52 protein-coding genes and 4 tRNA genes (1 of these 56 running past the window's edge) are annotated in these 52,133 nt (G+C 64.6%); 20 read left to right on the top strand and 36 right to left on the bottom strand.

Annotated features, from left to right (window positions below; genetic code table 11):
• Positions 1 to 99: 99 nt before the first annotated feature.
• The 6 genes from FAS41_RS05475 to FAS41_RS05450 all read right to left on the bottom strand — a co-directional run bounded on the left by FAS41_RS05475 (position 100) and on the right by FAS41_RS05450 (position 4,132).
• Positions 100 to 175 (bottom strand) — tRNA-Ala (locus FAS41_RS05475).
• Positions 176 to 219: 44 nt separating this feature from the next.
• Positions 220 to 295: transfer RNA gene (locus FAS41_RS05470), tRNA-Glu, on the bottom strand.
• Between the two features lie 53 nt (positions 296 to 348).
• Positions 349 to 424 (bottom strand) — tRNA-Ala (locus tag FAS41_RS05465).
• A 185-nt stretch (positions 425 to 609) separates the two neighbouring features.
• Positions 610 to 1,602, bottom strand: coding sequence for a J domain-containing protein (locus FAS41_RS05460; protein ID WP_138520598.1), 993 nt, complete (start codon positions 1,600 to 1,602; stop codon positions 610 to 612).
• 63 nt (positions 1,603 to 1,665) lie between these two features.
• The gene (gltX, locus tag FAS41_RS05455; RefSeq protein WP_138520597.1) at positions 1,666 to 3,150 is read right to left on the bottom strand and encodes a glutamate--tRNA ligase; all 1,485 of its coding nucleotides are present in this window, start codon (positions 3,148 to 3,150) and stop codon (positions 1,666 to 1,668) included.
• Positions 3,151 to 3,211: 61 nt separating this feature from the next.
• Positions 3,212 to 4,132 carry a LysR family transcriptional regulator gene (locus FAS41_RS05450; protein ID WP_138520596.1) on the bottom strand — a complete coding sequence of 307 codons (921 nt, stop codon included), beginning with the start codon at positions 4,130 to 4,132 and terminating at the stop codon, positions 3,212 to 3,214.
• 110 nt (positions 4,133 to 4,242) lie between these two features.
• Between FAS41_RS05450 and FAS41_RS05445 the strand changes: the two genes are divergently transcribed.
• A complete protein-coding gene (locus FAS41_RS05445; RefSeq protein ID WP_138520595.1) occupies positions 4,243 to 5,277 on the top strand; it encodes an HlyD family secretion protein in 1,035 nt (344 codons plus the stop codon).
• Entirely contained in the window at positions 5,267 to 6,826 is a 1,560-nt protein-coding gene (locus tag FAS41_RS05440) for an MDR family MFS transporter (protein ID WP_480448346.1), read from the top strand. Before FAS41_RS05445 ends, FAS41_RS05440 begins: the two co-directional genes overlap by 11 nt.
• A 138-nt stretch (positions 6,827 to 6,964) precedes the next feature.
• Here FAS41_RS05440 and uvrB read toward each other — a convergent pair whose 3' ends face one another.
• Positions 6,965 to 8,980: an excinuclease ABC subunit UvrB gene (gene uvrB / locus FAS41_RS05435; RefSeq protein WP_138520594.1), complete on the bottom strand. Its 2,016-nt coding sequence runs from the start codon at positions 8,978 to 8,980 to the stop codon at positions 6,965 to 6,967.
• 184 nt (positions 8,981 to 9,164) lie between these two features.
• On the opposite strand from uvrB, the gene FAS41_RS05430 reads away from it, so the two are divergent.
• Positions 9,165 to 10,361, top strand: a complete 1,197-nt coding sequence (locus FAS41_RS05430; RefSeq protein ID WP_138520593.1) for an amino acid aminotransferase — start codon at positions 9,165 to 9,167, stop codon at positions 10,359 to 10,361.
• 69 nt (positions 10,362 to 10,430) lie between these two features.
• A tRNA-Asn gene (locus FAS41_RS05425) sits at positions 10,431 to 10,506 on the top strand.
• 253 nt (positions 10,507 to 10,759) lie between these two features.
• On the opposite strand, the gene FAS41_RS05420 is transcribed toward FAS41_RS05425, so the two are convergent.
• From FAS41_RS05420 to FAS41_RS05380, 9 genes are all read right to left on the bottom strand, one after another.
• Positions 10,760 to 11,107: a ComEA family DNA-binding protein gene (locus FAS41_RS05420; protein WP_138520592.1), complete on the bottom strand. Its 348-nt coding sequence runs from the start codon at positions 11,105 to 11,107 to the stop codon at positions 10,760 to 10,762.
• Between the two features lie 197 nt (positions 11,108 to 11,304).
• A complete protein-coding gene (locus FAS41_RS05415; RefSeq protein WP_138520591.1) occupies positions 11,305 to 13,293 on the bottom strand; it encodes a polysaccharide biosynthesis protein in 1,989 nt (662 codons plus the stop codon).
• Positions 13,294 to 13,364: 71 nt separating this feature from the next.
• Entirely contained in the window at positions 13,365 to 14,390 is a 1,026-nt protein-coding gene (locus FAS41_RS05410) for an MraY family glycosyltransferase (RefSeq protein ID WP_138520590.1), read from the bottom strand.
• A gap of 13 nt (positions 14,391 to 14,403) precedes the next feature.
• Positions 14,404 to 15,366, bottom strand: coding sequence for an NAD-dependent epimerase/dehydratase family protein (locus tag FAS41_RS05405; protein WP_171049441.1), 963 nt, complete (start codon positions 15,364 to 15,366; stop codon positions 14,404 to 14,406).
• A gap of 93 nt (positions 15,367 to 15,459) precedes the next feature.
• The gene (locus tag FAS41_RS05400) at positions 15,460 to 16,491 is read right to left on the bottom strand and encodes a tetratricopeptide repeat protein (RefSeq protein WP_246084813.1); all 1,032 of its coding nucleotides are present in this window, start codon (positions 16,489 to 16,491) and stop codon (positions 15,460 to 15,462) included.
• Positions 16,492 to 16,609: 118 nt separating this feature from the next.
• Positions 16,610 to 16,915, bottom strand: coding sequence for a LapA family protein (locus tag FAS41_RS05395; protein WP_138520587.1), 306 nt, complete (start codon positions 16,913 to 16,915; stop codon positions 16,610 to 16,612).
• Between the two features lie 33 nt (positions 16,916 to 16,948).
• Positions 16,949 to 17,233: an integration host factor subunit beta gene (gene ihfB, locus FAS41_RS05390; protein ID WP_015478091.1), complete on the bottom strand. Its 285-nt coding sequence runs from the start codon at positions 17,231 to 17,233 to the stop codon at positions 16,949 to 16,951.
• A gap of 199 nt (positions 17,234 to 17,432) precedes the next feature.
• Entirely contained in the window at positions 17,433 to 18,032 is a 600-nt protein-coding gene (locus FAS41_RS05385) for an FMN-dependent NADH-azoreductase (protein ID WP_138520586.1), read from the bottom strand.
• Positions 18,033 to 18,174: 142 nt separating this feature from the next.
• Positions 18,175 to 18,489, bottom strand: a complete 315-nt coding sequence (locus tag FAS41_RS05380) for a cupin domain-containing protein (protein ID WP_138520585.1) — start codon at positions 18,487 to 18,489, stop codon at positions 18,175 to 18,177.
• Positions 18,490 to 18,544: 55 nt separating this feature from the next.
• On the opposite strand from FAS41_RS05380, the gene FAS41_RS05375 reads away from it, so the two are divergent.
• From FAS41_RS05375 to FAS41_RS05360, 4 genes are all read left to right on the top strand, one after another.
• Positions 18,545 to 19,471 (top strand): PA3225 family LysR-type transcriptional regulator, encoded by a 927-nt coding sequence (locus FAS41_RS05375; protein WP_138520584.1) that lies wholly within the window; start codon positions 18,545 to 18,547, stop codon positions 19,469 to 19,471.
• A gap of 31 nt (positions 19,472 to 19,502) precedes the next feature.
• Positions 19,503 to 20,294, top strand: coding sequence for an alpha/beta fold hydrolase (locus FAS41_RS05370; protein WP_138520583.1), 792 nt, complete (start codon positions 19,503 to 19,505; stop codon positions 20,292 to 20,294).
• Between the two features lie 29 nt (positions 20,295 to 20,323).
• Positions 20,324 to 20,884: a peptidylprolyl isomerase gene (locus FAS41_RS05365; protein WP_024765968.1), complete on the top strand. Its 561-nt coding sequence runs from the start codon at positions 20,324 to 20,326 to the stop codon at positions 20,882 to 20,884.
• 77 nt (positions 20,885 to 20,961) lie between these two features.
• Positions 20,962 to 22,794, top strand: coding sequence for an ABC transporter ATP-binding protein (locus tag FAS41_RS05360; RefSeq protein ID WP_138520582.1), 1,833 nt, complete (start codon positions 20,962 to 20,964; stop codon positions 22,792 to 22,794).
• Positions 22,795 to 22,978: 184 nt separating this feature from the next.
• On the opposite strand, the gene FAS41_RS05355 is transcribed toward FAS41_RS05360, so the two are convergent.
• From FAS41_RS05355 to zwf, 3 genes are read right to left on the bottom strand one after another with little or no spacing between them, the layout of a single operon-like run.
• The gene (locus FAS41_RS05355; protein ID WP_138520581.1) at positions 22,979 to 23,626 is read right to left on the bottom strand and encodes a bifunctional 4-hydroxy-2-oxoglutarate aldolase/2-dehydro-3-deoxy-phosphogluconate aldolase; all 648 of its coding nucleotides are present in this window, start codon (positions 23,624 to 23,626) and stop codon (positions 22,979 to 22,981) included.
• Between the two features lie 17 nt (positions 23,627 to 23,643).
• Complete coding sequence (gene pgl / locus FAS41_RS05350) at positions 23,644 to 24,360, bottom strand: 6-phosphogluconolactonase (protein ID WP_138520580.1); 717 nt, start codon at positions 24,358 to 24,360, stop codon at positions 23,644 to 23,646.
• Positions 24,347 to 25,816, bottom strand: a complete 1,470-nt coding sequence (gene zwf / locus FAS41_RS05345; protein WP_138520579.1) for a glucose-6-phosphate dehydrogenase — start codon at positions 25,814 to 25,816, stop codon at positions 24,347 to 24,349. The genes pgl and zwf overlap by 14 nt, the downstream gene beginning before the upstream one ends.
• A 186-nt stretch (positions 25,817 to 26,002) precedes the next feature.
• On the opposite strand from zwf, the gene FAS41_RS05340 reads away from it, so the two are divergent.
• A complete protein-coding gene (locus FAS41_RS05340; RefSeq protein WP_138520578.1) occupies positions 26,003 to 26,860 on the top strand; it encodes a MurR/RpiR family transcriptional regulator in 858 nt (285 codons plus the stop codon).
• A gap of 88 nt (positions 26,861 to 26,948) precedes the next feature.
• Here the strand turns inward: FAS41_RS05340 and def are convergent, their stop codons facing one another.
• Positions 26,949 to 27,488, bottom strand: a complete 540-nt coding sequence (def, locus tag FAS41_RS05335; protein WP_138520577.1) for a peptide deformylase — start codon at positions 27,486 to 27,488, stop codon at positions 26,949 to 26,951.
• Between the two features lie 242 nt (positions 27,489 to 27,730).
• On the opposite strand from def, the gene FAS41_RS05330 reads away from it, so the two are divergent.
• The 3 genes from FAS41_RS05330 (at position 27,731) to FAS41_RS05320 (ending at position 30,377) form a co-directional block, all read left to right on the top strand.
• Positions 27,731 to 28,285, top strand: coding sequence for a magnesium transporter (locus FAS41_RS05330; protein WP_138520576.1), 555 nt, complete (start codon positions 27,731 to 27,733; stop codon positions 28,283 to 28,285).
• A 191-nt stretch (positions 28,286 to 28,476) separates the two neighbouring features.
• On the top strand, positions 28,477 to 29,907 hold the full coding sequence (gene arcD / locus FAS41_RS05325) for an arginine-ornithine antiporter (RefSeq protein ID WP_138520575.1): 1,431 nt from the start codon (positions 28,477 to 28,479) through the stop codon (positions 29,905 to 29,907).
• Positions 29,908 to 29,963: 56 nt separating this feature from the next.
• The gene (locus FAS41_RS05320) at positions 29,964 to 30,377 is read left to right on the top strand and encodes a DUF5064 family protein (protein WP_138520574.1); all 414 of its coding nucleotides are present in this window, start codon (positions 29,964 to 29,966) and stop codon (positions 30,375 to 30,377) included.
• A gap of 19 nt (positions 30,378 to 30,396) precedes the next feature.
• On the opposite strand, the gene FAS41_RS05315 is transcribed toward FAS41_RS05320, so the two are convergent.
• Together FAS41_RS05315 and FAS41_RS05310 are read right to left on the bottom strand one after the other, a co-directional pair.
• Entirely contained in the window at positions 30,397 to 31,233 is an 837-nt protein-coding gene (locus FAS41_RS05315; protein ID WP_138520573.1) for a CvfB family protein, read from the bottom strand.
• A 158-nt stretch (positions 31,234 to 31,391) separates the two neighbouring features.
• Positions 31,392 to 33,161 (bottom strand): ABC transporter transmembrane domain-containing protein, encoded by a 1,770-nt coding sequence (locus FAS41_RS05310; protein ID WP_138520572.1) that lies wholly within the window; start codon positions 33,159 to 33,161, stop codon positions 31,392 to 31,394.
• A 157-nt stretch (positions 33,162 to 33,318) separates the two neighbouring features.
• On the opposite strand from FAS41_RS05310, the gene FAS41_RS05305 reads away from it, so the two are divergent.
• From FAS41_RS05305 to FAS41_RS05295, 3 genes are all read left to right on the top strand, one after another.
• The gene (locus FAS41_RS05305) at positions 33,319 to 33,519 is read left to right on the top strand and encodes a hypothetical protein (protein WP_024765957.1); all 201 of its coding nucleotides are present in this window, start codon (positions 33,319 to 33,321) and stop codon (positions 33,517 to 33,519) included.
• Positions 33,520 to 33,701: 182 nt separating this feature from the next.
• Positions 33,702 to 34,811: an AI-2E family transporter gene (locus FAS41_RS05300; RefSeq protein ID WP_138520571.1), complete on the top strand. Its 1,110-nt coding sequence runs from the start codon at positions 33,702 to 33,704 to the stop codon at positions 34,809 to 34,811.
• Positions 34,812 to 34,864: 53 nt separating this feature from the next.
• Entirely contained in the window at positions 34,865 to 35,473 is a 609-nt protein-coding gene (locus FAS41_RS05295) for a DUF4893 domain-containing protein (protein ID WP_171049440.1), read from the top strand.
• Positions 35,474 to 35,482: 9 nt separating this feature from the next.
• Here the strand turns inward: FAS41_RS05295 and FAS41_RS05290 are convergent, their stop codons facing one another.
• Positions 35,483 to 36,106 (bottom strand): hypothetical protein, encoded by a 624-nt coding sequence (locus tag FAS41_RS05290; RefSeq protein ID WP_138520569.1) that lies wholly within the window; start codon positions 36,104 to 36,106, stop codon positions 35,483 to 35,485.
• 104 nt (positions 36,107 to 36,210) lie between these two features.
• On the opposite strand from FAS41_RS05290, the gene FAS41_RS05285 reads away from it, so the two are divergent.
• A complete protein-coding gene (locus FAS41_RS05285) occupies positions 36,211 to 36,933 on the top strand; it encodes an RNA pseudouridine synthase (protein WP_138520568.1) in 723 nt (240 codons plus the stop codon).
• Between the two features lie 248 nt (positions 36,934 to 37,181).
• Positions 37,182 to 37,448, top strand: coding sequence for a hypothetical protein (locus tag FAS41_RS05280; RefSeq protein WP_138215053.1), 267 nt, complete (start codon positions 37,182 to 37,184; stop codon positions 37,446 to 37,448).
• Between the two features lie 19 nt (positions 37,449 to 37,467).
• Here FAS41_RS05280 and FAS41_RS05275 read toward each other — a convergent pair whose 3' ends face one another.
• The 3 genes from FAS41_RS05275 to FAS41_RS05265 form a co-directional block, all read right to left on the bottom strand.
• Positions 37,468 to 38,292: an enoyl-CoA hydratase/isomerase family protein gene (locus FAS41_RS05275; protein WP_138520567.1), complete on the bottom strand. Its 825-nt coding sequence runs from the start codon at positions 38,290 to 38,292 to the stop codon at positions 37,468 to 37,470.
• 82 nt (positions 38,293 to 38,374) lie between these two features.
• Positions 38,375 to 40,189: a monovalent cation:proton antiporter-2 (CPA2) family protein gene (locus FAS41_RS05270; protein WP_138520566.1), complete on the bottom strand. Its 1,815-nt coding sequence runs from the start codon at positions 40,187 to 40,189 to the stop codon at positions 38,375 to 38,377.
• 58 nt (positions 40,190 to 40,247) lie between these two features.
• On the bottom strand, positions 40,248 to 40,961 hold the full coding sequence (locus FAS41_RS05265; RefSeq protein ID WP_138520565.1) for a lipoate--protein ligase family protein: 714 nt from the start codon (positions 40,959 to 40,961) through the stop codon (positions 40,248 to 40,250).
• A 240-nt stretch (positions 40,962 to 41,201) separates the two neighbouring features.
• Between FAS41_RS05265 and FAS41_RS05260 the strand changes: the two genes are divergently transcribed.
• Positions 41,202 to 42,404 carry a GGDEF domain-containing protein gene (locus FAS41_RS05260; RefSeq protein WP_171049439.1) on the top strand — a complete coding sequence of 401 codons (1,203 nt, stop codon included), beginning with the start codon at positions 41,202 to 41,204 and terminating at the stop codon, positions 42,402 to 42,404.
• A gap of 182 nt (positions 42,405 to 42,586) precedes the next feature.
• On the opposite strand, the gene FAS41_RS05255 is transcribed toward FAS41_RS05260, so the two are convergent.
• The 10 genes from FAS41_RS05255 to ccmA all read right to left on the bottom strand — a co-directional run bounded on the left by FAS41_RS05255 (position 42,587) and on the right by ccmA (position 50,005).
• On the bottom strand, positions 42,587 to 42,994 hold the full coding sequence (locus tag FAS41_RS05255; protein ID WP_138520564.1) for a hypothetical protein: 408 nt from the start codon (positions 42,992 to 42,994) through the stop codon (positions 42,587 to 42,589).
• Positions 42,995 to 43,018: 24 nt separating this feature from the next.
• A complete protein-coding gene (gene ccmI, locus FAS41_RS05250) occupies positions 43,019 to 44,230 on the bottom strand; it encodes a c-type cytochrome biogenesis protein CcmI (protein WP_138520563.1) in 1,212 nt (403 codons plus the stop codon).
• Positions 44,227 to 44,697: a cytochrome c-type biogenesis protein gene (locus tag FAS41_RS05245; RefSeq protein ID WP_138520562.1), complete on the bottom strand. Its 471-nt coding sequence runs from the start codon at positions 44,695 to 44,697 to the stop codon at positions 44,227 to 44,229. The genes ccmI and FAS41_RS05245 overlap by 4 nt, the downstream gene beginning before the upstream one ends.
• Positions 44,694 to 45,236 (bottom strand): thiol:disulfide interchange protein DsbE, encoded by a 543-nt coding sequence (gene dsbE, locus FAS41_RS05240; protein WP_138520561.1) that lies wholly within the window; start codon positions 45,234 to 45,236, stop codon positions 44,694 to 44,696. The genes FAS41_RS05245 and dsbE overlap by 4 nt, the downstream gene beginning before the upstream one ends.
• Positions 45,237 to 45,238: 2 nt before the next feature.
• Entirely contained in the window at positions 45,239 to 47,212 is a 1,974-nt protein-coding gene (locus FAS41_RS05235) for a heme lyase CcmF/NrfE family subunit (protein ID WP_138520560.1), read from the bottom strand.
• 1 nt (position 47,213) lies between these two features.
• Positions 47,214 to 47,699 (bottom strand): cytochrome c maturation protein CcmE, encoded by a 486-nt coding sequence (gene ccmE / locus FAS41_RS05230; RefSeq protein WP_138520559.1) that lies wholly within the window; start codon positions 47,697 to 47,699, stop codon positions 47,214 to 47,216.
• On the bottom strand, positions 47,696 to 47,872 hold the full coding sequence (gene ccmD, locus FAS41_RS05225; protein WP_138520558.1) for a heme exporter protein CcmD: 177 nt from the start codon (positions 47,870 to 47,872) through the stop codon (positions 47,696 to 47,698). Before ccmD ends, ccmE begins: the two co-directional genes overlap by 4 nt.
• Entirely contained in the window at positions 47,869 to 48,615 is a 747-nt protein-coding gene (locus tag FAS41_RS05220) for a heme ABC transporter permease (RefSeq protein WP_088416741.1), read from the bottom strand. Before FAS41_RS05220 ends, ccmD begins: the two co-directional genes overlap by 4 nt.
• A gap of 65 nt (positions 48,616 to 48,680) precedes the next feature.
• Positions 48,681 to 49,352 carry a heme exporter protein CcmB gene (gene ccmB, locus FAS41_RS05215; RefSeq protein WP_054907301.1) on the bottom strand — a complete coding sequence of 224 codons (672 nt, stop codon included), beginning with the start codon at positions 49,350 to 49,352 and terminating at the stop codon, positions 48,681 to 48,683.
• Positions 49,349 to 50,005 carry a cytochrome c biogenesis heme-transporting ATPase CcmA gene (ccmA, locus tag FAS41_RS05210; protein ID WP_138520557.1) on the bottom strand — a complete coding sequence of 219 codons (657 nt, stop codon included), beginning with the start codon at positions 50,003 to 50,005 and terminating at the stop codon, positions 49,349 to 49,351. The genes ccmB and ccmA overlap by 4 nt, the downstream gene beginning before the upstream one ends.
• Positions 50,006 to 50,276: 271 nt before the next feature.
• Here ccmA and fliK point away from each other — a divergent pair, with 271 nt between their 5' ends.
• Both fliK and FAS41_RS05200 read left to right on the top strand, forming a co-directional pair.
• Entirely contained in the window at positions 50,277 to 51,887 is a 1,611-nt protein-coding gene (gene fliK / locus FAS41_RS05205) for a flagellar hook-length control protein FliK (RefSeq protein WP_138520556.1), read from the top strand.
• Positions 51,884 to 52,133, top strand: partial view of an EscU/YscU/HrcU family type III secretion system export apparatus switch protein gene (locus tag FAS41_RS05200; protein WP_138520555.1) — the 5' portion only. 92 nt of this gene lie beyond the right edge of the window; only the first 250 of its 342 coding nucleotides appear in the window; its start codon is at positions 51,884 to 51,886; its stop codon lies beyond the right edge, outside the window. The genes fliK and FAS41_RS05200 overlap by 4 nt, the downstream gene beginning before the upstream one ends.

The following is a 52,133-nucleotide window of genomic DNA, read 5'->3' as shown; positions in this document are numbered from 1 at the left end:
TACAGCCGTGAAAGGGCGGTGTCCAAGTCCACTAGACGAAGGGGACTCAAAACCTTCGATTTCAGCCTTGCCCGGACCAGGCAAGACCTACTGGTAATTTGGTGGAGCTAGACGTCATCGAACAGACGACCTCTTGCATGCCATGCAAGCGCTCTCCCAGCTGAGCTATAGCCCCAGATGACTCTGGCTGACGACGCGAATGCATCGTCGCTGGAATAATGGCGTCCCCTAGGGGACTCGAACCCCTGTTACCGCCGTGAAAGGGCGGTGTCCTAGGCCACTAGACGAAGGGGACGCAAAACCTTCGATTTCAGCCTTGCCCGGACCAGGCAAGACCTACTGGTAATTTGGTGGAGCTAGACGGGATCGAACCGTCGACCTCTTGCATGCCATGCAAGCGCTCTCCCAGCTGAGCTATAGCCCCAAAGTACCGCTGGATCTACCGTTCCGCTTCGCCCTGTCAGTTCAGTTCGTCGCTGGAACGGGGCGCATCTTAGGGGGGAGGCGAACCCCTGTCAACAGAATTTTTCATCAGAAGTGAAAAAATTTTGAAGCAAGAACAATCACTTAACCGTCTCCGCCGACTCGCCCGACCATCGCCAGCCAGGATCAGACCGCCAGCGCACCGAACAGACCTATACAGATCCAGACTACACCAGGCCAGGGAAAGCCCAGCAGGGCCAGCATAGCGCCCACCCAGAGACAATGCCCCAGAGCCCTCAGGATCTTTCCGACTGACGATTTGGCCGGCGGCCGTTGTGGCGGCTGCACTTTCACCCGGGGATTCCCCGCGCGGACGCGCAGCTCACTCCAGATGCTGTTGCTGTTGTGTCCACCCTTGGCGTAGTCCCTGCCCCACCAGGCGGGGTCCGACAAGAGATCAGCCGGACCAATGCAGCCGTGAATACTCCAGCCCATCTCGGCGAAAACCTCATGGAGGTCCAGCCGATCAATGGAGGGGTCGAGGAACAAGCTGTACATCAATCCGGCGTCGAACAGCGCTCGACGGTCAGGGCTGGAGAGCAATGGCTGCCGCACATAATGGCGTAGACGAAGATTCAGTGGACGCTCGCCACCACGCAGCTCGGCCATGAATCGCCGCACCTGCAGCTCGGCCACCGGCCGATCGAGGGCTTCCAGCAATCGCGGAGACAAATGCGCGGCCGGCCCGGCCATGGCGGCAGCGAAAACCGCCATCGCCGACTCCGCCAATTCAGCCCCCGCATCGCCAGGTAACGCCAGGCAATATTGCAGGACCAGGCGCTCGAAACACTCCCGGCACTCCAACTGCTCGGTCAAGACGTAGTGCTGTGCAAGATTGTCGGGAGTCAGCCCGGGCAACAGCCCCTCCGCTCGCTCCCACTCCTCACCGCGCACCAGCAGCGGCCGGTCGATGCTCCCTCGGTCAGGCTGCAATAACTCCGGCTGTGCCTGCCCCTCCCCGGCAATCAGTTGCAATGCACATTCGTACGCATCGCGCAGCCGCTGGAAAGCCACGGGGTCTTCGTCTGGACGGCAATGGCGCAGCAGTTTCGCGTACTGCCGGCGGATAACCGAAGCGTCAGCATCGGGCTCCAGTTGGAGAATCTGCCAGCAGTCCATTGCGGCCTCGATCAGGTATGAGCGAAATGGAGCACCGACCCGGGCGGGTCGGTGCGGGAAGACTCAGCTACCGATAGCGTCGCGAATCTTTTCCCATTCCTTGGCTTCTTTCTTCGACGCACCGCCCAGCAGTTCCAGTGCCTGGCGCAGGCGATAGCGCGACAGGTCGGCACCGAGGATTTCCATGGCGTCGAGCACCGACACCGAACTGGCCTGGCCGGTGATGGCTGGGAACATCAGCGGCATCACGTCACGCAGCTTGAGGCCAAGATGCTCGGCGACGGCCTGGATGGTCGCGGTAATGCGATCCTTTTCCCACTGGCGCAGCGCTTCGAGCTTCCACAGCACCAGTTGCAGCACCTGGCGAACCTGGGTGGCATCGAGCTTCTTGTGCTCGAACAGCTTGGCGTCCAGTTGCACGCCGCCACTGAAGAAGAAGCCAGCCAGCGGAGCGATCTGGCTGAAGTTCTCCACGCGGCCTTGTACGTGCGGCGCGATCTTCATCAGGTACTCGGGGTTGAGCGCCCACTTCTGCACTTCCTTGGCGAAGTCCTCGACGGACAGCTCGCGAATCCACTGGCCGTTCAGCCAGGAGAGTTTCTCGATGTCGAAGATCGGGCCACCCAGCGAGACACGGGACAGGTCGAAGTGCTCGATCATCTCTGCCAGGCTGAACTTCTCTCGCTCATCGGGCATGGACCAGCCCATGCGGCCGAGGTAGTTCAGCAGCGCCTGGGGCAGCAGGCCCATGCGCTCATAGAAGGTGATCGAGGTGGGGTTCTTGCGCTTGGACAGCTTGCTCTTGTCCGGGTTGCGCAGCAGCGGCATGTAGCAGAGCACCGGCTGTTCCCAGCCGAAGTACTCGTAAAGCTTGATCAGCTTGGGCGCCGAGGGCAGCCACTCTTCGCCGCGCAGGACGTGAGTAATGCCCATCAGGTGGTCGTCGACCACGTTGGCCAGGAAGTAGGTGGGGAGGCCGTCGGCCTTCATCAGCACCTGCATGTCCATGCGGTCCCACGGGATCTCCACGTCGCCACGGAGCATGTCCGGCACCACGCAGACGCCCTCGGTCGGCACCTTCATGCGCACGACATGGGATTCGCCAGCAGCGATACGCTTGGCCGACTCCTCTTTCGGGATGTGCATGCAAAGGCCGTCGTAGCGCGGGGTTTCCTTGCGCGCCTGTTGCTCGGCACGCAAGGCGTCGAGACGCTCGGAGGAGCAGAAGCAGGGGAAGGCATGACCCTTGTCCACCAGCTCGTCGCTGTACTGCTTATAGATGGCACCACGCTCGCTCTGCCGGTACGGGCCGTGCGGGCCGCCGACGTCCGGGCCCTCGTCCCACTCGATACCCAGCCAGCGCAGCGCGTCGAAGATCTGCTGTTCCGATTCGCGGGTCGAGCGCACCTGATCGGTGTCCTCGATGCGCAGAATGAACTGACCGCCGTGCTGGCGGGCGAAGCAGAGGTTGAACAGCGCGATATACGCGGTGCCGACGTGCGGGTCGCCGGTGGGAGACGGCGCGATACGGGTGCGGACTGTGGTCATGAAGGCTCTCGTGTGCAGCAATTCTTCGTGTGAAGCGGACAGCGCGCGACGGCGCGCGCGCTCATGGGTGCGATGGTATCAGGCGGGCCGCCTTCGGCTCCAGCCAACGACCGGGATCGATGGGCAGGTTGTTGATCAGGAAGTCGAGGAAGGCCTTCACTTTCATCGCCTGGAAACGCCTCGATGGGTACACGGCGTACAGCTCACCCACCGGCAACTGGACCTGCGGCAACACGCGCACCAGGCGACCGCGGGCCAACTGCTCGTCGACGATCAGCTCTGGCAGCGAGGCGATCCCCGCTCCCGCCAGGACTGCTTCGCGGGCAAACGTGATGTTGTTGCAGGACAGCACGCGGTGGCACGGCACGGTCTCTCCGCGCAGCGGCCAGTAGCGCTGCGAGTCGGCCTGCAGCAGTACGGCGCGGTGGCCGGCCAGCTCCTCGACGGTTTCTGGCCAACCGTGCAGCTTCAGGTAGTCCGGGCTGGCGCACAGGCAACGGTTGGTGGTCAGCATGCGCCGGGCGATCAGGGTCGAGTCCTCCGGCTGGCCGACCATGATGACGATATCCACGCCCTCCTCCAGCGGATCGACGTTGCGCGAGGTCAGCTCGACCTCGGCGGTGATCTGTGGATAAAGGTTCATGAAATCGCCCAGCACCTTGGCCAGGTACATCTGGCCGAACTCGATGGGCGCAGTGATCCGCAACAATCCCGAAGGCGCCTGCTGCAACTGCATCACCGCCTGCTCCGCCTCGGCGAAGTCATGCATGATCTGCCGGCAGCGGTCGTAGTAGGCCTGACCCACTTCGGTCAGGCGCAGCTTGCGGGTGGTGCGGTTGATCAGGCGCACGCCCAGGCGCTCTTCGAGGAGCGCGATACGCCGGCTCACCGTGGACTTCTGCATCCCCAGGCTCTGCGCCGCCTGGGTGAAACTGTGCAGTTCCACCACGCGAGTGAAGATCAGCGCATCATCCAGCCCCATGATTGTTCCCTATAAGCAACAAAGTTTCCGAAGTGTAGCGGCTACGTGCCGCCACGGAACACTGTTACATTGGCAAACATTTTTTTGGCCAACCAAACGCTCGTTTACCTATGCCCGCACAATTAAAACGCCGCCTGTCCGTGTTCTTCGTCATCCTTGCCGTCGTCGCCCTCGCCTTCCTGGCGCGCTGGTACTTCATCGGCCGCTTCGTCGAGACCACCGACAATGCCTACGTGCAGGGTGAGATCACCCGCATCGCCAGCCAACTCGGCGCCCGCGTCGAAGAGGTGCTGGTACAGGACAACCAGCACGTCGAGAAAGGCCAGTTGCTGGTGAAGCTCGAGGCCGCCGACTTCCAGCTCGCGCTGGACCGCGCCAAGGCCACCCTGGCCACCCGCGAGGCGGAACTGGAGCAGGCGCGCAGCAAGCTCAAGGGCCAGACCAGCATGATCGCGGCCAGCGCGGCCGACGTGAATGCCAGCCAGGCCACCCTCGGTCGCACCGAGGTCGACCTCGGCCGTGCCCAGGCGCTGCGCAAGCCCGGCTACGTCTCGGAAGAACGCGTGACCACCCTGGCCGCCGACTCCAACGTCGCCCGCTCCCAGGTGGCCAAGGCCCAGGCCGACCTGCAGGCCCAGCGCGTGCAGCGTGAAACCCTGGGCACCGACGTGCAGCGCCTGCAGGCACAGATCGAAAGCGCCCGCGCTGACATCACCCAGGCCGAGATCAACCTCGCCCGCACCGAAATCCACGCGCCGGTCAGCGGCCTGGTAGGCCAGCGCGGCGCCCGCGTCGGCCAGTATGTGCAGGTCGGCAGCCAGCTGCTTTCGCTGGTGCCGGATGACGGCATCTGGATCCAGGCCAACTTCAAGGAAACCCAGATCGGCAAGATGCGCCCGGGTCAAACCGCCAAGCTGGTGTTCGACTCCTTCCCCGACCAGCCCATCGACGGCCAGGTACAGAGCCTGTTCGCCGCCTCCGGCGCGCAATTCAGCCTGCTGCCGCCGGACAACGCCACCGGTAACTTCACCAAGGTCGTGCAGCGCATTCCGGTCAAGATCACCTTCGCCGACGACAACCCGCTCAAGGGCCTGATCCGCCCGGGCATGTCCGTCGAGGCCGAGGTCGAGCTGCGTGTCCGCTGATGCCCTGGTGCGGCCGGCCGGAGAACCGACCCGCCGCGACTGGATCGCCGTGTTCAGCGCCATGCTCGGCGCGTTCATGGCGGTGCTCGACATCCAGATCACCAACTCTTCGCTGAAAGACATCCAGGGCGCGCTGGCCGCGACCCTGGAAGAAGGCTCGTGGATCTCCACGTCCTACCTGGTGGCCGAGATCATCATGATCCCGCTTACCGCCTGGCTGGTGCAGCTGCTCTCGGCGCGCCGGCTGGCCTGGATGATCTCGGTCGGCTTCCTGTTCTCTTCCCTGCTCTGCTCGTTCGCCTGGAACCTGGAGAGCATGATCGTGTTCCGCGCCATGCAGGGCTTCACCGGCGGCGCGCTGATCCCGCTGGCCTTCACCCTGGCGCTGATCAAGCTGCCGGAGCACCATCGCCCCAAAGGCATGGCGCTGTTCGCCATCACCGCGACCTTCGCCCCTTCCATCGGCCCTACCCTGGGCGGCTGGCTGACGGAAAATTTCGGCTGGGAATACATCTTCTACATCAACATCCCGCCGGGCCTGCTGATGATCGCCGGCCTGCTCTACGGCCTGGAGAAGAAGCCGGCGCACTGGGAACTGCTGAAAAGCACCGACTACGCCGGCATCATCACCATGGCCATCGGCCTGGGTTGCCTGCAAGTGTTCCTGGAAGAAGGCCATCGCAAGGACTGGCTGGAATCGAGCCTGATCGTCAGCCTGGGCAGCATCGCCCTGGTCAGCCTGATCCTCTTCGTGATCCTGCAGACCTCGCGGCCGAACCCGCTGATCAACTTGGGGATTCTGCGCAACCGCAATTTCGGCCTGTCGAGCATATCCAGCATCGGCCTGGGCATGGGGCTGTACGGGTCGATCTATGTGCTACCGCTGTATCTCGCGCAGATCCAGGGTTACAACGCCATGCAGATCGGCGAGGTGATCATGTGGATGGGTGTGCCGCAGCTGTTCCTTATCCCATTGATCCCCAAGCTGATGAAGATCATCGAGCCGCGCCTGCTCTGCGCCGTCGGATTCGGCCTGTTCGGTATGGCGAGCTTCTTCTCCGGTGTGCTGAACCCGGACTTCGCCGGCCCGCAGTTCAACCAGATCCAGCTGTTGCGCGCCCTCGGCCAGCCAATGGTGATGGTCACCATCTCGTTGATCGCCACCGTCTACCTACAGCCACAGGATGCGGGGTCCGCTTCCAGCCTGTTCAACATCCTGCGCAACCTGGGCGGCGCCATTGGTATCGCGCTGCTGGCGACCCTGCTGGATAGCCGCGCCAAGGTCTATTACGACTATCTGCGCGAAGCGGTGGTGCCGGTGAACGGCGCGGTGGACGAACGGCTGGCGCAGCTGACCTCGCAGCTGGGCACGCAGCAGGCGGCCCTGGGCAAGATCAGCGAGATCGTCCACCAGCAGGCGGCGATCATGGCCTACAACGACGCCTTCCACGCCATCGGTATCGTGCTGGCGGTGAGCATGGTGGCAGTGCTGCTAACCCGCCCGCTGCCGGCAGGCATGGGCGCTGGAGCGGGGGCCGGAGCGCACTAACCGCCCCACGCCGAACTAACCCTTGTAGGAGCGAGCTTGCTCGCGAACCCCGCATCACACCGCTACATCAGGGTGCTGTGATATTCGCGAGCAAGCTCGCTCCTACGAAAAGCCAGCCAAAGCCGGCTCGTCCTGTGTTCAGCCCATCGATACCATGCGGTCGCGCAACTTGCCGATTTCGTCGCGCACGCCGGCCGCGGCCTCGAACTCCAGATCGCGGGCCAGTTGGTACATGCGCTCTTCCAATTGCTTGATGCGCTTGCCGACTTCCTCCGGCGTGCGCAGCTCGTTCTCGTAGCGACCGCTCTCCTCCGCCACTTTCGCCAGGCTCCGGCGCTTGCCCTTGGCACCCGGCACCACGGCGCCTTCGAGGATGTCCTTGATGTCCTTCTTCACACCCTTGGGCACGATGCCGTGCTTGGCGTTGAACTCCAGCTGCTTGGTGCGACGGCGCTCGGTCTCGTTGATTGCCCGCTGCATCGAGCCGGTGATGTTGTCGGCATAGAGGATCGCCTTGCCGTGCAGGTTCCGGGCGGCGCGGCCGATCGTCTGGATCAGCGAGCGCTCGGAACGCAGGAAGCCCTCCTTGTCTGCATCGAGGATCGCCACCAGTGCCACCTCGGGCATGTCCAGGCCCTCGCGCAGCAGGTTGATGCCCACCAGCACGTCGAACTTGCCCAGGCGCAAGTCACGGATGATTTCCACCCGTTCCACGGTGTCGATGTCCGAGTGCAGGTAGCGCACGCGCACGTCGTGATCGCCCAGGTAGTCAGTGAGGTCCTCGGCCATTCGCTTGGTCAGAGTGGTCACCAGCACGCGCTGATCCAGCGCCACGCGCTTGCCGATTTCCGATAACAGATCATCTACCTGGGTGGTCGCCGGGCGAATTTCCACCTCCGGGTCGACCAGGCCGGTGGGGCGCACGACCTGTTCGACGACCCGACCAGCATGCTGGTCCTCATAGGGGCCGGGAGTTGCCGAGACGAAGATGGTCTGCGGGCTGATCGCCTCCCACTCCTCGAAGCGCAGCGGACGGTTGTCCAGCGCCGAGGGCAGGCGGAAACCATATTCGACCAGGGTTTCCTTGCGCGAGCGGTCGCCCTTGTACATGGCCCCGACCTGGGGAACGCTGACGTGGGATTCGTCGATCACCAGCAGGGCGTTGTCCGGCAGGTAGTCGTAGAGCGTCGGCGGCGGCTCGCCGGGACCGCGCCCGGAGAGGTAGCGCGAGTAGTTCTCGATGCCGTTGCAGTAGCCCAGCTCGAGAATCATCTCCAGGTCGAAACGGGTCCGCTGCTCCAGGCGCTGGGCTTCCACCAGCTTGTTGTTGCTGCGCAGGTAGTCCAGGCGCTGCTTGAGTTCGGCCTTGATGTGCTCCACCGCCTCCAGAAGCGTCTCCCGCGGGGTGACATAGTGGCTCTTGGGGTAGAAGGTGAAGCGCGGCAGCTTGGTGAGCACCTCGCCGGTCAGCGGATCGAAGGCGGCGATGTTCTCCACTTCGTCATCGAACAGCTCGATACGGATGGCCTCCAGGTCCGATTCCGCCGGGAAGACATCGATGACATCGCCGCGCACGCGGAAGGTCGCACGGGCGAAGTCCATGTCGTTGCGGGTGTACTGCAGGCTGGTCAGGCGGCGCAGCAGCTCGCGCTGGTCCATCTTGTCGCCGCGGTCCAGGTGCAGGACCATCTTCAGGTACGACGCCGGGTCGCCCAGGCCGTAGATCGACGACACGGTGCAGACGATGATGGCGTCCTTGCGCTCCAGCAGCGCCTTGGTCGCCGACAACCGCATCTGCTCGATGTGGTCGTTGATCGAGGAGTCCTTCTCGATATAGGTGTCCGAGGACGGTACGTAGGCCTCGGGCTGGTAGTAGTCGTAGTAGGAGACGAAGTACTCGACGGCGTTGTTCGGGAAGAAGGTCTTGAACTCGCCGTAGAGCTGCGCGGCCAGCGTCTTGTTCGGCGCCAGCACCATGGTCGGGCGCTGCACCTGGGAAATGACGTTGGCGATGCTGAAGGTCTTGCCGGAGCCGGTCACCCCCAACAGCGTCTGGTGCGACAGGCCCGCTTCCAGACCTTCCACCATCTGTCGGATGGCTTCGGGCTGATCGCCGGCGGGCTCGAATCGCGAATCCAGCTGAAAAATCGACATGGGAACCTCGCTTTGGCGTGTGACGCTTCGGTCGCCAAAGCGTCATACCAGTCGAAAAGCACGCGCGACAACTCGCCGCCTGCTGTAGAGGCCTATATAATACCGGCCCGTCGACGCAACCCCCAGCGCCGTGTGCGGGTGGGTTGCAATTGCACTTCACTCCCGCCTTAGAGCTGCTGCCAAAATGAGTCTGTTCTCCGCTGTCGAAATGGCCCCCCGTGACCCGATCCTGGGCCTGAACGAAGCTTTCAACGCCGATACCCGCCCGGGCAAGATCAACCTGGGCGTAGGCGTTTATTACAACGAGGAAGGCCGTCTCCCGTTGCTGCGTGCCGTACAGGCCGCGGAGAAAGCCCGCATCGAGGCCCACGCACCGCGCGGCTACCTGCCGATCGAAGGCATCGCCGCGTACGATTCGGGCGTGCAGAAGCTGCTGTTCGGCGCTGATTCCGAGCTGCTGGCCGAAGGCCGCGTGGTCACCACCCAGGCCGTCGGCGGTACCGGAGCGCTGAAGACCGGTGCCGACTTCCTCAAGCGCCTGCTGCCCAACGCCACCGTCGCCATCAGCGACCCGAGCTGGGAAAACCACCGCGCGCTGTTCGAAGCCGCCGGTTTCCCGGTGCAGAACTACCGTTACTACGACGCCGCTACCAACGGTGTGAACCGTACCGGTCTGCTGGAAGACCTCAACGCCCTGCCCTCGCAGTCCATCGTTGTGCTCCACGCGTGCTGCCACAACCCGACCGGCGTCGACCTGACCATGGACGACTGGAAGCAGGTCCTGGACGTGCTCAAGGCCAAGGGCCACGTGCCGTTCCTCGACATCGCCTACCAGGGCTTCGGTGACGGCATCGACGAAGACGCTTCCGCCGTGCGCCTGTTCGCCCAGTCGGGCCTGAATTTCTTCGTGTCCAGCTCGTTCTCCAAGTCGTTCTCGCTGTACGGCGAGCGCGTGGGCGCCCTGTCGGTCGTGACCGACAGCCGCGAGGAGTCCGCCCGCGTCCTGTCCCAGGTCAAGCGCGTGATCCGTACCAACTACTCCAACCCGCCGACCCACGGCGCCAGCGTTGTCGCCGCCGTGCTGAACAGCCCGGAACTGCGTGCGGTCTGGGAAGAAGAGCTGGGCGAAATGCGCACCCGCATCCGCGCCATGCGCGTAGCGATGGTCGAGCAACTGGCCGCCCTGGGCGCCAAGCGCGACTTCAGCTTCGTTGCCCAGCAGCGCGGCATGTTCTCCTACTCCGGCCTGACCGCCGAGCAGGTTGAGCGCCTGAAGAACGAGTTCGGCATCTACGCCGTCGGCACTGGCCGAATCTGCGTCGCCGCGCTGAACAACGGCAACCTGGACACCGTCACCCGCGCCATCGTCCAGGTGCTGTAAAAAAATCAGGGGAAGTCATCGGCACGATGTTGACTTCCCCTTTTTAATCAGTAAGATACGCACCGTTGTTCCGCGATAGCTCAGTCGGTAGAGCAAATGACTGTTAATCATTGGGTCCCTGGTTCGAGTCCAGGTCGCGGAGCCAAAATTCAAAGCCCTCGGCACATGCCGGGGGCTTTTTTATTGGGCGCTGGACTCTCTCCAGGGACTGCGTCCCAGGTGATTCCCCCTTCGGGGCCGCGCTGAAGCGCGTTCGGCTGACGCCGTCGAGTCCAGGTCGCGGAGCCAAAATTCAAAGCCCTCGGCACATGCCGGGGGCTTTTTTATTGGGCCGGAGAAATGCTCTCCAATGAAAAAGCCGATCACAGACCGGCTTTTTCATTTCGACAGGCAAAGGCTCAGAGCGAAATCCTGTCCCGGTTCTTGTCCAGGGTGCCCTTGCCGATCCCCTTCACTTCCAGCAACTGATCAACCGTGGTAAATGGCCCATTGCTGGTCCGGTAGTCAACAATGGCCTGGGCCTTGACCTTGCCGATGCCCTTCAGGGACTTCTGCAATTCTTCGACGGATGCCGTGTTGATATTCACCGCCTCGACCTGAGAGACAGGCGCCTTGGCAGCCGGCGCTGGTGCTTCGACCGCCGGCTTGGCGGCAGGCTGAGTGCTGGTGGCTGCCTGGGCGACACCGCCAAAAGAGAGGCTGGCGAACAGGATCAGGCTAGCGATGGAGAGCAGGTTCTTCTTCATGGGGCATTCCCTGGAAATAAGAGGCTTCTAGGCGGGCGCAACGGCGCCGCCCAAGAAACATATCGCCAGGAACACGCGTAAAAACCTTGGTTTAGAGAGTCGGCAGCAGTTTCCGGCGCCGCCGACAGATCGCCAGGAAAGTACTGACGATGCTCGCAGACACGGCGATCACCGCATCTGCTAGGTAGAACCCAGGATCAGGGCTCCATCCGCCGCTGCTGGTGGATCAGGTCGACGATCTCGCCTTCGGGGCAATAGCCGCTGACGGTTTCCCGCAGCAGCTGCCGCACCCGTGCGTAGTTGCCCTGATCCACGGCCTTGAGCAGATCCGCCAGCACCAGCTTGAAGCCTTCCCAGTGCATCAGTTCTTCATTGGCTTTCATGATCATCGGATGCTCGGTGGCGCTGACGTTGTCGCCGATCAGCAGCTCCTCGTAGAGCTTCTCGCCGGGCCGCAGGCCGCTGAACTCGATGGAAATATCGCCATGGGGTGTATGCTCCGAGCGCACGCTCAGCCCCGACAGGTGGATCATCCGCTCGGCCAGCTCGAGGATTTTCACCGGCTGCCCCATATCCAGCACGAAGACGTCGCCGCCGCGCCCCATGGAGCCAGCCTGGATCACCAACTGCGCCGCCTCGGGGATGGTCATGAAGTAGCGGGTGATGCCCGGGTGGGTCACGGTGACTGGCCCGCCGCGCTTGATCTGCTCGCGGAACAGAGGAATGACCGAACCGGACGAGCCCAGCACGTTGCCGAAACGAACCATGGTGAAACGGGTCTTGTTGACCTGGTGCACGCCGGACTTGTCGCCGAACAGCACCGGGGCGGACTCCTGACTCAGGGCCTGCAGGATCATCTCCGCCAGGCGCTTGGTACTGCCCATGACATTGGTCGGACGCACTGCCTTGTCAGTGGAGATCAACACGAAGTGCTCGACCCCTGCCCGCACCGCCACCTGGGCGGTATGCAAGGTGCCCATCACATTGTTCAGCACCCCTTCGGAGATGTTGTGCTCGACGATGGGCACGTGCTTGTAGGCCGCAGCGTGATAGACCGTGGCGACCTTCCAGGTGCGCATGACGTCCAGCAAGCGCTCGGCACTGCGTACGGAGCCGAGGATCGGCACCAGCTGCACCGCGAGGGACTCGCGCTTGATGCGGTTCTCCAGCTCCTGGTGCACGCGATAGAGGTTGTATTCGCTGTGCTCGAACAGCACCAGCACGGTGGGCGATGAACCAAGGATCTGGCGGCAGAGTTCCGACCCGATGGAGCCACCAGCGCCGGTGACCATGACAACTTCGCCACGGATGCAGTGTTCGAACAGTTCCTTGCGCGGCTCGACCGGGTCACGCCCGAGCAGGTCGGCAATGTCCACTTCCTGGATGTCGTCCACTCGTACGCGGCCGTTAGCCAACTCGATAAACCCCGGAACGCTTCGTACGTGAACCGGATACGGCTCGAGCAGACCGAGGATTTCACGGCGACGGGCGCGGGTCGCAGAAGGGATTGCCAGCAGCACTTCCTGCACGCCGGTCTCGTCGATCATCTGCTGGATATGCTTGGGCTTGAAGACGCGAAGGCCAGCAATGACGCGGTTGGCAATTTCGTCATCGTCATCGATGAAGGCCACCGGGCGCATGGCGCGGCCCAGGCGCAACGCGGCCACCAGCTGATTGCCGGCAGAGCCGGCGCCATAGACCGCCACCTTGGGCAAGCCATCCTGCTGCTTGAGGAAGGGCACAGCCTGGACCGTGCTGTACCAGTCGCCCATGAAGTACTGACGCATGGCCAGGCGCAAGCCGCCGATCATCAGCAGGCTCAACCACCAGTAGTTCAGCACCAGAGAGCGCGGAACCATCTCGGTCACCGAGCGATTCCAGTAGACCACCAGCGACAGCAACAACGCGGAGATGGTCACCGCTTTCCAGATCGCGATCAGCGCGTCATTGCCCAGGTAGCGCATTACCGCCCTGTACATGCCGAAACGGATGAACAGCGGGATAGCAACCACTGGCGCGGCCACGAACAACCAACCATGGACCCGGAGCGGGTACTCCAGATCGTCGGTTCCCAGCCGCACGATGAACGCCAGCCACAGCGCGAACCACACCAGCAGGATATCGGTGGTGACCTGCAGTAGCCGTTTATGTCGTCTCGGAAGCCTCAGCAGGCGTTCTCGGAGCATCAGCGCTTGTCCTTAATCCCGAGCGGAGGAAAGTTCTCGCCCGCTACATTGACCACCAAATCCGGCGGAGTTCAGCTCACATCCTGTTCATCCGGACGACCTGCACCCAGATGAGCTACGACAAGCACTATGGGAGCATAGGCGACAATCAGTGCCAGCAAACCCGAAACATGCCCCAGTGCCACCAGCAACGCCAACGGCATGAGCCAAAGCACATTGATGGCAGCCACCGCCAGCGACACCCGCAAATGGCTGCCGTAACGGCGCGAAGCACGCTGGTAGGCATGGCTGCGATGCGCCTCGTAGACGCGTTCGCCGCGCATCAGACGGTGGATCAGTGTGAAGGTGGCATCCACCACGAACACGCCGAGCAGAATCAGCCAACTCCAGATCAGCGGCGCGGAAACCGTCCCCGCCTGCAGCGCCAATCCTCCGAGAATCAACCCAAGGAAACCGCTGCCCGCGTCCCCCATGAAAATTCGCGCCGGTGGGAAATTCCAGACCAGGAACCCCGCCGCCGCCATGCCCAGGATCAAGGGTAACCATACCAGTTGCCACTCTCCGACGAACCACCCGCAGAGGGCCCCGCCCAGGCAGACACTGATGGCTTCCAGACCGGCGATCCCGTCGATGCCGTCCATGAAGTTGTACAGGTTCAGCAGCCAGACCAGGAACACAACTGCCAACAGATCGCCGGCCAATCCCAGGTCGAGCGTGCCCCAAGGCATAGCCAGCGCAGGCGCCCCACCCAGCCAGGCGAGCAACCAGAGCGCAGCAACAAAATGCCCCAGCAGCCGCCAGCGCGCCGGAATATGACGGTGATCGTCGAGGAAACCAATGACCGCAACCAGAGCGCCGGCTGGCAACAGGGCCAAGAGGCTGTTCCCATCCACAGCACCAAGGGCACCGGCCAAAGGCAGGCAGCCCAGGAAACCCAGCACGATGGCAACGCCGCCGCCACGCGGCGTAGGAATCCGGTGAGAACTTCGAGCGTTGGGAATATCCATTATGCTGCGCGCCAGCGCGTAGCGACGCACCCATCCAGTCAGCAACCAGGAAAACACCGCTACTGCCAGGAGCATCGGGACAATCAGCATCGACACCCCTGAATCAACCATCTGCGCGCTCTGTACTCACGAATTTTCTTCCTGCTTCCCGCAGCCCCTCACGAAGTCCCTGAAGTGGCTGCCAACCAAGCAAACGCTTCGCCTTTCGGGTATCCAGTTCGAGATTGGCGCAGAGCTGCTCATAGAGCCTCGTTCGCCCGACCAACGCTGCTGCACCACTGAGAAACCGTTCAGGAACACTGAAGATGAAGGCTTTCTTACCCATTCCTGCCGCCAACTCGGCTATCAGCTCCCGGATCGATACCACGCCATTGTCGGCAACGATGAATCGCTCATTAGCTGCATTGGGATGCGTCATGCACAGGATGATGAAGTCGACCAGATTGGCCACGCTGATCAAGCTTTTGCCGTTGTCGACTGCGCCAAACGGCAAGGGGATCGGATTGGCGACCAACTGGAGTAAACGCGCAAAGTTGCCCGGCGCATCGAATGCATAAACCAGCGGCGGGCGAATGATGACAATGTCCATGGCGCTGTCAGCGGCCAGTCGGAGCAACCCCTCCTCAGCCTCGAACTTGGAAACCGCATAGCTGGCATGGGGCGCCGGAGTCGATGATTCATCAAAGGGGGTCGAACCGGAGCTATTACCATTCACACCAATCGAGCTGACGAACACGAATCGTCGTACGCCGCGCCTGGCCGCCTCAACAGCTAACGCCAGTGTGGCGTCGCGGTTGACGCGCCGAAACTGCTCAAGCTCGGATTGCTCATCACTGGAGCCAGAGAGCACATGAGCACGCGCGGCAAGGTGAATGACAACGTCACACCCATCCAGCGCCTGTTTCCACTCCGCCAACGCTGTCATGTCGCCAATACAGATATCGCGATAGGACGAGTTCAAAGCAGCTTGGCGACAGAGCCCAGTGGCACGATGGCCACCTTGAGCGAGCGCGACTCCGAGGTATTTTCCTACGAACCCTGACGCCCCGGTGACAAGAACCTTCAACAGGCACTCTCCATAAACAGTCCTGGGCTCGATAACTGAATGAACATGTCGCATGCCGGAGGTGAACGGCCGACTGACAGCAGTATGCTCCAGCTAGCCCGCTGAAATGGCACGGATGGGGGCGAGGCTATTCCACGCATGGCACCCAGGACACTGCCAATGCAGCTCCCGCCCGGCAAAGCCGCACTTCCCGCAACGATAACGAGCCATTGTCTTATACAAACCTATGATTATTGGAGACATTTTTTCAATAGAATGCGGATGATCGCAATCAACCTCGACGGCAGCAACATACTCCCCTACTCCTTGCCAGGAGGGCTGTTGTCGCACCCTCGATATCATCTGCTCTCTCCAATAGTCAGCCCCGCTATCAACATCAACTTCCATCAGCCAGGCCAGCACTGACGGCGGCAGTTGGTGCCGCAAAGCCAGTTCGCCCAGGAACGCGATCAAGTCCGGCCATTGATTCGCCTCAAACCGACGCAATAGCGGAACAATTTCCCCCACATAAGCCTCGGCATCCTGCACAACCTCCCTGAGCGTTGCCATTGCCGCTATCCGATCCTTGCGCCAGAGTTCGCACTCCAGCCGCATCAGCAGAGCGCGTACGCAGCGCTTGTCGACACGGCGAGCCTCGCGCAGCAGCTCCTGCATGGCGCTGCGATCCCCGCTCTTGCCTTTCTCCTGAGCGAGTTCGCAGTAGTAGTTGGCCAGCGCAGCGCTCAACTCGGGCCGACTCGGCACCAGCCGGGCGGCCAGTTCGATCGCTCGCGACCAGTTCTTCTCACGCTCACAGATCAGCCGCTGCTCATCCAGCGCCTCGAGAGAGATGGGCCCGTCGCGTTGCTGGGTCAGCTCGTCCAGCAACTCCTCGGCGCTACCGAGCAGACCGCCAGCAATGTAGTCACGAGCCAGCTCCAGGCGTACTTGCGCCACCAGCGAACCATCCTCGCCGGCACGTCCCAGCAGGTCCTGGTGAATGTGGATGGCTTTCTCGATATCGCCACGGCGGCGGAACAGATTGCCAACGTGCAGGTGGCTTTCAAGCGTCTCCGGATTGACGACCAGGCCTTGGGATAGGCTTTCCAGCGCGTCGTCGGAATGTCGCTCCAGCAGGTTATGCATGCTGTGGACGCGCGCCCGAAGGTTCGGCTCAGTTGGTGGCTGGGTTCTGGACAGAGACCGACGCCCCATCCACCAGCCGATGGCCAGGGCGCAGAAGAAGAACAGCGTGGCAACGACGCTAGGCATGGTCCGTCAGCGACTTTTCACGCAGCGCGTCATTCTCCTTGCGGAAACGGGTGACTTCCGAGCGCAGCCCGGTCATGCGGACGTGCGTCTTCGCGCGGAAGGGAATGCTCAGCAGCAGGCCGATCACGCCGCCAACGATGAACGAAAGGGAGATGAAGACCACCAGCGGCCACTGAGGCGACTGCCAGCCAAGGAAGGTCAGCTGTGCAGGCTGCAGGTTTTCAAGGACGAAAACCACGACGACGGCGGCCAGGACGACCAGCGCCAGAATCAGCAGGAAACGTTTTGCCCGAAGCATGAACACTCCTTCTTGAAGACGGATACCCCGGGGTCACTCGGGTTCGTTGACGCGGTCGCGCAGCTCCTTGCCAGGCTTGAAGTGCGGAACGAACTTGCCGTCCAGACGCACGGACTCGCCGGTTTTCGGATTGCGACCGGTGCGCGGCGCACGGTAATGCAGCGAGAAGCTACCGAAACCCCGGATTTCGATGCGATCCCCAGTGGCCAGAGCCTGGGACATTTGCTCAAGCATGGTCTTGATCGCCAGCTCCACATCCTTTGCGGAAAGCTGCCCCTGATGGGTGACGATTCTCTCGATCAACTCCGACTTGGTCATGGTTTTCCCTTCTTTTTCAAGCGGCTAGATCAGCTCTAGGTTCTTTTAGCATGCTGATCATGCTTTGAACAGCCCGAACGGGAAGGATGTGTTTTCACCCGGTCAAGTCATTGGCAAATAAAAAATGGCCGATCCTGCGGGGAAGGAATCGGCCGCGGTCGCGCCCAGGAGCGGAAGGACGCGCAAGGGAAAAGCAGGATCAGGCGATGGCGGCGAGCTGCGCCTTGGCCTTGGCCAGGCCTTTCTCGGCGAATTCACCGCCCATGTTCAGGCCTTCGGCGTGGATGAAGGTCACGTCGTGAATGCCGACGAAGCCCAGCGCCTGGCGCAGGTAGGGCTCCTGGTGATCCAGCGCACCGCCGGCGTAGACGCCACCGCGGCTGGTCAGGACGAAGGCGCGCTTGCCGGTGAGCAGCCCCTGCGGGCCGGTCTCGGTGTACTGGAAGGTGACGCCGGCGCGCAGTACATGGTCCAGCCAGGACTTGAGGGTGCTGGGGATGGCGAAGTTGTACATCGGTGCAGCCAGGACCAGCACGTCGGCGGCCTGCAACTCGGCGGTCAGTTGGTTGGAACGATCCAGCGCAGCGCGTTCGATCTCGCTGTGCTCCTGCGCCGGCTTCATCCAGCCTCCCAGCAGGTTGGCGTCAAGGTGCGGAACCTGCTCGACGGCCAGGTCACGGACCTGGATGTCGTCGGCCGGATGAGCGGCCTGCCATTGGGCGATGAAGTCGCGGGTCAGCTGACGGGAAACTGAACCTTCCTGACGGGCACTGCTTTCGATAACCAGGACGCGGGACATGGACTGGACCTCCATCGGTCGTTGAATGTGTCGATGGAGGTCATCCTAAATATGAACAAATCGATAAAAAAGCGTAAATAGTCGCTTCTAACTATCGAATAAATTGATTTCTTGCCTGACTACTTCTAGTCTTGCCGGGTAATCAGGAAGGATTGCAGGTGAGCTTGATCCGCAGCTTGATCACGGCGCGGCTGAAGCTGGACGTCAGATTGGCCTCCTTGCCGGGCGCAATGGTTGCCTTGCGCACGTGCGGCGTCTCAGGGCCGTTGACGAAAACCGCGGTGCAGGTCACTGGCTGCTGGCCGGCGTTGCGCAGGAGGATAGCCCCCATCTGGTCACCGATATCCTGGGTCTCGATATCCACCTCGGCGCCATTGAGGCTCTTCTGCACCTCGATGGGATAGGCCAGGGCGGTCAGCGGCAACATGGCCAGAACGGCACAACAGAATTTTTTCATGGCGGTCTCTTATTGGTCTTCTGCGGACCGCCAGAGTAGACAAGAGGAAGCGAGGATGAAAGCGCCCCGCGTTACCCTGGATCAGTGGAGAACCCTGCAGGCCGTGGTCGACCACGGCGGCTTCGCCCAAGCGGCGGAAGCCCTGCACCGTTCGCAGTCGTCGATCAGCTATACCGTGGCGCGCATGCAGGAGCAACTGGGCGTGCCGCTGCTGCGCATCGACGGACGCAAGGCCGTACTCACCGAGGCAGGTGAAGTACTGCTGCGTCGCTCACGGCAACTGGTGAAATCCGCCGGCCAGCTGGAAGAACTGGCCCATCACATGGAACAGGGCTGGGAGCCGGAAGTGCGCCTGGTCGTCGACGCCGCCTACCCCACCGTGCGCCTGGTGCGCTCGTTGTCGGCCTTCATGCCACAGAGCCGCGGCTGCCGCGTGCTGCTGCGCGAAGAAGTACTGTCGGGCGTGGAAGAAGCGCTGGTGCAGGGCCATGCGGACCTCGCCATCAGCGGCCTGAACATTCCCGGCCACCTGGGCGCCGACCTCTCCATCGTCGACTTCGTCGCCGTCGCCCACCCCGACCACGCCCTGCACCGGTTGCAACGCGAGGTCACTCACCAGGACCTGGAAACCCAGATGCAGGTGGTGATCCGCGACTCCGGCCGCCTGCAACCGCGTGACGTCGGCTGGCTCGGCGCCGAGCAGCGCTGGACCGTCGGCAGCCTCGCCACCGCCGCCACCTTCGTCAGTAACGGCCTGGGCTTCGCCTGGTTGCCACGGCACATGATCGAGCGCGAACTGCGCGACGGCCAGCTCAAGCCGCTGTTGATGAAACAGGGCGGCGTGCGCGAGAGCCGCTTCTATCTTTACCCGAACAAGGAAAAGCCCCTGGGCCCGGCCACGCAGATTCTCGTGGAGCTGCTGACCACCTTCGCCAACGTGCCCCTCGACGCCCATTTCGCCGCCCCGGAAAGCCCGGCCTGAAGCCTCAGGCCACACGAGCAAGGAGCCCGTCATGCCATTCTTCGACCACGCCGGTCATCGCCTGCACTACGAGGAAAGCGGATTCGGCACGCCGGTCCTGCTGGTACATGGGCTCGGCTCCAGCACCCGCGACTGGGAATACCAGGTACCGGAGCTGGAGAAGCGTCATCGGGTGATCGCCCTCGACGTGCGCGGCCACGGCCAGTCGGACAAACCGCGCCAGCGCTACAGCATCGGAGCCTTCGCCGAGGACGTGATCGCCCTGCTGGATCACCTGAGCCTTGGCCGTGTGCATCTGGTGGGCATCAGCATGGGTGGCATGATCGGCTTCGAACTGGCCACTCGCTGGCCGGAACGGCTGAACAGCCTGACCATCGTCAACAGCGCTCCGGAGGTGAAACCGCGCAGCTTTCGCGAGTACCTGGAAGTGGCGCGCCGACTGTTCCTCGCCCACGTGCTGGGCCTGGACACCGTGGGCAAGGCGCTGGGCAAGATGCTCTTCCCCAAGCCCGAGCAAAGCGACCTGCGCCGCAAGATCCAGCAGCGCTGGCCGCAGAACGACAAGCGCGCCTACCTCTCCAGCCTGCACGCCATCATCGGCTGGGGTGTGCAGGAACGCCTGGCGCGAATAACCTGTCCAACCCTGGTTATCAGCGCCGACCGCGACTACACCCCGGTCTCGCTCAAGCAGGCCTATGTCGGGCACATGCCCAACGCGCGCCTGGTGGTGATCGAGGACTCGCGCCATGCCACGCCGCTCGACCAGCCGGAAAGATTCAATACCACCCTGCTCGACTTCCTCGATCAGGTCGACCATCCCTAGAACCTTCAGGAAACATCCGCCAAATGACCCTGTTCAAACGCTTCCTGCTCGCTGCCTGCTCCCTGGTCCTGGCCGGCTCGGTCTTCGCCGCCGACAGCAAGAACCCGCATGTGCTGCTGTCTACCACCTCGGGTGAAATCGAAATCGAGCTGTACGCCGACAAAGCACCGATTTCCGTGAAGAACTACCTGTCCTACGTCGACAGTGGCTTCTACAACGGAACCATCTTCCACCGCGTGATCCCCAACTTCATGATCCAGGGCGGCGGTTTCACCGAGGCCATGAAGGAGAAGGACACCCAGGCACCGATCAAGAACGAGGCCGACAACGGCCTGCTCAACGAGCGCGGCACCCTGGCCATGGCACGCACCAGCGACGTGAACTCCGCCACCAGCCAGTTCTTCATCAACCTGACCGGCAACGACTTCCTCAACCACGGCGCCCGCGACTTCGGCTACGCGGTATTCGGCAAGGTCGTGCGCGGCATGGGCGTGGTCGACCAGATCGCCGGCGTGAAGACCGGTAATCGCGGCATGTTCCAGGACGTACCGACCACCCCGGTGGTCATCCTCTCCGCCAAGCGTCTGTGATTCTGCGGAACCACGGCTGACGGAGGCCATTCAAGGCGAGCCTAGGACGGGCTCGCCGACACAACCCGAGAGCCATCATGCTTTACCGTCGTTTCGAGCGTCTGATCGATCCCTTCCGCGACGTCCCCGAGCGCATGCCGCCCTCCGACGTCATCCGCTTCTACGTCTACTACCTGCGCCAGGTCTGGCCGGTCTTCCTCGCGCTGCTCTTCGTCGGGCTGATCGTCGCGCTGATCGAAGTCGCCCTGTTCAGCTACCTCGGCCGAATCGTCGACCTCGCCCAGGGCACTGCCCCTGCCGACTTCTTCTCCTCGCACGGCCGCGAGCTGATCTGGATGGCTGTGGTAGCGCTGGTCCTGCGCCCGGTGTTCAACGGCCTGCACGACATGCTGGTGCACCAGAGCATCAACCCCAGCATGACCAACCTGATCCGCTGGCAGAATCACCGCTACGTGCTCAAGCAGAGCCTGGGCTTCTTCCAGAACGACTTCGCCGGGCGCATCGCCCAACGCATCATGCAGACCGGCAACTCCCTGCGCGATTCCGCCGTGCAGGTGGTCGACGCCATCTGGCACGTGGTGATCTACACCATCAGCGCCCTGGTGCTGTTCGCCGAGGCCGACTGGCGCCTGATGATCCCGCTGGTGCTCTGGGTGATCGGCTACGTCGGCGCACTGGGCTACTTCGTGCCCCAGGTGAAACGCCGCTCCGTGGAAGCCTCGGACTCGCGCTCCAAGCTCATGGGCCGGATCGTCGACGGCTACACCAACATCACCACCCTCAAGCTGTTCGCCCACACGCGCCAGGAAGAGGACTACGCCCGCGAAGCCATCGACGACCAGACCCGCAAGGCCCAGCGCGCCGGGCGCGTGGTGACCTCCATGGACGTCACCATCACCATCTTCAACGGCCTGCTGATCGCCGGCACCACGGGCCTGGCCCTGTGGCTGTGGACCCAGTCGCTGATCTCGGTGGGCGCCATCGCCCTGGCCACCGGGCTGGTCATCCGCATCAACAACATGTCCGGCTGGATCATGTGGGTGGTCGGCGGCATCTTCGAGAACGTCGGCCAGGTGCAGGACGGCATGCAGACCATCGCCCTGCCTCGCCAGGTGATCGATGTACCCGACGCCAAGCCGCTGGTGGTGAACCATGGCGAAGTGCGCTTCGACCAGGTGGACTTCAGCTACGGCAAGGGTGGCGGCCTGATCAGCGGCCTCGACCTGACCGTGCGCCCCGGCGAGAAGATCGGCCTGGTCGGCCCCTCCGGCGCCGGCAAGTCGACCCTGGTAAACCTGCTGCTGCGCCTGTACGACCTCGAAGGCGGACGCATCCTGATCGACGGCCAGGATATCGCCCACGTGACCCAGGAAAGCCTGCGCGCGCAGATCGGCATGGTCACCCAGGACACCTCGCTGCTGCACCGCTCGATCCGCGACAACCTGCTCTACGGCCGCCCGGACGCCGGCGAGGCCGAACTGCAGGACGCGATCCAGAAGGCCCGCGCCTCGGAGTTCATCCCGCAACTGAGCGACGCCGAGGGCCGCTTCGGCCTCGACGCCCATGTCGGCGAGCGTGGCGTGAAGCTGTCCGGCGGCCAGCGCCAGCGCATCGCAATCACCCGCGTGCTGCTCAAGGACGCGCCGATCCTGATCCTCGATGAGGCCACCTCGGCGCTGGACTCGGAAGTGGAAGCGGCCATCCAGGAAAGCCTGGAGACCCTGATGCAGGGCAAGACGGTGATCGCCATCGCCCACCGCCTCTCGACCATCGCGCGCATGGATCGCCTGGTGGTCCTGGAGCACGGTCGCGTGGTCGAGAGTGGCAGCCATGCCGAGTTGCTGGCCCATGGCGGGCTGTATGCGCGCCTATGGCGTCACCAGACCGGCGGGTTCGTCGGAGTGGATTGACTGAGATCGGCTCGGCCGCTCCGGCGCTTCCGTCCCCTGTAGGAGCGAGCTTGCTCGCGAACGGCATTGCACCGTGCCTTGCAGTTTCGCGAGCAAGCTCGCTCCTACGAAGAGCACCCGGTACAAAGCCAACTCCCATAAAAAAGCCCGGCTCAAGGCCGGGCACGTCCAAATCCAGGACAGCTCAGTGTGTGTCCAACAGCGCCAGCGCCTCGCGGCTCAGGCGCTCGACCGTGGCCCAGTCGCCACTGTCGATGGCGGCCTTGGGCAGCATCCAGCTACCGCCCACGCACATCACGTTGGCCAGCCGGTAATAGTCATTCAGGTTGTCCGGACCGACACCACCCGTGGGGCAGAAACGGATGTCCGGGAACGGCCCGCCAAACGCCTTGAGCGCCTCCACGCCGCCGGCGACCTTCGCCGGGAACAGCTTGAAGCGGCGCAGGCCATGACGGTATGCCGCCATGATTTCCGAAGCGGTAGCCACGCCAGGCAGCAGCGGCACCGGGCGAGTCACGGCGTACTGCAGCAGTTCGTCGGTGCAACCGGGGGTGACGATGAATTTCGCCCCCGCCTCTTCCGCCTGGGCGAAGGTTTCCGGGTCGAGCACCGTGCCGGCGCCGACGATCAGCTCCGGGCGCTGCTCGCTCAATTGACGAATCGCGGTGAGGCCCAGCGATGTCCGCAAGGTCACTTCCAGAACGGTGATGCCGCCGGCTGCCAGGGCATCCGCCATGGGCAGGATGTCCGCCTCGCGGTCGATGGTGATCACCGGCAGGATGCGCGCACGCTGCGCAAGGGCATCGATCTGCTGGATGTGTTGTTCAGACATTGCGGTAACTCCGTGCCTCAGGGGCACCAGTGGATCGAAAGAGGCGAACGCAGGAACGCATTGATCGGCATGCGCTGGTCGTCGTTGTCGCTGAGCGCCTGACTCAGGGTGGCCAGCTTGGACTCGCCCTGGATAGCCAGGATCTGCACCCGTGCCCCTTGCAGCACGGCGCGGGTCAGGGTCAGGCGTTGGTGTGGCACCGTCGGTGCCCACATCGGCAGGCAACGACGTGTGCCGGCCGGGTCGAGCGCCTCGACCAGATTGGTGCTGCCGGGGAACAGCGAGGCCGTGTGGCCGTCGTCGCCCATGCCCAGCACCAGCACATCGATGGGCAGGATCAGTTCATGCAGATAGCGATCGGCCTTCTCGGCCGCCTCTTCCAGGCTGGCCGCTGGCTGGTAGATGCCGATGAACTGCGCCTTGGCCGCCGCGCCCTTCAACAGGTGACGGCGCAACAGACCGGCATTGCTGTCCGGATGCGACTCGGGTACCCAGCGCTCGTCGGCGAGGCTGACGGCCACTTTCGACCAGTCCAGCACCGCGCCGCTCAGGGCTTCGAGGAAAGCCACCGGACTGCGTCCGCCGGATACCACCAGCAGCGCGCGGCCGCGCTCGATGAGCGCTTCGCGCAGCGCATCGGCCACCGTTTCAGCCAGACCGCGGGCCTGTTCGGCGGCGTTGTTCCAGGTCTTCCAGGCCATGCCTTCAGCCAGTTTGGGTTCAAAGATCGCCATACCAGTCCCTCCCGTCGCGTGCGATCAGGGCAACCGAGGCCTGCGGTCCCCAGCTTCCGGCCGGATAGGGCTTGGGCTCTTCGCCCAGGCGCCCCCAGCCGTCGATCAGGCCGTCGCACCACTTCCAGGCGGCCTCGATCTCATCCTTGCGGACGAACAGGTTCTGGTTGCCCTGCGTGACTTCCAGCAACAGTCGCTCGTAGGCATCCGGCGTCCGGGCGGTCTGGAAGGTTTCGGAGAAATTCAGTTGCAGCGGGCCGGTGCGCAGTTGCATGCCCTTGCCCAGGCCCTGGTCCTTGGTCATCACCTGCAAGGCAATACCCTCGTCCGGCTGCAGGCGGATGATCAGCCGGTTGCTGATCAGCGAACGCTGTTCCGGGGCGAAGATGTAGTGCGGCGGTTCCTTGAAGTGAATGACGATCTGCGAATGCTTCTGCGGCATGCGTTTGCCGGTGCGCAGGTAGAACGGCACGCCGGACCAGCGCCAGTTGCGGATGTCCACGCGCAACGCGACAAAGGTCTCGGCATCGCTGTTGGGGTTGGCGTTTTCCTCGGAGAGGTAGCCGGGTACCGCCTTGCCGTCGATGTAGCCGGCGGTGTATTGGCCACGCACCACACGGGTCGCCAGTTGCTCGGGAGCGATGGGTTCCAGGGCGCGCAGCACCTTCACCTTCTCGTCGCGGATGCTGTCGGCGGTGAGGTCCGCTGGCGGGTCCATGGCGATCAGGCAGAGCAGTTGCAGCAGGTGGTTCTGCACCATGTCGCGCAGTTGGCCGGCCTTGTCGAAGTAGCCCCAGCGGCCTTCGATGCCGACTTTCTCGGCCACGGTGATTTCCACGTGGGAGATGTGGTTCTGGTTCCACTGGGTCTCGAACAGACTGTTGGCGAAGCGCAGTGCGATGAGGTTCTGCACTGTCTCCTTGCCCAGGTAGTGGTCGATCCGATAGATGCGGTTTTCCGGGAAGAAACGCGCCACCGCGTCGTTCACCGCGCGGGACGACTCCAGGTCATGACCGATGGGCTTCTCCAGGACCACCCGGGTGCGCTCGGCCAGGCCGGCGGCGGCAAGGTTCTCGCAGATGCCACCGAACACCGAGGCGGCGGTGGCGAAGTAGGCGACCAGGGTCTTCTCCTCGCCCACCAACTCGGCCAGCGCCTGGTAGGAGCCGGCGTCGAGGAAATCCATGCTCAGGTGGTACAGACGCGACTGGAAGCGGGCCCAGACGGCTTCGTCCCATTCCTTCGCCGGCACGGCCTGGCGCAGACGGCGCTCGATGGTCGCCAGGGGCTCTTCGCTGGCACCGTCGTCGCGGGCCAGGGCGAGAATGCGGGTATCGCGGTGCAGCAGGTCTTCGCGGTCGAGCTGGTAGAGCGCCGGCAGCAGCTTGCGCAGGGCGAGATCACCCAGGGCGCCGAATAGTGCGAGGGTGCAGGGCAGAACGCGGACTTCAGGCATTTGTTGTTACCAACCAAATTTTGAACGATAGTTAGCCTTCTACGCCGGCATTAAGACAAATATGTAGTAATTAAACAACATATTTTTACCGCTTCGCGCCGTTGTTGGTCGACTGCCGGCCTGACGTTAGGATAGCGCCGCTGGCCGCACCCACCCGGCCAACCGTCGATTGCCCAAGGAGCACGGATGAAAAACCTGCTGGAGCAGATCCAGAGCCGTCTGGAAGAGCTGAACAAGGCCGAGCGCAAGGTCGCCGAGGTGATCCTGCGCGACCCTCAGCAGGCCACGCGCTTCAGCATCGCCGCGCTGGCCCAGGCGTCCAGCGTCAGCGAACCGACGGTGAACCGCTTCTGCCGCTCCTTCGGCATGAGCGGCTACCCGGAATTGAAGATCCAGCTGGCCCAGAGCCTGGCCAGTGGCGCGGCCTTCGTGACCCAGGCGGTCGCTGCCGACGACGGCCCCGAAGCCTACACACGGAAGATTTTCAGCAGCACCATCGCCTCGCTGGACAGCGCCCACAAGCTGCTCGACCCAAAGCTGATCGACCGTGCCGTGGACCTGCTGATCCAGGCCCGGCAGATCCACTTCTTCGGCCTCGGCGCCTCCAGCTCCGTGGCGCTGGACGCGCAGCACAAGTTCTTCCGCTTCAACCTGGCGGTCTCAGCGCAGAGTGATGTGCTGATGCAGCGGATGATCGCCTCGGTGGCGCACACCGGCGACCTGTTCGTGGTGATTTCCTACACCGGGCGCACCCGAGAGCTGGTGGACGTAGCGCACCTGGCGCGACAGAACGGCGCTTCGGTGCTGGGCCTGACCGCCGCCGACTCGCCGCTGGCCCGCGCCAGCACCCTGAGCCTGGACATTCCGCTGCCCGAGGACACCGACATCTATATGCCGATGACCTCGCGGATCATCCAGCTGACTGTGCTCGATGTGCTCGCCACCGGCGTGACCCTGCGCCGTGGCGTGGACTTCCAGCCGCACCTGCGCAAGATCAAGGAGAGCCTGGTACCGACACGCTACCAGCTCGATGAGGAAAGCTGAGCCAGACAAGGCAACAAGCCTGCAGGAGAGCGCCACGCGCGCGATCGCGGGCATGGCCCGCTCCTACAGGGAAAGACCGCAATACGGATCAGTCATCCGCAGCCGGATCGAGCCCCGGGAACAGCACCTCGGTAAAGCCGAACTTGCTGAAGTCGGTGATGCGCGACGGGTACAGGCGGCCGATCAGGTGGTCGCACTCGTGCTGCACCACACGGGCGTGGAAGCCTTCCACGGTGCGATCGATGGGCTGACCCTGTGGATCGACACCCTGGTAGCGAATGCGCTGGTGGCGATTCACCACGCCGCGCAGGCCCGGCACCGAGAGACAGCCTTCCCAGCCCTCCTCCAGCTCTTCGCCAATGGGCGTGATCACCGGGTTGAGCAGGATGGTCGGCGGTACCGCCGGCGCGTCCGGATAGCGCTCGCTGCGCTCGAAGCCGAAAATCACCAACTGCAGGTCGACGCCGATCTGCGGCGCGGCCAGGCCGACGCCGCCGACGTGGTGCATGGTCTCGAACATGTCGTCGATCAGTTGGCTCAGCTCGGCGCTGCCGATCATCGACTCGGGCACCGGTGGGGCGATGCGCAGCAGGCGCTCGTCGCCCATCTTGAGAATCTCGCGGATCATCTCGGCCTCGTTCGCCGTTGCGTGAAAGCGGCATGCTTCCAATGAGAGCTGCATCCTCTGCCGCCCTGGCCGGTCTGGCAAGTCCACGACCGCCTGGCAGCGCCACGTCGACCGGACCGCCAGGGTGTTAGGCTGATCTGTGCTGGCGAAAACCAACGAGCGCGGTCGAATGCTGCCCAGGCGCGCGGCAGATGGCGTCGAGACCCTGGGGGATCCTTCATGCCGGGGGCGAGAGGTTCGTCATGAACAGGCACTACTACATCAGCGACAACCTGGACGACCTGGAACAGGTCGAGCAGGAGCTTTCCGAAAGCGGTATCGGCATCGAGCAGATGCATGTACTGAGCGACAGTGACGCAGAACTGGAGGAGCACCGCCTCCACGAAGTGCCCTCGATGATGAAGAAGGACGTGGTGCACTGGGGCAAGATCGGCCTGATGATTGGCGCCGCGCTGGCTGTGCTGGTACTCGTGGTCGGCTACCTGAGCGGCTGGACGCAGACAGCGGCAGGCTGGATTCCCGTGGTGTTCCTCGCCGCGGTGCTGCTGGGCTTCAGCCTGTGGGAAAGCAGCTTCTTCGGCCTGCAGCGCCCCAGTGGTGACGTGCGCCGCTTCCAGGACAACCTGCAGGAAGGCCGCCACGTGTTCTTCGTCGACGTGAAGCCCGAACAGGAACCGGTGCTGGACATGGTGGTGCGCCACCACCCGCGCCTGGAGATCGCCGGCTTCGGCAGCGCCATGCCGGCCTGGTGGCTCTCCATCGAGCAGGCCTGGAACCGCTTCCGCCACATGATGTAGCGAGCTGCCAGGCGAACCTGCACTCCGTGGCTCGAACACCCCGCGGCGGGCAGCCTGCGTGCCGATGAACGATGAGGCAGCCTGTTCAGGTTACATTCAGATACCGTTAGCTTGCTATTGATATAAGTCAGCCGAGTGCCTCCGGGCGGATTCGAAACTATCCGAGTCCACTCATTTCAGGAGGCTGGGAAATGTCCACATCGCCCAACCAGAAACTCGGCTTGGCCGCCCTCACCGCCCTGGTGGTCGGCTCCATGATCGGCGGCGGCATCTTCTCGCTGCCTCAGGGCGTCGCGCAGAGCGCCAGCCCTGGCGCGGTGCTCATCGGCTGGGCGATCAGCGGCGTCGGCATGCTGATGCTGGCCTTCGTCTTCCAGAGCCTGTCGCAGCGCAAGCCGGAACTGGACGCGGGCGTCTACGCCTATGCCAAGGCGGGCTTCGGCGACTACATCGGCTTCAACTCGGCCTGGGGCTACTGGATCAGCTCGATGCTGGGCAACGTCAGCTACTTCGTGCTGATCTTCAGCGCACTGGGCTACTTCTTCCCGGTGTTCGGCGAGGGCAACACCCTCATCGCCTTTGCCTGCTCGTCCCTGCTGCTGTGGAGCCTGCACTTCCTGATCCTGCGCGGGATCAAGCAGGCGGCCTTCATCAACCAGGTCACCACGGTCGCCAAGGTCGTGCCCATCGTGCTGTTCATCCTGATCGGCCTGGTGGCGTTCGACATGGACCTGTTCACTGCCGATTTCTGGGGCCACGGCCATGTGGATTTCGACAGCGTAATGAGCCAGGTGCGCAACATGATGCTGATCACCGTCTGGGTGTTCATTGGCATCGAAGGCGCCAACCTGTATTCGGGACACGCGAAGAAACGCTCCGATGTCGGCACCGCCACGGTAATCGGCTTCGTCTCGGTGATGGCGCTGCTGGTGCTGGTGAACGTGCTGTCCATGGGCATGATGAACCAGGCGCAACTGGCCGGCCTGCCCAACCCGTCCATGGCCTACGTGCTGGAGCACGTGGTGGGCCACTGGGGCGCAGTGCTGATCATCGCCGGGATGATCGTCTCGCTGTTCGGCGCGCTGCTGGCGTGGATCCTGCTGAGCGCGGAGATCATGTTCGCCGCCGCCCAGGATCACACCATGCCGAAGTTCCTCGCTCGCGAGAGCGAGGAGGACGTACCGGTCAACGCGCTCTGGCTGAGCAACGCCACGGTGCAGGTGTTCCTCATCGTCACCCTGTTCGCCGCCAGCACCTACCACAGCCTGGTGTACCTGGCCGCTTCCATGGCCCTGCTGCCCTACCTGTTCTCCGCCGGCTACGCCGTGCTGCTCAGCCTGCGCGGCGAGGGCTACGAAGGCCTGCTGCGGGCACGCCGCAAGGACCTGGTGATCGGCGCCATCGCTCTGGTCTACAGCCTCTGGCTGGTATATGCCGGCGGCATGGACCACCTGCTGCTCTCGGCACTGCTCTATACGCCGGGTGTGGTGCTGTTCATCATGGCCAAGCGCGAGCGTGGCGAGCGTGTCTTCAGCAAGGCGGAATGGCTGATCCTTGCCGTCCTGCTGGCCGCAACACTGGCCGCCAGCTACGGTCTCTACTCGGGCCAACTGAGCCTCTGAGCCCGATACGAAAAACCCGCAGCCCCGCCGCGGGTTTCTGCTTTACAGGAGGAAAAATGACCGTCCCCGCTCAGGTCACCATCCACTCCACCGCCGGCCTCGACCGCCAGCAGTACCGCATCCGCTTGAGCTACGTGGTGGAGAACGCCGCCAGCCGCGACGCCCTGGTGAAGTTCGAACTGGATGGCGAGATCGACGGCCAGCCCTTCAACGACGGCTTCGACCTGCCCGGCGACCTTGCCTTCAACTTCGCCGGCAGTGCCACGCGCCTGCTGCGCCGCCACGGCCTGCAGGTCTGTCGCGGGCCGGTCCTGCGCTTTCGCAAGGAACATGACCGGGTGTTCGATGACCTGCGCCGCCAGCTGAAAGCGGAACCGGGCACTCCAGTCGACCTGCAGCGCATGGGCTCGCTGGCCCCGGCCGAGCCGCGTTGCGCGGTGGCCGAGTCCATCGTTCGCGGGCGCGGCTGAGCCGTCAGCGAGTGGATCGTCAGGCCAGGTCGATGCGATCGTCGTGGATGACGATCAGGCCTTGCTTGAACAGGCCGCCGATGGCCTTCTTGAAGTTGCCCTTGCTGACGCCAAACTGCTGCGCGATGAGTTCCGGCGGACTCTTGTCGCTGAGCGCCAGGGTGCCACCCGCTTCGCGCAAGGCAGTGAGAATCTGCTCGCTGAGGGCGTCGGACAGACCGGCGCCGGCCGGTTGCAGGCTCAGGCTGATCTTGCCGTCGGCACGCATCTCCTTGATGTAGCCGGTCTCGCGCAGACCATTGCGCATGAACTTGAAGACTTCGTTCTTGTGGATCAGGCCCCAGTGCTTGCCGTCGATGATGGCCTTGTAGCCCAGGTCGGTACGCTCGACGACGAGCAGGTCCACCTGCTGGCCGGCCTTGTAGCGTGCCGGCGTGTTATCCAGGTAGCGGTCCAGGCGCGCGGTGGCGGTGATACGGCGGGTGCGCTCGTCGAGGTAGACGTAAACCACGCAGTAATCGCCAACCTGCAGCGGGCGCTTCTCTTCGGAGTGCGGCAGGAGCAGGTCCTTGGGCAGGCCCCAGTCGAGGAACAGGCCGACACGGTTGACCTCCACCACCTTGAGGCTGGCGAAGCCGCCGACCTGCACCTTGGGCTTCTGGGTGGTGGCGATCAGGCGGTCTTCGCTGTCCAGATAGATGAACACGTTGAGCCAGTCGCCCACTTCGGTGGGTTCGTTCTTCGGCACGTAGCGCTTGGGCAGCAGGATTTCGCCATGGCTCTCGCCATCCAGGTAAAGACCGAAATCGGTGTGCTTGGCCACCTGCAACGAATTGAACCGACCTATGACTGCCATGACGCTTACCTCGTGAACGGGGCGGGCATTCTACGCGCATTGATGCGAGGATGCGCCTCAAGCCGCCGAACGCCGGCTTTTTTTGTGGGAGCGAGCCTGCTCGCGAGCCGTGCTTTCCAGCCGCTCCGGAGTTAAGCAGCTCGCGAGCAAGCTCGCTCCTACAGATGCTCGGCCTGGCCGAACTGAAGCTCCGCCAGACGCGCATACAACGGGTTGCTGACCACCAGTTCGGCGTGCCGTCCCAGCGCCACCAGGCGACCGTGCTCGATCACCGCGATGCGGTCGGCGTTGAGCACCGTGGCCAGGCGGTGGGCGATCACCAGCGTGGTGCGATCGCGCATCAGTCCCGGCAGTGCCTGCTGGATCAGGTGCTCGCTCTCGGCATCCAGCGCACTGGTGGCCTCGTCGAGCAACAGGATAGGCGCGTCCACCAGCAACGCACGGGCAATCGCCAGACGCTGGCGCTGGCCACCGGACAATCCCAGGCCGCTTTCGCCCAGATGCGTCTGGTAGCCCTGCGGCAGGCGCAGGATGAACTCATGGGCATGGACCGTGCGGGCGGCGGCCTCGACTTCAGCATCGCTGGCGTCGGGGCGGCCGTAGCGGATGTTCTCTTCCACCGTGCCGAAGAACAGCGCCGGGCTCTGCGAGACCAGCGCGAAGCTGCGGCGCAGGTCCGCCGGGTCGAGCCGGACAATGGGCTGTCCGTCGATCAGGATGCGCCCTTGCTGCGGGTCGTAGAAGCGCAGCAGCAGGTCGAACAGGGTGGATTTGCCGGCGCCCGACGGGCCGACCAGCGCCAGGGTCTCGCCTGGCTCCACGCGCAGATCGATGCCGTCGATAGCCCACTGCTCTGGGCGCGACGGATAGGCGAAACGCACGCCCTGCAGGTCGATGCTTCCGGCGATGCGATCCGGCAAATGCAACAAGTCGCTGGCCGGCGCATGGATTTCGCTGCGCGCCCGCAACAGTTCGGCGATGCGCTCGGCAGCGCCGGCGGCGCGCTGCAGCTCGCCGATCACTTCGCTGAGCGTGCCGAAGGCCATGCCGACGATCAGGCTATAGAACACGAAGGCCGCCAGGTCGCCGGGGCTGATACGCCCGGCGATCACGTCCATGCCACCCACCCAGAGCATCACGCCGACCGCGCCAAGTACCAGCAGGATCACCACGCTGACCAGCCAGGAGCGCTGCAGGATGCGCTTGCGCGCGGTGTCGAAGGCGTCTTCCACCGTGCGACCGAAGCGCGCGCGGTCCTGTGCCTGGTGGTTGTAGGCCTGCACCGTCTTGATCTGGCCGAGAGACTCGCCGACATAGCTGCCGACGTCCGCCACACGGTCCTGGCTGAGCCGCGACAGGCTGCGCACGCGACGGCCGAACAACAGGATCGGCGCAATCACCAACGGCAGCGAAGCGACCACGATGCTGGTCAGCTTGGCGTTGGAGAAGAACATCAGAATGATCCCGCCCAGCAGCATCAGCACGTTGCGCAGCGCCATGGACAGCGAGGAGCCGATCACCGACTGCAGTAGCGTGGTGTCGGCGGTCAGGCGCGACTGAATCTCCGAGGAGCGATTGTTCTCGTAGAAGCCGGGGTGCAACTCGATCAGATGGTCGAACACGCGCTGACGGATGTCGGCGACGAACCGCTCACCGATCCACGACACCAGGTAGAAGCGCACGAAGGTACCCACCGCCAGGCACAACACCAGCAGGAAGAAAATGACGATGGCGCGGGTGAGCAGTTGTTCGGACTGGGTGATGAAGCCCTGGTCCACCAGCAGGCGGATGCCCTGCCCCAGGGACAGGGTGATGGCCGCGGTGAACAGCAGCGCCAGCAAGGCACCGAGGGCACGCCAGCGGTAGGGAGCGAGAAACGAACGAGCCAGGCGCAGGGCATTGCGCTGGCGGGACGACAACAGGGACATGGTGGGCTCTGAACGGCCGGAATGGGCAGAGGGTAGCACCGCCATTACGCACCGCGCGAAAGACGATTCACGCAATGCAACGGGACCGTTCGCTCCATAAGCGCCCCGAAAGCTGCTCGTTTGATGTACAATGGGCGGCCAATTTGCGCAGACAGGTATGGCAGATATGACTACCAAGCCCTCCACCCGCCAGAAAGCCGCCCCCAAGGCCCCCGCCGCGACCGCGACCAGCGAAGCGCTGGAAGCCCAGATCGCCGCCTTCCTGAACTCCGGCGGTGAGATCCAGCAGATCGCCAAGGGCGTGACCGGTCAGAACTACGGCGCACCGAGCCGCCACATCAGCCTCGGCAAGAAGTAATACCCCGCTGGCAAGCCTGCCGACCCTCGGCAGGCTGCCCGCCTCCCCCGCTCCCTCCCGCGTTTTTCACGATCTCTCCGCAATACCGATCCTGCTTTATTGCCTGATTACCTTGCACTCGGGCAGAGTCCGCCGATAGTTAGGACTGGGCCGAATCGCGCCCCCTTGCAAGGAGCACCCCCATGATGCCCTCCCCGGAAAAGCTGCTGTCGCGCAACCTGCTCGATGTGCTGATCCGTGCCGGTCTGATTCTATTGCTGGCCCTGTTCTGCTTCCGCATCTTCCATCCCTTCCTCGATCTGATGCTCTGGTCGGTGATCCTCGCCATCACCCTCTACCCGCTGCACCAGTTGCTCAGCGGCTGGCTGGGTGGTCGGACGAACAGCGCGGCAACGCTGATCGTGATCCTGGGCCTGGTGATCCTGCTGGTGCCGGTGGTGGTGATCGGCATGTCGATGGCCGACTCGGTACGCGACCTGGTCCACGCCATCCAGAACCGCACCCTGCAGATCCCGCTGCCACCGGACTCGGTGCAGAACTGGCCTGTGATCGGGCAGTACGTCTATCCCTTCTGGAACCGCGTCGCCACCGACTTCATGGGCGTGGTCCACCAGATGGCCCCGCACCTGCAGGGCGTAGCCAAGACCCTGGCCGGCCAGGCGGCTGGCGCCGGCATGGGCCTGATGCAGTTCCTCGCGGCGTTCGTCATCGCCGGGATCATCATGGCCTACGGCGAACTGGGTAACCGAACTTCCTGCGACATCGCCATCCGCATCTCCGGCCCGGAGCGCGGGCCTGGGCTGGCCGAGTTGTGCACCGGTACCATTCGGGCAGTCGCCCAGGGTGTGGTAGGCGTTGCCTTCATCCAGACGATGATTCTGGGCCTGGGCTTCGTCGTCATGGGCATCCCCGGAGCCGGCCTGCTGGCCCTGGGCGTCCTGCTGCTGGGGATCACCCAGTTGCCGGTCGTGCTGATCACCCTGCCGGCGATCGTGTATGTGTTCATGACCAACGATTCGCTGCTGGTCGCCATCCTGTTCACGATATGGACCATGGCCGGCGGCCTCAGCGACAACGTGCTCAAGCCACTGATGTTCGGCCGCGGCGGCAAGGTACCGATGCCGGTGATCCTGATCGGCGCCCTGGGCGGCATGCTCAGCAACGGCATCATTGGCCTGTTTGTCGGGCCGGTGGTACTGGCCCTGGGTTACGAGCTGTTCATGTCCTGGGTCCACGAGCGCGAAGCCCCCACCCCGCCGCCGGTCGAATCCCCCGGCCAGACCACCCCCTGATCCCCTCGCCCGCGGCATGAGCCGTGGGCATTCACCGCAACGGAATGCACACGATGTCCAAACGCTGCTCCCTCACTGCCGCCGTGCTAACTGCCGGCCTGCTGCTCTCCCCGCTGGCTTTCGCCGAAGAGGCTGCCATCGTGTGGCCGGCTGTGGTCAATGCCGCCGACCAGCAACGCCTGACCACCCTCGACGCGCAGGTCAGGCAACTGCTCGACCAGCTCCAGCAGAGCGAAGACGAAACCACCCGCAACGAAGCGCTGAACCTCTACCGCATCGTGCTGGAAGACCCGGAACCGCTCACCGATGCTGCCCTCACCGGCAACTGGAAATGCCGTTCGGTGCAACTCGAAGCCCAGGCGCTGTATGGCTACCCGAACTTCAAGTGCTCGGTGCGGCAAACGCCCAAGGGCCTGTTCCTGGAGAAGACCAGTGGCTCGCAGCGCATCAGCGGCTACCTGCAGCGCCTGGATGACAAGCAGTTGGTGTTCGTCGGCGGCGCCTCGGTCAACGACGACCCACAGGTCGGCTATAGCGGGCTGGAGCAGTCCGCGGCGCGCGAGACCGACGTGGTCGGCGTGGTGCGCAACTCCTACGACGGCTTCGTGCTGCTGGTGCCCGAACAACTGGGCGGCTACAACCTGTTCCGCTTCACCCGCTGAGCCTCGCTCTCAAAGCAGAGCGACCATCTCCTTGAGCGTCACCGCCCAGGTACCCTTCGCGTTGAGGTAGCGATAGCCGAAGCGCGAGCCATTGGCCTGGGTGGTGAGCACCGCATTCCAGGCCAGCCCACGCTGCAGGTCATGGGCAGGATCGAGCAGGAAGAAGGCGTCCTCGCTCATCCCCACCGCCAGACACCAGTGGCGGATATCGCTGGCCTTGCGCCCGTGGAAGCCCAACACCACCGGAATGTTCTCCTCCAGATGCCGCCGGGTCAGTTCGACCATCCGCGTACCATTGCCGCGCTCGACGCGATATTCCTTATCGCTGATGACCTTGAGCAGCTCCAGCAGGTCGGCGCCGGTGGTGCCGACGCGCACCAGCGTCTCGTGCTGGTTCAGCGCCTCCATCAGCCGCCCGTAGCGGGTCCGCGAATCCACCGGCGCCAACCCCTTGGCCTGACGCCGCGCCAACTGGTTGCGGGCGAGCATGGCCATCACCAGGCAGTACGGCCCGCAGGCGCCGTCCATGTCGCCCTGGCGCAGGTGCACCTTCTCGCCGCGCCGGTTGATCAGGCCGCCGCTGCCCTGTTCGTCCAGGTCCCAACCCAGGCCGTCGATCAGAGTGATCCGCATCGCGCTTCCTCGTTGCTTGGTCTGAGCTTGTGACTGACCAAGGCGCGGATCATTCCACCGGCTTGCGGTTACAATGGCGGCTTTCCCCTGCCTGGTTACCCGAAATGTCCGAAGCCATCCGCCTGTCCAAGCGCCTCGCCGAGCTGCTGCCCTGTTCGCGCCGCGACGCCGAGCTGTACATCGAGGGTGGCTGGGTCACGGTCGACGGCCAGCGCGTGGAGGAGCCGCAGTTCAAGGTCGACACCCAGCGCATCGAACTGCTGCCGGGCGCCTCTCCCGATCCGATTCCGCCGGTGACCATCCTCGTGCACAAGCCGGTCGGCCTGGGCAGCGGCAACGGCGCCAACTCCGCCCAACAACTGCTGACGCCGGACAAGCGCTGGACCGAGGACAACCTGCAGCAGCGCCTGCTGCGCAAGCACTTCGGCCACCAGTTCAACACCACCGTGCTGGAGACCGATGCCAGCGGCCTGCTGGTCTACACCCAGAGCCGCGGCGTGCAGCGCCGGCTGGTGGACGAGGCGGACAATATCGAGCACGAGTACGTGGTCGAAGTCAGCGGGCAGATCGCCGACAACGGCCTGAAGCGTCTCTGCCGCGGCATGCTCATCGATGGCCGCGAGCTGCCGCCGCTGAAGGTCAGCTGGCAGAGCGAAAACCGCCTGCGCTTCGCCGGCAAGCAGTTCCGCCCCGGCCAGATTGCCGCCATGTGCCGTGCCGTCGGCCTGCACGCCGTGTCGATCCGCCGCCTGCGCCTGGGCGGCGTTGCCATGGGCAAGCTGCCCGTCGGCCAGTGGCGCTTCCTGCAACCGGGCGAGAAGTTCTGAGCGTCTACCAGACCAAGGTCGCAGGCGCCCGCGAGTAACCAGGGCGCCTCTCTAACTCGCGGCTTCCGGCCGCTATCGATAACGTCGATAGTCACCAGTCGACGCATTCAGTTCTCTTGATAGTCCGCGCGCGGCATCTTGGCCCCATCAACTCGCTGGCAGGAGATTCGCCGGCCCCGCAGTCGGGCCGCAGGGGCGAACAAGCTACTCGCGAGACGCCCCCAACGGATCGTCAAGAGGACACCACCATGCAAGTCATTCTCGATTTCCTGCTGCTCGTTGGCTCCCTGGTGGAGCTGCTGCTGTACGTCGCCCTGGCCAGCGTCGTGCTCGCTACCACGCTGCTGGCCGGCGGCATCGCCGTACTGACCCTGCGTTCGCCGGGCTCGGCCGTGGTCATCCCCGACCGGCGCCCCTCGGTCAGCCGTCAGCCGCGTCCGGCGGTGAAACACCAACTAGCCCGGCCGGTACTGGTCGCCGTGGCGAACGAACCGATCCTGGCGAAGACCGCGTGACGCAGCCCTCCCCAGCGATTCAGCCCGGGTAGCGCCCGAGCGCGGCTCCCAAGTCGCGCTCCAGTTCCCCGTCCTGCTGGCCGCCATTGTCCATCATCCAGCGCACCCGCTCCAGCGTCCCCGGCGCGGACATGTCACCGACGAAGCGCTGCGACTCCTCCACCAGCGCTGCCTGATCAGCCGCCGTCACCTGCTCCACCACTGCCTTCACATGGGCGATGCCCGCCGCCGGGAAGGCCGCGATGCGTCGCGCCAGAGCCTCGCAGAACCCTTCCAGCTCCGCGTCCGGCAGCGCCCGGTTGATCCAGCCATAGCGCTCCGCCGTGTCCGCGTCGAAATCCTCCCCCCCCAGACAGACCTCCAGCGCCCTGCCCCGCCCCAGCAGTTGCGCCAGGCGCACTGTGCCGCCCGCGCCGGGTAACAGGCCGACCGCCACTTCCGGCTGGCCGAGCAACGCGCGCTCACGGGAGGCAAAGCGCATGTCCAGCGCCAGGAGGAATTCGCTGCCGGCACCACGCGCGCGGCCGCGCAACTCGCCGATGGTGACCTGCGGCAGCCGGCTGAAGCGGCTGAACAGCGCGCTGAGCGGGCTGGCCATGCCGGCAGGCAGCTTCATCGGCGGCGCGTCCAGCTGGCTGCCGAGATCGTAGTGGGCAAGGAAGAAATCCGGGTTGGCGCTGCGCAGCAGCACCACGCGGGTGTCGCTGTCGCGCTCCAGCTCATCGGCCAGGTGCAGCAGGTCGATGACCATGGCGCGGTCGACCAGGTTGATCGGCGGGTGACTGAAGCTCACCACGGCAACGCCGTCGCGATCTTCGCGGGTGAAAGTGCGGTAGTCGCTCATCGATGGGCCTCCGTTGCGAAGGCCCGAGGATGCGCCGGGGCGCACACGCCGCCCCAGCACTATCGATGTGCGGAATGGCCAGTCAGTGGTGACCGATACCCTGGTCTTCGAGGTGGTCCGCCTCGAACAGGGTTTCCAGTTCCTTGCGCGCTTCGCGGGCGGTCTGGATCACCGCGGTCTCGTCGTCGTAGACGCGGTACTGGGCCATCAGCACCGCTTCGTCGTGGCGCTTGAAGCGGCGGATGCGTGCACCGACCTGTTCCTCGTTCAGGCCCAGGCCGGTGAGCAGCAGACGGCTCATCTCCAGGCTGGAGTGGAAGGTCTCGCGCACCGGCGTCGCGTCGGCATCCAGCAAGTGATAGACGTGCTGGCGGTTGCGCGCCCGACCGATGACCTTGATGTGCGGGTACAACTTGCGCACCAGGCGCGCGGTCTCGATGTTGGTCTGCGGATCATCGGTGGCGACGACGAAGAACTCGGCCTTCTCCACCTGGGCGGCACGGAGGATTTCCGGGCGCAGCGGGTCGCCGTAGAAGATCGGGATGTTGCCGTAGCTGCGCGTCAGTTCGATGGTATCCACCGAAGTGTCCAGCGCCACGAAGGGTACGCCCTGGGCGCGCATGATACGGGCAACCACCTGGCCCATCCGCCCCATGCCGGCGATCACCACGCGCGGTGCATCGTCCGGCAATTGGCTGTATTCCGGCGGCGGCTCGCGCAGCACGGCGGGCTTGGGCTTGATGCTGCGCGCCAGCGCCAGTACCAGCAGCGGCGTCATCGCCATGGACAGAGTGATGCACAGCACCAGCAACGAATGCAGCTTGCCGTCCATAAGCCCCTGGGCCAAGGCCAGCTTGAACACCACGAAAGCGAACTCACCGCCGGCGCCCAGCAGAACGCCCAGGCGGATTGCCGAGACCTTGTCCAGCCCGCCGGCCAGCCGGCCGATGAGGAACAGCAGCGGCAACTTGATGCCCACCAGCAGGAGGGTCAGGCCCAGCACCACGAGAGGCTCGCTCTTGAGCAGGCCAAGGTCGGCGCTCATGCCCACGCTGATGAAGAACAAGCCGAGCAGCAGGCCCTTGAAGGGTTCGATCTGCGCTTCCAGTTCGTGGCGGTATTCCGAATCCGCCAGCAGCAGGCCGGCGAGGAAAGCGCCCAGGCCCATGGACACACCGGCCCACTCCATCAGCCAGGCGGTGCCGACTACCACCAGCAGCGCGGTGGCGGTGGACAGGTCGGCCTGACCGGTACGGGCCACCGAGCGGAACACCGGGCGCAGCAGGAAGCGCCCGCCGATGACGACCACGGCGATGCTGCCGACCACTTCCATGACGTGGGCCAGGTCACCGCCGGGCGCCGCCGAATCGGCACGTGCGCCGAGCAGCGGGATCATCGCGATCAGCGGGATCGCGGCAATGTCCTGGAACAGCAGGATGGCGAAGCCGAGGCGGCCGTAGGGGCTGTTCAGTTCCTTGCGTTCGGCGAGGATCTGCAGGCCGAAGGCGGTGGAGGACAGTGCCAAGCCGCCGCCCAGCACGACCGATGTATTCACCGGCATGTCGAAGGCCAGCGCTGCGACGCTGCCAATGGCCAGGCCAGTGAGCAGCACCTGCGCCAGGCCCACGCCAAACACCTGCTTGCGCATCACCCACAGGCGCTTGGGCGAGAGCTCCAGGCCGATGATGAAGAGCAACAGCACGACGCCCAGCTCGGACAGGCTGGCGACGCTTTCAGGATTGTCGATCAGGCCCAGCAGGTAGGGGCCGATGATTACACCGGCCAGCAGGTAGCCCAGCACGGCACCGAGTTGCAGGCGCTTGGCCAGCGGCACCATGAACACCGCCGCAAGCAGGAAGACCACTGCCGACTGCAGGTAATTCGTCCCATGTTCCATGTATCAAGACTCCTTGGAAGGGTTGGGGCGAAGCGAAGATCCACCCACGTCGTTCAAATCAGACATCCAGCGCCACGCCCTCGGCCACCAGGTGCCGCTGGAACTGCCCGGCCAGCGCATCCACCTGGTCCCAGGGCTGCTCGTAACGCTCTTCCAGCGCCACATGACTGCTGGCGCGCACGCGGGCTTCAAGCCCACAGTGCTCATAAAAGGCGTTCACCGCCGCGACCATCGGCTCGCGCTGGTTCTCCATCAGGATGGCACCGTGAGCCAGCACCACGTAGCGCCCGTCGCTGGGCCGGCGGCGCCACCGCTGTGCGGTGCCCACCAGCTTGCGACCGCCCAGGTTGACGTTGTAGCGGCCATCGCAAAAAGCGCCTTCCACTTCCCCCAGGCCCGGATCGAGGCCAAGGGCAGCCAACCAGTCGCATAGCGGCTGGCACAGGCGCAGGTAGGCGGTCTCGATGCGCGTCTGCTCGTTGTCGCCCGGCGGGATCGCGTAGACCAGTGCAACATTTAGCACCCCGGCGGACTGCGGCACTGGCTCGCCGCCAGTGTCACGCAGGGCGATAGGCCAACCTAGCCCGGCACAGGCGGCCTCGGCGGCGGCAAAGCCCTCCAGGCGGCTCAGCCGGCGCGGCATCACCAGGGACTGTTCCTGTGGGCTCCAGAACAGCAGGCCGCTATCGCGCTCACCGGCGAAGGTGGCGTCGAGCAGCGCGCGCTCGGCGTCCAGGCCCTGTTGCGCCGACAGTCGTTTCACTCTATTCATGACAGCGTCCTGGGGTTCATGGCAGCGTCCTTGGATTCACCGGGTTGCGGACTATGCCCGCCGTGGGCTTATCCGACAATGTTCCAAGCCAATTTGTTGCCACGCTCGGAAATTTCAGCGTAGCGGGCTGTGACTGCCGCGCTGTCGCGCCAAGTCACGTCGATTTCAATCTGCACCGCAGCGAAGCGGCGCTGCGTCTATCCTGCTACGGGCCGGCACTTGCGCAGGAGGCCAGAGCCCGTGTCCAGGACGTTGCTCCAGCGACTGCACCACGCCATCGCGGTCAACGACGCGCTGGCGCTGCCGATCGCCCGGGAAAACCTGCGGCGCCTGTATTTCTCCGCCTTGCTGGCGGTACCTTTCGACCTGATCCACATCCTGGTCTTCCGCCTCAATCTGCAGGGTTCCAGCCCCGAGTATGACGGCTGGCGGCTGGATATCATCCGCGTCCACGCCGTGGTCGCCGTGTTCTTCACCTTCCTCGGCCTGCTGGCCTGGCTGGCCTCGTCGCCGCGCCGAGGCGCGGCGTTGCGCTACATGCAGACCCTCACCGTGCTGGGCAGCACGCTGTTGCTGGGCTTCGGCATCGCCATCACTGGCGCCGACCAGCAGGTCACCAGCAGCATCACGCCCTTCCTCATGGCCTCGGTGGCCACCGCCCTGATTATCCTGTTGCGCCCGAGCCTGGCCGTCGTCCTCTATATCCTCGCCCTGGCCGCCTTCGAGCTGACCATGGCGCTGACCCAGGCCAGCCCGCAGCTGCGCCTGTCGAACCAGATGGGCGGGTTGACCATCTGCGGTATCGGCCTGGTGCTGTCTTTCATCCTCTGGCACAGCCATGTGCGAAACCTGCGCCAGCGCGAGTTCCTCCGCCAGCAACGGCTGGAACTGGAAGAAAAGAACCGCCAGCTCGAGTACCTCGCCGGCCACGACCCCCTGACCGGACTGTTCAACCGCCGCCAGTTCGACCAACTGGTGGGCATGGAGCTATCGCGCGCTGCCCGCCAGCCTGCACCGATCAGCCTGCTCATGGTGGACCTGGATCATTTCAAGTTCATCAACGACCGCTACGGCCACCCGCTGGGCGACGAAGTCATCCGCCACACCGCCAGCCTGCTGAGGAACTACACCCGCACCGGCGACAGCGTGGCGCGCCTGGGCGGCGAGGAATTCCTGCTGCTGTTGCCCGACACCTCCCAGCCCCAGGCGCGAGTCATCGCCGAGAAGGTGCGCCGGCTGCTGGAGGAAACCCCGCTGCCGATGAAGGACGGCCTGCTCTACCTCACCGCAAGTTTCGGCATCGCCTGCCTGGAGTCCGGCGTGCCCGGAACCTATGAGGGGCTCTACGCGGCGGCGGACAAGGCGCTGTACAAGGCCAAGGCGAGCGGGCGCAATCGGGTGGAGGTGATCGAACTGGGAACGGAGATGGGGACGTTCGACTGAGCATCAGCCTGGCTGGGTGCTGCCGGATGGCGTAGGAGCGGACTCCGTCCGCGATTGGCTGGCCGTGCTGCAGGGTTGCCCGGAGCGGTGATGAAATGATCGCGGACCGAGTCCGCTCCTACACACCCTGCGAGACCGTAATGGCGCATCCCGATGAAATTAACGGTTCGCGCGAGGGCGCGTTACTGCGCGTACTTGCGGGTCAGCCCCGGCGGTACGCCGCTGCTGTCGGTTTCGGTCCAGGGGCCCTGCGGGCCGACGCCCCAGTACCAGCCGTTGTCCCAGTGGTAGTAGGTGCGCTGGCGATAGAAGAGGTCTTTCTGGCCCTGGATCACATAGACCCCGAGGCTGGCGTCCCAGCGGCCCTTGCCGCCGGGCGGCGGGGCAAACTGGGTCGGGCGCTTGGTCGCAGTCGCCGGCTTGGACGGCTGCGGGGTGATCGGCGAGCTGGAGGTCTTGGCCGGCGGGATCGGCTTGCTCGGCTGCGAGGGCGGAGGCGTCTGCACGGGCGGTTGCTCCGGCTGCTGCGGTTGCACCACGCAACCACCCAAAACCAGCATGGCGCCCAGCGCCAATACTCTGCCCTTCATTCGCTCAACCCTCTCTTGTTCGTCTTACTTCTGGTCCGGGCTGTCGATGGTCACGCTCTGTTCGCCCGCGTTGGCAGTAGACAACGCTTCGCTGCGTCCGATCCATTCGCCGGTGATGGCATTGCCAGCGCGGGAGATCCGGGCGACGAGCTGCACCTGCGGATGCTGCGACAGTTTGAGCTGCGGCATCATCGCGTCGGCGTCGCTCAGCGACACCTCGCTGGGCAGGTCGGAGACCTTCAGGCGTTTCACCGCCAACGGCATCGGCGGGCCACTCACGGCGCGGGCGAAGACGAACACGCTGTCGTCCGGCTTGACCTGACCTTTCACGGCGGCGGTCAGGTCGACCTTCACCTTCAGGGTCACGCCAGCTGGTTGCGCGACCGCGGGTGCTTGCGGCGGCGTCTGGCCTTTCTCGACCATTTTCTGACGAGCACGCTCAATGCCACCGGCAATGGCTTCGCGGGACGGGTCGTCCTGCGGCAGCACGGCGACCAGACGGCCCCAGTAGTCGATGGCGTCGGCGTACTTCTCGTCCTCGAAAGCGGCGATGCCGAGCAGGCCCAGGGTCGTGACTTCCTCTGGGTCCTTCTTCAGCGCTTCATCGGCCAACCCGAGCACTTCCGGGGTCAGCGCCTTGTCGCCGGCGAAGTACAGCGCCTGCGCCCACTGGCCGAGCACTTCCGGCTGGCGACCGGACAGGCGCGCGGCCTGCTCGAAGGCCTTGGCGGCATCGGCGGCGCGGTTCTGGGTCATGTAGGTGCGACCGAGGAAGTACCAACCTTCGGCGGAGTCCGGCTGGGCCTGCACGGCGCGCTCCAGGCGCGTGGTCATCTCTTCCATGGAGTGCGGCGCAGTGGCGAACTCGCGGGCCAGGGCGACCTTGTCGCTGGCACCCCAGTGCAGGTAAAGACCCAGGCCGAGGAACGGCAGGACCAGCGCCACGATCAGCGGCGCCGCACGGCCGAGGCGGGCGCGGCGGTCTTCGCTGGCGCCCTCGGTATCGGACAGCAGCTCACGGGCCGCTTCGCCGCGGCCGGCTTCGAGCTGGGCGTCGTCGAGGGTCCCGGCGTCACGCTGGGCGGTCAGTTCGGCCAGGCGCTCCTGGTACAGAGCGACGTTGAGGGCGGTACGGTCTTCCTCGGCCTGGGCCTTGCGGCCGCGCAGCAGAGGGACGAGGAGGAATGCCAGGGCCACCAGCAACAGCAGGCCGGCGGCGAGCCAGAAATCGATCATTTGTCTTGGTTATCCAGCAATTGGTCGAGACGCGCCTGCTCCTCGGCGGACAGCGTGGTGGAAGTGGCAGCGGCCGGGCGACGGCGGCGCGCGACGATGGCACCGATGACGATCACACCCAGCCCCAGCAACGCGGCAGGGCCGAACCAGAGCAGCCAGGTGCGCTCGCTGACTTCGGGCTTGTAGCGCACGAACTCGCCGTAGCGGTCGACCATGTAGTCGACGATCTGCTGGTTGCTCTTGCCAGCCGCCATCTGGGTATAGATCTGCTTGCGCAGGTCGGCGGCGATCGGCGCGTTGGAGTCGGCGATGTCCTGGTTCTGGCACTTGGGGCAGCGCAGCTCGGTGGTCAGGTCACGGAAGCGCGCACGCTCGGCGTCATTGGCAAACTCGTAGGTATCGATGGCGGCGTGGGCGATGCCGGTGAGGCACAGCCCGAACACCGCGGCGGCAAGCAGACGCTTCATTTGCCCTCCGCTTCGTCGACCAGGCCCTGGTAGATCGGCGCGAGCTGTTCACGCCAGACCTTCTCGTCAACGGCGCCGACCAGCTTGTGGCGGATGATGCCGTCCTTGTCGATGATGTAGGTCTCCGGTGCGCCATAGACGCCCAGGTCCAGGCCCAGGGTGCCCTGCGCATCGGCGATGTTCAGCAGATAGGGGTTGTGCAGCTCCTTGAGCCACTTCTGCGCGGCGGCGCCATCGTCCTTGTAGTTGATGCCGTAGATCACCACGCCCTTGGCGGCAAGATCGGTGAGCACCGGGTGCTCGAAGCGGCAGGTCGGGCACCAGGTGCCCCAGACGTTGACCAGCGCCGGCTTACCCTTGAGGTCGGCCTCGGTGTAGGTCTTGCCCGGCTCGGTGACGTTGGGCAGGGAGAACGCCGGGAACGGTTTGCCGATCAGCGCCGAGGGCAGTTCGCTGGGGTCCAGCCACAGGCCACGGAAGAGGAATACCGCGACGACCAGGAAGATCGCCAGGGGCAACAGCAGGATCGCACGCTTCACACTCAGGCTCCCTGTCCGGCGAGGCCCAGGGCCTCGCGTACACGCGTTTTCACTTTCAGCCGGTAGCGACGGTCGAGCGCCGCCAGCACGCCGCCCAGGGCCATCAGCAGGCCGCCGAGCCAGATGAAGCGCACGAAGGGCTTGATGTGCACGCGCACGGCCCAGGCGCCGTTATCCAGCGGCTCCCCCAGGGCGACGTAGAGGTCGCGGGTCAGGCTGCCGTGGATGCCGGCTTCGGTCATCATGGAGTTCTGCACACTGTACAGGCGCTTCTCCGGGTGCAAGGTGGCGACTTCCGAACCGTTGCGAGTCACCAGGACGGTGCCCTTGTCGGAGGTGAAGTTCGGGCCTTCGAAGTGGTGGGTACCTTCGAAGCGGAACTGGTAGCCGGCCAGTTCCACCGACTCGCCCGGCGCCATGCGCAGGTCGCGCTGGGCGCTGAACTGGCTGGTGAGGACCACGCCGATGGCGCAGATGGCAATGCCGAAGTGCGCCAGCTGCATGCCCCAGTAGCTGCGGTTCAGGCCCGCGGCGCCGGCAATCACGCCCTTGTGGCGGACTTTGTCGAAGAAGTCGCGCACACCGGCCAGCACCACCCAGGCGGCCAGCATGAACACGGTCAGCACTTCCCAGTGCAGCTCGCCATACAGGAAGCTGCCCAAGCCGCCCAGCACCACGGTGCCGATCAGCACCGGGGTGAGCATGTTGCGCAGCCAGCGCGTCGGGGTGTCCTTCCAGCGCACCAGCACGCCGACCGCCAGGGCCAGCATGAGGATGGCGATCAACGGCACGAACAGCGCATTGAAGTACGGTGGGCCGACCGACAGCTTGGCGCCGCTGATAGCGTCGAGCACCAGCGGGTAGAGGGTGCCCAGCAGGATCATCGAGGCGGTGACCACCAGGATCAGGTTATTGAGCAGCAGCAGGGTCTCGCGGGACCACAGGGCAAAACCGACCTGGCTCTTGACCACCGGCGCGCGCAGGGCGAACAGCGTCAGTGAGCCACCGACCACCACCAGCAGGAAGGCGAGGATGAACACGCCGCGCTCGGGGTCCGAGGCGAAGGCATGCACCGAAGTCAGTACGCCGGAGCGGACCAGGAAGGTACCCAGCAGGCTCAGGGAGAAGGCCGCGATGGCCAGCAGCACGGTCCAGCTCTTGAACACGCCGCGCTTCTCGGTCACCGCCAGCGAGTGGATCAGCGCCGTGCCCACCAGCCAGGGCATGAAGGAGGCGTTTTCCACCGGGTCCCAGAACCACCAGCCGCCCCAGCCCAGTTCGTAGTAGGCCCACCAGGAGCCGAGCACGATGCCGACACCGAGGAAGGTCCAGGCCACCAGGGTCCACGGACGCGACCAGCGCGCCCAGGCGGCGTCGAGACGACCGCCGAGCAGGGCGGCGATGGCAAAGGCGAAGGCCACCGAGAAGCCCACGTAGCCCATGTAGAGCATCGGCGGGTGGAAGATCAGGCCCGGGTCCTGCAGCAACGGGTTGAGGTCGTTGCCGTCCGCCGGCACCTGCGGCAGCAGGCGGCTGAAAGGGTTGGAGGTGATGATCAGGAACAGCAGGAAACCGGTGCTGATCATGCCCATCACGGCCAGCACGCGGGCCAGCATCACTTCCGGCAGTTGGCGGGAGAATACCGACACGGCGAAGGTCCAGCCGCCCAGGATCAGTGCCCAGAGCAGCAGCGAGCCTTCGTGGGCGCCCCACACGGCGCTGAACTTGTAGAACCAGGGCAGCGCGCTGTTGGAGTTGCTGGCGACGTAGGCCACCGAGAAATCATCGTGGAGGAAGGCCCAGGTCAGGCAGCCGAAGGAGAACAGCAGGAAGGCGAACTGCCCCCAGGCTGCCGGGCGCGCCAGGCTCATCCACTGACGATCGCCGCGCCAGGCGCCGACCAGCGGGAAAAAGGACATCACCAGCGCCATGCACAGCGCGAGGATCAGCGAAAGGTGGCCGAGTTCGGGAACCATGTCAGTTGCTCCCCTGTTGCGGCGCAGCGCCGCCATTCTGGCTGGCTTCGTAGTGCTCCAGCTTGCCGCTGTCCTTGAGCGCCTTGGTGACTTCCGGCGGCATGTACTTCTCGTCGTGCTTGGCCAGGACTTCGTCGGCGGTCAGCACGCCGGCTTCGTCGATCTTGCCCAGGGCGACGATGCCCTGCCCTTCGCGGAACAGGTCCGGCAGGATGCCGCGGTATTTCACCGTGACCTCCTTGGCGAAGTCGGTGACCACGAATTCGACGTCCAGCGAGTCCCCCGAGCGCTTGAGCGAGCCCTTCTCCACCATGCCGCCGGCGCGGATGCGCGTGTCGTGCGGCGCCTCGCCATTGGCGATCTGGGTCGGGGTATAGAACAGGTTGATGTTTTCCTGCAGGGCCGACAGCGCCAGGCTGACGGCGACGCCCACGCCGGCGACGATGGCGAGGACGATGTACAGACGCTTCTTGCGGACCGGATTCACTTGCTGGCCTCCCGGCGCAGACGACGCGCCTCTTCTTGCAGGTAACGCCGGCGCGCCACGATCGGCGAGACGACGTTGATCGCCAGGACCACCGCGCAGATGGCGTAGGCGGACCACACGTAAGGGCCATGGTGTCCCATGGCGAGGAAATCGGAGAAGGACTGGAAACTCATAGCGCGCGCTCCACCTCGGCCTTGACCCAGCTCGCGCGGGCTTCGCGCTTGAGCACTTCCAGGCGCATGCGCATCATCAGCACCACGGCGAAGAAGCAGTAGAAACCGGCAACCATCATCAGCAGCGGGATCCACATCTCCGGCGGCATCGGCGGCTTCTCGGTGAGGGTGAAGGTGGCCGGCTGGTGCAGGGTGTTCCACCAGTCCACCGAGTACTTGATGATCGGGATGTTCACCACACCGACGATGGCCAGCACGGCGCAGGCCTTGGCCGCACTGTCTCTGTTAGTGATGGCCTGGCCGAGAGCGATGATGCCGAAATACAGGAACAGCAGGATCAGCATCGAAGTCAGGCGCGCGTCCCAGACCCACCAGGCGCCCCAGGTCGGCTTGCCCCAGATGGCGCCGGTGACCAGCGCGACGAAGGTCATCCAGGCGCCGATAGGCGCGGCGCACTGCACGGCGACGTCGGCGATCTTCATCTTCCAGATCAGCCCGACCGCGCCGGCCACCGCCAGCATCACGTAGCAGGACTGGGCGAGGAACGCCGCCGGCACATGGATGTAGATGATCCGGAAGCTGTTGCCCTGCTGGTAGTCCGGCGGCGCGAAGGCCAAGCCCCAGACGGTGCCGGCAACCATCAGCAGGATCGCGGCGACCGCGAACCAGGGCATCCAGCGTCCGCTGATCTCGTAGAACCACTTGGGCGAGCCAAGCTTGTGAAACCAAGTCCAGTTCATCATCAGGCTCTGTAATTCAAAGCTCTAGTCTGCCGCCGGTGCCGCTTCCCAGCCCGGCGATCGTTCGTTCACTCGCCGACGCTGATCTTCAGCCCGGCGGCGATGGCAAAGGGCGTCAGCGTCAATGCTAACGCCGTCAGGCTGGCCAACCACAACAGGTGCCCGGCGGTGGGCAGCCCCTGCAGCGACGCCTGCAGTGCTCCGCTGCCCAGGATCAGCACCGGAATGTAGAGCGGCAGGATCAGCAAGGCCAGCAGCAGGCCGCCTCGCTTCAGGCCCACGGTGAGCGCCGCGCCCACGGCGCCCAGCAGACTCAGCACCGGGGTGCCCAGCAGTAGCGACAGCAGCAGGTCCGGCAGGCAGCGCGCCGGCAAGCCCAGCATCAGGGCGAACAGCGGTGACAGCAGCACCAGGGCCAGCCCTGAAACCAGCCAGTGTGCCAGCACTTTGGCCAGGACCAGTAGTGGCAGAGGGTGCGGCGAAAGGACCCACTGTTCTAAAGAACCATCCTCGAAATCGCTGCGGAACAGGCCATCCAGCGACAGCAGCACCGCCAGCAAAGCCGCGACCCAGACCAGCCCCGGCGAGAGGTTCTTGAGCATTTCCGATTCGGGGCCGACCGCCAGCGGGAACAGCGCGATGACGATGGCGAAGAACACCAAAGGATTAGCCAGCTCCGCCGGACGGCGGAACAGCAGGCGCGCTTCGCGGGCGAGCAGCAGGGTGAAGACGTTGCTCATCGCGCCGCCACCTCCCGTGCGTGCTGGCCGAGGTCGAGGGCGCGGTAGCCTTGCGGCATGCGTTCGAGGGTGTGGTGGGTAGTCAGCACGACCAGGCCACCGCGTTCGCAATGGCCAGCCAGGTGCTCTTCCAGCTGCGCCACGCCCTGCTTGTCCAGGGCGGTAAAGGGTTCGTCGAGGATCCACAGCGGCGGCGCGTCCAGGTAAAGGCGCGCCAGGGCCACGCGGCGCTGCTGGCCGGCGGACAGGGTATGGCAGGGAACGTCCTCGAAGCCGCGCAGGCCAACGGCTTCCAGTGCTTGCCAGATGGCATCGCGGTTGGCCGGCTGGTGCAGGGCGCAGAGCCAGGCAAGGTTTTCCTCGGCGGTGAGCAGGCCTTTGATGCCGGCGGCGTGGCCTATCCACAGCAGCAGGCGAGCCAGTTCATGGCGCTGCTCGATCAGCGGCTTGCCATTGAGCAGCACCTCGCCGGCAGTGGGCTGCATCAGCCCGCTGAGCAGGCGCAGCAGGCTGGTCTTGCCGCTGCCGTTGGGGCCGACGATCTGTAGCATTTCGCCGGCGCCCAGTCGCAAATCGAGACGCTCGAACAGCATGCGCCAGTCCCGCTCGCAGGCGAGCGCCACGGTTTCGAGGAGGGGATGGTTCAAGGGCATCGGCAACCGTCGGGCAGAAAACAGTCAGTGGTGCAAAAAAGCGGCCATACCGCGCGGGCCGCCAAGCACGGCCTCGGGCGGCGCATTATACACAGCCGTTCCTACGCCCGACGTCAGGTTTTTCGACAGGGTGTAACGTCAAATCAGCGCACCTTGAGCTGGGTCTATGCGCAGCCGCCGCCCTGCCCTCCTGCCGCCGGACGGTCTAAAGTGCGCGCAACCGCCGCCGATACACTGGGCGCACCCCCGTCACGCCGCCTGCAGGTCCACGATGCCGAGTGAAATTGGCGCTTCCCGTCCGCTACCGCCTACCCCGTCGCTGCGCAGCACGCAGAGCGCGGCCGAGCTGACGCTCAAGCTCGCGCAGAGTCTCGGCGACCTGTTGCCGCCCGGAGACAAGGCCCACGCGGAAGTACTGGCTGTGCGCGACGGGCAGGTGAATTTCCAGCTGCTGCTGCGCCTGACCATGGCCAGCGGCCAGCAAGCCCTGCTGGTGGCGGAAAGCCCGCAGGCGCTGCCCAAGGGCAGCACCCTGCAACTTTCGACGCTGAACCAGACCAGCCTCGCCGCCACCCTGCTGACCCAACCAAGCCTCGGCCCACTCGGCCTTGGCGGCGCCAGCCAGGCACCGCTGGGCAGTCTCGACCTCGATGTGCTGCCGGTTGGCACGCTGATCCAGGGCAAGGTGGACGCCAGCCAATTGATCGCCCAGGGCAAGGCCGAACAGGTGGTCTACAAGGTGCTGGTAACCCTGCTCAACACGCCGCTGGCCGGGCGCCAGCTGAGCCTCGAATCACCCAACCCGTTACCGCTCAACAGCCTGCTCAGCGCCCGCGTGCAGGACCAGCAGGCCCTGCAGTTCCTGCCCATGAACGCCCGCCTGGACCAGCTCGACCTGAGCCTTCAACTCGGCGCCCAGCAGAACCGCCAGGGCCCGCTGGATAACCTGTTCAAGGCACTGCAAGGCGTCGGCAACAACCCGGACTTGAGCCCGGAATTGCGCCAGTCGGTGGACAAGTTGCTCGGCGCGCTGCCCGACATCCGCCAGCTCAGTGATGCCAAGGGCGTGGCCCAGGCCTTCCAGCAAAGCGGCGCCTTCCTCGAAGGGCAGCTGCTGCGCGGAGTGGAGGGTTTGCCCCAGGATCTCAAGGCCAACCTGCTGCGGCTGATCGCCCAACTGCTGCCTACCGTCCAGGGTGGAACGGCAGCGGCGGTGCTCGGCAACCTGCCGGGCACCGCCCTGGCCGGCGCCAACAACCTGGCACAAGCCATGCCGGCGTTCGTACGCAATGCCCTCGGCGTGATTGGCCAGACCAGTGGGCGCACACCGCCACCGGTCAGCTTTCCGCTCCCCGGCCGGCTGGCCAATGAGCTGGAAGAAGAAGGCGATCTCGAATCGCTGCTCAAGCTGGCCGCCGCTGCGGTCTCTCGCCTGCAGACCCACCAGTTGGGCAGCCTGGCGCAAAGCGACGTGCTACCCGATGGCACGGTAGTGAATACCTGGCAGCTGGAAATCCCCCTGCGCCATCAACAGCAGATGGTGCCGATCCAGGTGCGTATCCAGCAGGAAGAAAAAGACAGCCCGGCAAGCGAGCGCGAGCAGCAGACGCGCGAAATGCTCTGGCGCGTCGATCTAGCCTTCGACCTGGACAGCCTTGGCCCGCTGCAAGTCCAGGCCACTCTGGCCCACGGCAGCATCGGCACCCAACTGTGGGCCGAACACGCCGCCACCGCCAACCTCATCGATGGCGAACTGGGCACGCTGCGCCAACGCCTGAACGACGCCGGCCTTACCGTGGGCGAGCTGAGCTGCCGCCAGGGCAAGCCGCCCCAGGGCGCGCGCACGGCGGTGGAACAACGCTGGGTGGACGAGACCGCATGAAGAAGCCCAGAAAGGCACCACGCCAGGCCATCGCACTCAACTACGACGGGCAGAGCGCGCCGACCCTCACCGCCAAGGGCGACGATGAACTGGCGGAAACCATCCTCGCCATCGCCCGCCACCACGAGGTGCCGATCTACGAGAATGGCGAGCTGGTGCGCCTGCTGGCGCGCCTGGAACTGGGAGACGCGATTCCCGAAGCGCTTTACCGCACCATCGCCGAGGTCATTGCCTTCGCCTGGTACC

This window comes from Pseudomonas nicosulfuronedens (assembly GCF_005877905.1).
Taxonomy (GTDB): Bacteria; Pseudomonadota; Gammaproteobacteria; order Pseudomonadales; family Pseudomonadaceae; genus Pseudomonas; species Pseudomonas nicosulfuronedens.
The sequence above is the reverse complement of the archived record's forward strand: the minus strand, read 5'-3'. Positions and strand labels throughout refer to the sequence as shown.

Excerpts from the sequence above, each read along its gene's own strand:
- ccmI (WP_138520563.1), bottom strand. The coding sequence starts at position 44,230 with ATGATCGATTTCTGGCTCGCCGCCGGCCTGCTGTTGCTGGTGGCCCTG.
- fliK (WP_138520556.1), top strand. The coding sequence starts at position 50,277 with ATGCCGAGTGAAATTGGCGCTTCCCGTCCGCTACCGCCTACCCCGTCG.
- ccmA (WP_138520557.1), bottom strand. The coding sequence starts at position 50,005 with ATGCCCTTGAACCATCCCCTCCTCGAAACCGTGGCGCTCGCCTGCGAG.
- FAS41_RS05400 (WP_246084813.1), bottom strand. The coding sequence starts at position 16,491 with ATGCATAACCTGCTGGAGCGACATTCCGACGACGCGCTGGAAAGCCTA.
- FAS41_RS05285 (WP_138520568.1), top strand. The coding sequence starts at position 36,211 with ATGTCCGAAGCCATCCGCCTGTCCAAGCGCCTCGCCGAGCTGCTGCCC.
- def (WP_138520577.1), bottom strand. The coding sequence starts at position 27,488 with ATGATCCGCGAGATTCTCAAGATGGGCGACGAGCGCCTGCTGCGCATC.
- FAS41_RS05265 (WP_138520565.1), bottom strand. The coding sequence starts at position 40,961 with ATGAATAGAGTGAAACGACTGTCGGCGCAACAGGGCCTGGACGCCGAG.
- FAS41_RS05220 (WP_088416741.1), bottom strand. The coding sequence starts at position 48,615 with ATGATGAACTGGACTTGGTTTCACAAGCTTGGCTCGCCCAAGTGGTTC.
- FAS41_RS05315 (WP_138520573.1), bottom strand. The coding sequence starts at position 31,233 with ATGGCAGTCATAGGTCGGTTCAATTCGTTGCAGGTGGCCAAGCACACC.
- FAS41_RS05310 (WP_138520572.1), bottom strand. The coding sequence starts at position 33,161 with ATGTCCCTGTTGTCGTCCCGCCAGCGCAATGCCCTGCGCCTGGCTCGT.
- FAS41_RS05380 (WP_138520585.1), bottom strand. The coding sequence starts at position 18,489 with ATGAAAAAATTCTGTTGTGCCGTTCTGGCCATGTTGCCGCTGACCGCC.
- FAS41_RS05275 (WP_138520567.1), bottom strand. The coding sequence starts at position 38,292 with ATGAGCGACTACCGCACTTTCACCCGCGAAGATCGCGACGGCGTTGCC.
- FAS41_RS05300 (WP_138520571.1), top strand. The coding sequence starts at position 33,702 with ATGATGCCCTCCCCGGAAAAGCTGCTGTCGCGCAACCTGCTCGATGTG.
- FAS41_RS05415 (WP_138520591.1), bottom strand. The coding sequence starts at position 13,293 with ATGCTCCGAGAACGCCTGCTGAGGCTTCCGAGACGACATAAACGGCTA.
- FAS41_RS05355 (WP_138520581.1), bottom strand. The coding sequence starts at position 23,626 with ATGTCTGAACAACACATCCAGCAGATCGATGCCCTTGCGCAGCGTGCG.
- zwf (WP_138520579.1), bottom strand. The coding sequence starts at position 25,816 with ATGCCTGAAGTCCGCGTTCTGCCCTGCACCCTCGCACTATTCGGCGCC.
- FAS41_RS05295 (WP_171049440.1), top strand. The coding sequence starts at position 34,865 with ATGTCCAAACGCTGCTCCCTCACTGCCGCCGTGCTAACTGCCGGCCTG.
- FAS41_RS05370 (WP_138520583.1), top strand. The coding sequence starts at position 19,503 with ATGCCATTCTTCGACCACGCCGGTCATCGCCTGCACTACGAGGAAAGC.
- arcD (WP_138520575.1), top strand. The coding sequence starts at position 28,477 with ATGTCCACATCGCCCAACCAGAAACTCGGCTTGGCCGCCCTCACCGCC.
- uvrB (WP_138520594.1), bottom strand. The coding sequence starts at position 8,980 with ATGTCGATTTTTCAGCTGGATTCGCGATTCGAGCCCGCCGGCGATCAG.
- FAS41_RS05385 (WP_138520586.1), bottom strand. The coding sequence starts at position 18,032 with ATGTCCCGCGTCCTGGTTATCGAAAGCAGTGCCCGTCAGGAAGGTTCA.
- FAS41_RS05445 (WP_138520595.1), top strand. The coding sequence starts at position 4,243 with ATGCCCGCACAATTAAAACGCCGCCTGTCCGTGTTCTTCGTCATCCTT.
- FAS41_RS05235 (WP_138520560.1), bottom strand. The coding sequence starts at position 47,212 with ATGGTTCCCGAACTCGGCCACCTTTCGCTGATCCTCGCGCTGTGCATG.
- FAS41_RS05280 (WP_138215053.1), top strand. The coding sequence starts at position 37,182 with ATGCAAGTCATTCTCGATTTCCTGCTGCTCGTTGGCTCCCTGGTGGAG.
- FAS41_RS05290 (WP_138520569.1), bottom strand. The coding sequence starts at position 36,106 with ATGCGGATCACTCTGATCGACGGCCTGGGTTGGGACCTGGACGAACAG.
- ihfB (WP_015478091.1), bottom strand. The coding sequence starts at position 17,233 with ATGACCAAGTCGGAGTTGATCGAGAGAATCGTCACCCATCAGGGGCAG.
- pgl (WP_138520580.1), bottom strand. The coding sequence starts at position 24,360 with ATGGCGATCTTTGAACCCAAACTGGCTGAAGGCATGGCCTGGAAGACC.
- FAS41_RS05360 (WP_138520582.1), top strand. The coding sequence starts at position 20,962 with ATGCTTTACCGTCGTTTCGAGCGTCTGATCGATCCCTTCCGCGACGTC.
- FAS41_RS05320 (WP_138520574.1), top strand. The coding sequence starts at position 29,964 with ATGACCGTCCCCGCTCAGGTCACCATCCACTCCACCGCCGGCCTCGAC.
- FAS41_RS05245 (WP_138520562.1), bottom strand. The coding sequence starts at position 44,697 with ATGAAGCGTCTGCTTGCCGCCGCGGTGTTCGGGCTGTGCCTCACCGGC.
- FAS41_RS05330 (WP_138520576.1), top strand. The coding sequence starts at position 27,731 with ATGAACAGGCACTACTACATCAGCGACAACCTGGACGACCTGGAACAG.
- ccmD (WP_138520558.1), bottom strand. The coding sequence starts at position 47,872 with ATGAGTTTCCAGTCCTTCTCCGATTTCCTCGCCATGGGACACCATGGC.
- FAS41_RS05255 (WP_138520564.1), bottom strand. The coding sequence starts at position 42,994 with ATGAAGGGCAGAGTATTGGCGCTGGGCGCCATGCTGGTTTTGGGTGGT.
- FAS41_RS05410 (WP_138520590.1), bottom strand. The coding sequence starts at position 14,390 with ATGCTGATTGTCCCGATGCTCCTGGCAGTAGCGGTGTTTTCCTGGTTG.
- FAS41_RS05305 (WP_024765957.1), top strand. The coding sequence starts at position 33,319 with ATGGCAGATATGACTACCAAGCCCTCCACCCGCCAGAAAGCCGCCCCC.
- FAS41_RS05395 (WP_138520587.1), bottom strand. The coding sequence starts at position 16,915 with ATGCTTCGGGCAAAACGTTTCCTGCTGATTCTGGCGCTGGTCGTCCTG.
- FAS41_RS05460 (WP_138520598.1), bottom strand. The coding sequence starts at position 1,602 with ATGGACTGCTGGCAGATTCTCCAACTGGAGCCCGATGCTGACGCTTCG.
- gltX (WP_138520597.1), bottom strand. The coding sequence starts at position 3,150 with ATGACCACAGTCCGCACCCGTATCGCGCCGTCTCCCACCGGCGACCCG.
- FAS41_RS05430 (WP_138520593.1), top strand. The coding sequence starts at position 9,165 with ATGAGTCTGTTCTCCGCTGTCGAAATGGCCCCCCGTGACCCGATCCTG.
- FAS41_RS05420 (WP_138520592.1), bottom strand. The coding sequence starts at position 11,107 with ATGAAGAAGAACCTGCTCTCCATCGCTAGCCTGATCCTGTTCGCCAGC.
- FAS41_RS05270 (WP_138520566.1), bottom strand. The coding sequence starts at position 40,189 with ATGGAACATGGGACGAATTACCTGCAGTCGGCAGTGGTCTTCCTGCTT.
- ccmB (WP_054907301.1), bottom strand. The coding sequence starts at position 49,352 with ATGAGCAACGTCTTCACCCTGCTGCTCGCCCGCGAAGCGCGCCTGCTG.
- FAS41_RS05450 (WP_138520596.1), bottom strand. The coding sequence starts at position 4,132 with ATGGGGCTGGATGATGCGCTGATCTTCACTCGCGTGGTGGAACTGCAC.
- FAS41_RS05340 (WP_138520578.1), top strand. The coding sequence starts at position 26,003 with ATGAAAAACCTGCTGGAGCAGATCCAGAGCCGTCTGGAAGAGCTGAAC.
- FAS41_RS05375 (WP_138520584.1), top strand. The coding sequence starts at position 18,545 with ATGAAAGCGCCCCGCGTTACCCTGGATCAGTGGAGAACCCTGCAGGCC.